The organism is Parabacteroides caecihominis, from assembly GCF_023656785.1.
Taxonomy (GTDB): domain Bacteria; phylum Bacteroidota; class Bacteroidia; order Bacteroidales; family Tannerellaceae; genus Parabacteroides; species Parabacteroides segnis.
Genome location: NZ_JAMOKS010000017.1, coordinates 1 through 57671 on the forward strand (window position 1 = coordinate 1; position 57671 = coordinate 57671).

The following is a 57671-nucleotide window of genomic DNA, read 5'->3' on the forward strand; positions in this document are numbered from 1 at the left end:
GAAGGATTATAATCCAGAAACTTGTATTTTGCGTGGCGAAATAATAAACGTAAGTGTAGACGAACGTGTTCTCGACGAAAACGGAAAAGTAGATGTATCCAAAGTGTCTCCTATTATATTCGACCCGTTCAATAACGATTACCTGGAAGTGGGTAAAAAGGTAGGTAATGCCTTTTCGGATGGAAAGAGATTGAAATAAGGAGTAGCATTATATATGAAAGAAATAAGAATAGACTGCGCACACCAGAGTGAGGCGGAGCTTGCTTTGGCAAAAGAACAGGCACAATTGGTATTCCGCCTGAACCATACTATGCCGATGACGGACGAATATGATGGGCTGCTTCATCGTCTTTTTCCAAATATGGGGGAAGGCAGTCGTGTGAATACCCCGCTTACTGTCATTCGTCCCCATGAGGTGAAGATTGGCCGCCATGTCGTTATAATGAATGGTTGCCTGATGATGTCTGCCGGTGGTATTACGATTGACGATGATGTTCAGATAGCCGCCAATGTACAACTTATATCGAATAATCATGATCTTGACAATCGCTCGATTATTACTTGTAGACCGGTACATATTTGTAACAGGGCATGGATAGGGGCAGGGGCTACGATCCTTCCGGGAGTTACAATCGGTGAGAATAGTGTTGTAGGGGCGGGCAGTGTTGTGACCAGGGACGTAGAACCGAACACGATTGTGGCAGGTAATCCCGCCAGAGTAATTCGGAAGATTTAGATTTTTCGATTATTGGTATGATAAAAATATAAGAATAAAAAAACGGAAGAGAGATCAATCCCTTCCGTTTTTTATTCTTGTGAACCCTTGTTTGGGCTTCTTCTACTTGTTATTCTTCGTTTGTCACTTGTAGAAACTCAGACAATATTCCTCTTTATATATGTTTGTGTTTTGGGACAATGCACAAGGCATTTCAAACAGGTACTGCATCCATGTATGTTAACGATTTCATCTCTTGAAACAGATCTACTCCAAACTTTACCTTTAAGGACTTTTCTCTCGCAGATCTTGACACAAGTAATGCAATTTCCGCATTTTGGAGATAGAGGTTCATGCAATACCGTTTCCAGTGGAGCATCAGTTAAAACCGTACCGAGACATTGTGCTGCGCCATATTCAGGAGTAATTAACAGGTTGTTTTTTCCAATCCACCCTAATCCGCCAAGTAGTGCAACGGTTTTATGGGGTAATACTGATTTTTTTGTTTCATGATCGAAAACGCTGTCGGCCACTAATCCTGTATCGGATTGCGATATGGCTTTATACCCCTTCCCGGTGATGAACTTGGCCAATTCGTCTGCTATTTCTCCCGCCTTATGTTCGGTTTGCGAATATTCATCATCGTCGAAATTGTAATTATCCGCTATCCGTGCTTGTACGTAGTCGGGAATATTAAATACCATTTTAGCATATTCTGCGGTTAGCGGAAGTGCAAAAACAATGGCGTTCGGGAGTTGTCTGTTTTGCTTTTCGTCTAAATGCGATATACTGACAAAACGTATCAGTTCTGCTCCTTGATTTTTTAATTCGTTTTCTATCTCTTGGTTTAAGTATTTCATGTTTCTTTTTTTGTAATAGGAATATAAATATCTGTTATAAGTTCCGAAGCCGGAGTTTTTTGGGGAGTGTTGATGTAAGTCTCAAAGGTGAGCTGTTCTCGCAGGGTATAATCGCTTGTCGGCAACCAGTCAAGATAAATATGACAGTACACCTTATTCAGTTCATGATAAAACCCTTTGAAACGAAAGATTGCATATTCTCCCGCATGAATTTCATAAACGCCAAAGCCTTTCGGCGCTTCAAATGATTGCGGCAATGTTACCCCAATCATAAAACGACTTTGTTCTTCAGGCGTGATATACGGATAATCGAGAGTCAAGTTCACGTATTTACATCCTTTTGAAGACAATTCATATTTTTCGGAAAATTGTAGCAACTGCTTCCACAAAACAGAGTAGCTATGACTGACATTATTTGTTCTTTCCAATTTCAAGTATGCGATTCGGATACCAGATATTTTTTCAATACTTGGTTCAATTCGTATCGGATTTTTCCTTTCGGGATTGACGTTTGAATGCTTTTTGCGAAATTCCGGAATGGAACAATTGAAATAACTTTTGAATGCCCTCGAAAGTGTGTGTTTGTTCTGATAATTGATTTGATCGAGAAGCTTCGGTACACTTACGTCAGTTGTTATTAGCTTAAATGCAATGTACTCTAATCTCAGTCGTTGAATGTAAGTTCCCATATTTTCGCCACAAACAGCCTTGAAAAGCCTGCGAAAATAATATTTGGAGATACCTGCAACATACGATAGCTTGTCGGAATCAAGGTCGTCAAACAAATGGCGGTTGATATACTCCTGAACTCTTATAATCAAATCATATTGTACATGAGCCGTATTGATCTTTTGTTTCCATCTCTTGATATTTGGAAGTCGTTTGGACATCTCCGCTCTCAATTCTTCCGACGTGAGGTTGACTCCTGTCTCTTTATAATATTCTTCGGGGAAAAGCCCCCAAAGATAAATGAGATAATCCATTGAGAAATCATAGAGTTTAACCCCGTTATGCAAACAATAGTCGCAATACTCCACATTTTGGCTTGCCTTAAGATTTGTATAATCTATGTCTAAAGGGATTCCACACGTTTGGCAATATTTTGTTTCAGCATTGATTTTCATAAGCTTTTAATTGTTGAGTGCAAAGTTAGTCAATATGTTATGCAAAAAGTTACCATAAATAGCCTTCTTTTGTTTTTTAGCTGCAAGAATCTATTTTTTGTTAGTTCTTAGCTGTGATTTCCTGTATTTATTTAATGTTTCCATTTTCTTATTTGCAGTAATTATTATCAATGCTTGCGGCAAAAACAGCCAAAAACCGGAAATCGGCTCTATGATACATCCAACCACAGCAAACGCCAAAATACAATACCCCAAAACCAGAGGTGCGGGTTTCTGCTCTTTTTTGATATAGCATTGGAGTGTTAGCCCCCAAAGAATAAGTATAATCCCACATACTAAAAACCAAAGGGCGAAAGCACGGCTGTAACTGTCATCTGTGGAGTTTATTAATCCATCTTTTATCATGTCCGTAAAGTCCTCTTTCCCAAGTAATAGTGCATATACTGTGTGGATTACTCCTGTTATAACAAGAAATGTCCCACTGTATTTCCAAAGTTTCATATTTTCATTCATTGTCATAGATAATATTTTATTAATGTGCTTTTATAGTCTTTATTACTTTTTCTTATAGTTCTGATGGAGTTGTGTTTGCCAAATTTTTAGCTTCTTTTACAAAATGGGAAAAGTCGGTATATCCCAATTCGTCGTATAAATCATAACTACCATTTGCACGATAGTTCTTCAATGCAGTTTTAAAGCGTAAAGCTTTAAAGCATTGTTTGGGTGATATACCTAATACTTCTTTGAAATATCTATTGAGTGTAGGATTTGACACACCAACTTCCTTACTTACTGTGTTCAATTTGTAATTACGGTTAGTATTGATATAGTAAATTGTTTTTATTACAGTGTTGAGTTTGAAATCAGAACTAAAGATTTTCATATTACTTAAAATCCAATTCTCTACAAACTGAACTCGCTCGGCAAAAGAGCTTTGCAATTTTAGTTCGTCTATTACTTTTTGATTTAGATACTTTTGCAGAGACAAATGATTATCCACCAAAGTTGAAATATCTTTAGATAAACAGGAGTACAAAACTCCCGGCTTGAATTTTATTGAAAATTCATGGGTTCCGGGAGCGTGTATTACAGTGATCGCTTCTGTTAAGCTACCAGATATCTTATCACCCGATGTATCAATTATACCATGTTCACGATGTGCTTTGAATGTCTGACTACTATCGGAGATATAAATTGAAACTAAGATATTAGCATTGGGCAAAGCCACAAGTGAAAATGGAGTTATAGAATTGTTAGGAGTACATATTTCAAAATAATACTCAACAATATCCTTTAATTCAAAACAAGGATATTTAATCTCTACTTGTTCTTCATCTTCAAATATGACTTTACTCTTTACCATGTTTATTTAGTTAGGTGATATAATACCTGAATACCAAGCCCGAATGTCATCATTCGCTCTTTTTTGTTGGTTAATAGCTGTTGTGTCCAATCAAGCAATCCACCGTCAGCAATTTCAATAGTATTGCCGCCGATCACTATTTGCTGCTTTATTCTGAAACCATGATAATAGTTATTATCATGTTCCGGTGCTATAACCAAGACCTCAAGATTACTATTCTTTTCCCGGACATACGATATTGATTCCATTATAAGCGGGCTTTGACTGTCATAACCTTTGCATGGAATAATCTCATAATATATTTTCTCCACACCGTAACTTTTACATATTTCATACGATGTAGTTAAATGTTTTAATAGTTCTTCTTTCTCAAAATTAAAGCTACCAGTATCTCTACCGCATGAAATAAGGGCGAGAACAGTAAAATGAGGAGTGAAATTAGGATTATTAAATACCTGTGTCCTTATTACCCGTGAAATGTTACTGTAATTATAGGTTTTGTTATCTAATTCTCCTTTTTTCTTTAACGATGCGTAATGTAATGCTATTGCATTCGTCGGGTCTGCCTGTACTTCTGTGTTTCTTAAAGAAGTAAGGACTTTTTTCTGATCTACTGTTGCTATAACACTACTTGTCCCAAACTGAGCGACCGGGGAAAGTTCTATGGGTTCAAATCCTCTACCTGCTATTAATTTATAGCACCGTAATTCATTTTCTTTATATTCTAAAACATCTTCTAATAAGGCGGGCTTAACAAGCTTGTTACCCTCATATTTACTTAGTAAAGACGAGGGAGTTACCTGTTGAACACGCTTGTTGAAAACGTCCAGTAAAACAGTGTTCAGTTCCGACCCGCTTAATTCATCAGACAACACTTTAACTATATCCTGCAAATCTAATTTACTAATAATGTGATCGCCTATATCTTTTTTCATTTTTTCCTAATACTATATAAATGTTCATCAACTATTTGTCCCTCTTTTATAACCGAGGACTTAATAATGGCTTCCTTTTCAAAACCTGTTTTTTCCAAAACTTTCATTGAGCCTATATTATACTCGTAAATTTTCGCATAAATCCTCAATAAGTCAAGTTCTTCAAAAGCAAATTTTATCAATAACCTTACCGCTTCGGTGGCATATCCTTTGCCCCAATAAGGTTCTCCAATCCATATCCAATTTCTGCATTAATACGATATACATCATACTGTGGTATTAGGCTGCAACAACCAACGAATGTATTATTCTCATATATCCCGAAGACGTTTCCTAATGATCCATTTGTAGCTAAATCAAGAAATGTAGTAGCATCTTCAATCTTATAAGGATATGGAAAAGTATCCCGTAAGTTTACAGCGATAGCGTGATTATTTGCTAATTGCTGTATATCCTCAGGTGGAGTTAGGTTTATATTTTGTAATCGTATCATTTCAATGTACTTATTGTTTTTGCAAAGGTAATCTCATATGTCATATCAATAAGTGTAAAAATGAATCAATCTGCTAATTCTATTTAATAGCCTAATCATTAATCCAACTTGTTCTAATAGTTAATCCTGAATTTTATCTTTTAGTTCTTTTTTTAATTCTGATGGAATATTAAGGTATTTCTCAATAGTTGTGCCTATGTTCTTCGCATTTCTTAAATTGTTGTCTATTTTTGGTTTCATTTTTACTATGGATTACGTAATATATAGTCTTCTTGTAGTAATAATCTACAAATTCGGTATTATTCTATCATTTCGGCAATGCTTATTCTACAATGATTCAATAGATTGCTTTAAACATCTAATCGGTACCCAACCTTCCCTGGTTGAATTTTCCTTTCGACACCATAACCAACCATTTAGGCATCTTGAGCCGATTACTATCTCGTCTTGATTTACTTGCCGACTTTCTTTTCAAATTCTTCATTATGCTCTTTGAATAGTTTTAGAAGTGTGTTTTTAGCAATATCAACTCCCATCACTGCATTATCAACTTTCTCAGCAGAAACATAGCCTTCACGATGGAATATCTTATCGTATTTGGCTCCAATGTTACGCATCCATTGATCAAGGACATTATTAATTTGTTGCGCATAACTGTCTTTCCCCTTTACTCTCATCTTAACCTTATCCCATCGTGCGGGATCAACACTAAGTTTTGCACTTCTTGTTTTGTCTGCACCATCAACTGTGATACGTATCATGATAGGTACAGTTCCATCTTTTTTAGGTGCGTTCTTTTTTAAATAGAATAGCACGGTGAATGTCGACTTTTTTCTTCCATAATTACACTGCTTTTTTTTAAGTGATAAAAATACTGTTTTTCTCTCTAAAAAGAGCCATGAAAATCAGTGCAAAACTATGAAATCGTTACCTATTTAATGTGTTGATATGCTGTGTGTTACCTATTGTTTTTTTAGGTAACGATTTGAACCTAAAAAAGGTAACGATTTGGTAACGATTAAATGTCCAAATCAGGCTTATTTTAGGCTTTTCAAGGCTACAATAGCATTTAGTGGAAAAATGCTATTTGGCTGTAAAATAGCGTATTACCGTTTCGAGTACCTCATTTTGCTTTGATTTTCACTATTTATTCCGATAAGACTAAATAACACTTCATAAGCCAACGATAACATAGTTTCTTGACATAACCTCTTTTCTTTGCAGTATAGGAACTGATAAAGCAAACGGATATGAAAAGAATACTTTACTATGTGATACTTATCCTGATTGGTGGTAACGGGATGATGATGGCTCAGAATGGTTTGATTCATGGGAGAGTGACGGATATGGAGAATAATCCGGTTGACGGCGTAGCCGTTGTTCTCCAGACATTGGATTCGGTTTATGTGGATGCGGTGATAACGGACAGTCTGGGTAGTTTTAACCTGGACCATGCGGCGGAACAGACATGCCGGCTTTTATTCCAACATCTATTATATGAACCATTTCAGTTGGAGGTATCCGGGGAAGATGCCGGAACTGTCCGGCTGACTTCTAAAAACTATGAACTGGATGGCGTGGTTGTTAAGGCGGAGCGTCCGCAGGTGAAAGTAGAGAACGGGGCTTTGAAATATGATGTTCCCCAATTGATGAAAGATAAATCGGTCAGTAATGCCTTTGAAGTTGTAAAACAATTGCCGGGTATTATCGGCGGCTCGGATGAGATACAGTTACTGGGAGCCGGTTCCCCGCAAATCATTCTGAACGGGCAGTTGACAACTATGTCGGTAGACCAGCTGATAACCATGCTGAAAAGTATCCCTTCTTCACGGGTGAAAAATGTAGAAGTGATGTACAACGCTCCCGCTAAATATAATATCAGAGGCGCGGTAATCAATGTGATTCTGGACAAGGGGACAACTGACAGCACAGCCTTACAGGGAGAAGTTGGCGTCGATTATCTCCAAAAACATTATGCTTCGGGCAAGGCACATGCCAATTTGTTGTATTCGACTCCTGACCTGACCGTAGACTTTCTGGTGAATGGTAATAAAGGACGTTATTTCGAGGGGGAAGATATTATGGCAAGGCATACCTTGGAAACAGGGGTGACGGAAATCCATCAATTCGGACGAGGAAACGGTCATATAAACAGCGGAGATATCCGATTGGGTCTGGACTATAAATTCAAAAATGAAGATAAGTTGTCGGCAGCCTATTCCTTAGGAGGCAATAGGGTGAAAAAGAACCGGACAGCCAATACCTCCTTTTCTACACCTGAAAACTCTGTCCCGGAAGAAGAGCGTTTCAGTCGGACTACCGGAGAAGATAAGATTACTCTGCACAATATCCGCTTACAATATGACGGTCATAGCGGTGTTACAGCCGGAATGGATTTTACCAACTACCATTCGCCTTCTTTCCAGAATTTTCTGGAGAATCGTGGTGAGGAAACGCTGACTGATATGCAGAACAATTCCAAACAGGATATTTCACAATGGGCGTTATTTGCCAACCATACACACACTTTTGCCACCGGGTGGACACTGAATTACGGTGTCCACGGTGGTTACACTTCCTCAAAGACCTATATCGATTATCTGTATAATAAAGGGAATGGTTACGAACCGGACCCGGATTTACTGGAGAACAATTTGCAGAAAGAATATACAGCCAATGTCTTTGCCGAAGTATCCAAAAATTTCGGAGAACATTTCTCGGCAACAGCTTCTTTGAAAGGAGAATATTTTAAATCGGACTATACTTCCAACGGCAAGAAATCGACACTTTGGAATGATTGGACCTTCTTCCCGAATGCCTCGTTGAGTTATCTGTTTACACCGCAGCATATTTTGCAGCTGAATGTGAACAGCAATAAAACATATCCGTCTTATTGGGAGATTACACCGCAGGCTACCCCCATAAACTCTTATTCCGTAGTAATGGGTAATCCGGCTTTGAAGCCTTACCGTTCCTATCAGGGGCAGTTGCTTTATATCCTGAAGCAAAAATATACTTTCATGGTTTTTGCCCAGTATGAACCGGATTATTTTGCCCAGTTGCCTTATCAGAGTTCAACGGAATTGAAGAATGTGTTCCGTTACGAGAATATGGATTATAACCTGGTTGCAGGAGTAGGAGCTGTTATCCCGTTCCGCATCGGTGAATTCATGAACAGCCAGTTTACGGCACAGGGCATCCGGATGCAACAGAAGCTGGACCATTTTAATGATATTTCTTTTGATAATAGTAAATACCTGGGGCAGTTCTTCCTGAATAATACATTTACTTTGTCAAAGTCACGTCCGAATCTGAAACTGGATTTGAACGGTTATTATATCACCGGAGCCGTGCAGGGAATCTACGATTTGGGTTCTGTTTATAATGTTTCAGCCGGTTTGAAATGGCAGTTTGCCAATGACAAGGCAACGGTTCTTCTGAAATGTGACAATATCTTCCGGAGCAATCTTCCTAATAAAATCGAAATTAATCAGGCAAACCAATACAGCCGCCTGACTAAGATTGACGATACCCGTTGCCTGACTGTTTCCTTCATCTGGAAATTCGGAGGGTATAAGAGTAAAGAGCATGATAAGGTGGATACTTCCCGGTTTGGAAAATAATATCGGTAGTCCTGTTCATTCTAAAATCTCATGTGTCCGGCTTGTCATTTTGATAGCCGGACACATGAGAATCTGCTTTATAGACCTGCTGTGGGTATCAATTTGGTATATTGAAATTTTGTTTTTATCTTTGCGCCCGAATTGGACAAAGCATTTGAATATGAATAAAATTTATACAATAAATGATATAAAGAAACAGAATGCCCTCGTGACGTGTGGTATTCCTGTTGTGCATGTCCATTGGTTCAGTGGTTTTATCTAAATAATATTTCCTTTCTTCTCCGGCATCAGTTTTCCGGAGTTTTTATAACCATTCATTTTTATTAATAACGTATCGCGGGAGAATCCTTATTCGTCCGTGTTAAATTGATTATACATATGTTTATAGTTTTATGCCTGTTATGCATAGGGACAGGTGCGGGCTGTCTGTTCCGTCGTGCTCATAGTTTAAGGAAATTGGAAAATACAATCTCTTATACCATATTCGCCATGTTATTTGTTTTCGGCATTACTATCGGGGCAAACAAAACCTTAGTGGATAATATTGGTGATTTTGGTTTGCAGGCGGCGTTGCTGGCTGGTTGCGGTGTACTGGGAAGCCTGTTGGCCTCTTATATTGCATATAAATTTTTATCAGAGAAAGGAGACGGTGATGAAAAGTAATCTGATTGTTATATGTTGCTTTTTTGCAGGGATACTTTGTGGAATGTTCGGGGGGGAGGAACTGGCTGCCTATTGTACAAAATTACCGACATGGTTATTGTATGCGCTTATTATCCAGGTCGGATTGAATATAGGTTCTAACGGAGAGATGGGAGCCATGCTGCGGAGCGTACGGTTGTCCAGTCTTTTACTGCCATTGTTTACGATATTAGGCACATTGCTTTTCTCAGCGATAGCAAGTGTGCTGCTGAAGACCTGGAATGTATATGATTGTATGGCGGTTGGAAGTGGATTTGCTTACTATTCTTTATCGTCGTTGCTGATTGTACAGTTCAAGGAGGCTTCTGCCGGAATAGAGATTGCCACACAGTTGGGAACTATTGCTTTACTGGCTAATATTATCCGGGAGATGATGGCTTTATTCGGTGCGCCGGTTTATGCCTCTTTATTCGGGAAGTTTGCTCCGGTGTCTGTTGCCGGCATCAACTCGATGGATGTCTGTCTGCCCGTTATCAGCAGGTATTCGGGAAAAGGGATTGTCCCCATTGCTATTATTCATGGAATCATCCTGGAGATTAGCGTTCCGCTATTGATATCGTTGTTTTGTAAGTTATGATTTTGATTTTGGGATATAATTTATAGCTTTGTGGTTAAACAAGCTTAATCCTTTAAAATTATGCGAATAAACAGTTTAGCGGCCTCTCTCTTTCTGCTCATTATTATCGGTGGGTTCTCATGTAAAAATAAGAATACTGGAAATGTTTCAGAGGGAGAGGAAAAGCCCGGATTGGAGGTCTCTGTTCCCGATTTCAATGCGGATAGTGCTTATTCCTATATTGTCGAACAAGTTGCTTTCGGACCACGTGTACCGAATACGGAGGCACATCGTCATTGCAGTGATTATCTGATTGCAGGTCTGAAACGTTTTGGGGCAACGGTGCAGGTACAGGAAGCAATGCTTACAGCTTATAACGGTGACCGTTTGAATGCCCGTAATATTATCGGGTCATATAATCCGGATAATCCCCGGCGTATTCTGCTTTTTGCGCATTGGGATACGCGTCCCTATGCCGACCATGATCCAAATCCTGACAAATGGCGTGTTCCCATTGACGGTGCGGATGATGGGGCCAGTGGAGTAGGTGTCCTGCTGGAAATATGTCGTCAGTTAAGCGGTCAGAATCCGAATATCGGTATCGATGTTATATTTTTCGATGCAGAAGATTATGGTACTCCCCGTTTTATAACTGAAAACAGTCCGGAAGAGAGTTGGTGTCTTGGTTCACAGTATTGGTCTGCCAATCCCCATGTGACTAATTATCGGGCGGATTATGGGATATTACTTGATATGGTGGGGAGTCGTAATGCAACCTTCTTCAAGGAAGCAACTTCCATGGAATATGCTTCTCAGATTGTGGAGAAGGTTTGGGAGGCTGCGCGCAATCTCGGCTATGGCAAGTTCTTCTTTAATGAACCGGGAGGCGGTGTGCTTGACGACCATACCTTTGTCGTCAGAGGACGTAATATACCCTGTATCGATATTATAAACTATGACCCGGAAAGTTCACACCGCTTTGGTACTTACTGGCATACACATGATGATAATCTGGATAACATAGACCAGACGACCTTGAAAGCTGTCGGTCAAACTGTTCTGGAAGTGATTTATAAAGAATAACTTGCCTACGCTTTTTATTTTATCTCGGAACTATCTCGAACGGAACCCTGACAAATACACCATGTTTCATCAGATTCATCAGATTCGGATACATTCGTTCCTTAAAGGAATCCCAGCTCCGGTGTTCCATCTGTGTCCATCCGGCTTCGGCCAAGGCCAGACCACGCGGGTAGGTCATATAGGTTGCGCGGTTAATGTCTTTTATCGCTTCTCCCCATAATGTCCCGGTAACTCCTATAATGTGTGTCTGTTGAGTGGCAGGCAGTCCATATCCAGGATCGAATTGGTAAGAGGTTTCCAGCGTGGTGACAGGCATTCCCCAGTTGTTGAACTCCGGAAGGTCGCCTTTTAGTTGCGGATAATCCAGATAAGTATATTCACCCGGAGCCATGATTAACGGATTACCATGTTTTGCAGTTAGTTCGATACATTTGGGAGTTAATCCGGCACGCCAGGTGATCAGTGTGGCGTCTTTGGGATAATCGAACAGGTATTCATTGGCCGGCATACGGATATTATCCAGCTCGCACCATAACATCGGTTCTTTTCCGTATTTGCGGACAGATGCCAGTATTTTATCGAAGAAATAATTCATTAACTGCGATTCTTTGGTGTAACCCAGTTGTTTCATTAAATCCTGACAGTGAGTGCATTTGGTCCAGTTCTTTTCGATAACAGCTTCGTCTCCTCCTAAATGGATTTTGGAGGAAGGGAATATATCGGCTATTTCTTTGATGATATCGTCATAAACGGTATATACTTTGTCATTATTGGCACAAAGCATCAGATCGACTGTTTGCCCCATTATTTTCTGAATCGTATCGGTGTGTGTACATCCCAGTTCCGGATAAGTAGCCAAAACTGCCACCGTGTGACCGGGGATATCCAGTTCGGGAATGATTTCTACATTTCTGTCGGCTGCGTATTTGATGAAGTCTTTCAGTTGTTCTTGTGTATAGAAACCATTGTCGGGCCCGTTGGAGCCGGTCTTCGGATTGCGGAATGCCCCGATCTCTGTCAGTCCGGGGTGTTTTTTGATTTCAACACGCCATCCCTGATCATCAGTCAGATGTAACTGCAAAACATTGTATTTGTATTTTGCCATCTGGTCAATATAGAATTTTACATCTTCTACAGGAAGAAAGTGCCGGGCAGGGTCAAGCATCAATGCCCGGTAATTATAGCGGGGTTCGTCGTCGATACGGATAGGAGCGATTTGATTGTTCGCTGTGTTGCATACATCTCCCAGTAATATCTGATCCAGTGTTTTCAGTCCGTAAAAGAGGGCAGCATGGCTGCTTCCTTTGATCGATAGTTTCTTTTCTGAAATATCCAGCGTGTAGTGTTCTTTTCCTTTTATTGAAGGGTCGAGCTCTATCTCGATAACAGAATTACCGGATGTGGAAGGAGTACCGATGTCGGCAACCTGTCCGGTTCGTTCGCCCAGAATACGCTGTAGTTCAAATAAACAAAATGCTTGTTTGGGCAGATTGGTTTTAACGGTTGTCCGGGGAGTAAGGACGAAATTCTTTTTACCTGTCATCTGTTCGATTTGATTAGGCAGAGGCAATAAAGCCGAAATATTGCTCTGTCCGAAAGAAAGTGTCGCCGCTAATAGCAGTAATGACGTAATTTTGAGTTTCTTAGTATTAAAAATCATACATCTTAGGTTATTTTGTTATTAAAAATCAGATCTTCGGTACAAAGATACATAACGAGATTAATTATCCCGGCATCTTATGAATCTTTCGTTGCCAATGAATACGATGCAAAGATAGGCAAGCCTATTTTATAAAAGAACCCAATGGCTCCCAACGGGACTCAACGGGCACATACGGGCACTTTTTTCTTTTATTCAAAAAAACAATTGTTTTCAGTTACAAATACAACTGTTTTTGAATGCAAATACAATTGTTTTTGTGTTTGAATACAATTGTTTTTTCAGAGCCGGAAGGTTACAAAAAAATAAAATCCTTTTTATTTATTCTTATATATAATGTAGGGAATTGACAGCCTTCAGGCAGGATGTGGTGTAAAGTATTGAATATGAGTGCGTAAGACGTGACAACCTTCAGGCATTTTGTTTAACTCCTGATTTTTAGCTGGTTACGAAATTCGCACAAAACAAGAATAAATTGGTCTTGTGCATTTATTTTCCGTTTTAAACCAAACAAGTTCCAAAAATGTTTTTAACTTAGAAGCGATAATCTTTAAATTGAAAGATCATGGGAGCAAAGAAGAATTTTGTACTCGACACCAACGTTATCTTGCATGACTACAAGTGTATCGAAAATTTTCAGGAGAATGATATCTATCTTCCTATCGTCGTGTTGGAAGAGTTGGATAAATTTAAAAAGGGGAGCGACCAGATTAATTATAATGCCCGTGAATTTGTGCGCGAGCTGGATCTGATGACCAGTAACGATCTCTTTTTGAAAGGTGCCTCGTTGGGACCGGGTTTGGGAACATTACATGTCGTAACAGGTGACAAATACCAGGAAAAGATAGCTTTGTCTTTCCCGGACAGGACGCCTGACCACCGTATCTTATCCTGCACGCTTTCCGTTGCGGAAAAGACGCCTAAGATGCAGACTATCCTGGTTACGAAGGATGTCAACCTGCGTATGAAAGCCCGTGCATTGGGTATTCAGGTGGAAGACTACATCACGGATAAGGTAATCAATGTCGATATCTTTGAACGTGCTCAGGATACCTATGAAAATATAGATCCTGATCTGATCGATAAGATCTATTCAACCCCTGACGGACTGGATGCGGATTTGTTCGAATTCAAATCTAAACTCGAACCGAACGAATGCTTTATATTGAAGAGTATACGGGCTTCTGTTTTAGCTCGTTATAATCCGTTTACGGGAAAGATAAAGAAGGTGGAAAAGAGTTCTAATTATGGCATTCAACCCCGTAATGCGGAACAAAGTTTTGCTTTTGAAATTTTGAATGATCCGGACGTGAAACTGGTTGGACTGACGGGTAAAGCCGGAACAGGTAAGACCTTGCTGGCACTGGCTGCCGCACTTAAACAAGCCGGACTTTATAAGCAAATCTTGCTGGCTCGTCCGATTGTGGCGTTGGCAAATAAGGATATCGGATTCCTGCCGGGAGACGAAAAGCAGAAAGTAGCTCCTTATATGCAGCCTCTGTTCGATAATCTGAACGTGATAAAGAACCAGTTCGCTCCCGGAAGCCAGGATGTCCGTAAAATAGATGATTTACAAAAGAATAATCAGTTGGTCATCGAGGCGTTGGCCTTTATTCGCGGACGTAGTTTGTCGGAAACATTCTGTATCATTGATGAAGCCCAGAATCTGACTCCACATGAGATCAAGACGATTATTACCCGTGCCGGAGAAGGAACAAAGATGGTATTTACCGGTGATATCCAGCAGATCGACTCGCCGTATCTGGATGCCCAGAGTAATGGTCTGGCCTATATGGTCGACAAGATGAAAGGGCAGGAGTTGTTTGCCCATATAAACCTGATCAAGGGTGAACGTAGCCAGTTGTCTGAGTTGGCTTCGGATCTGTTATAAGAGTATTATAAAATAAAAAATATCCGTGTATGTGAGAATGCTCAGTACACGGATATTTATTTTCTAAGAGGATTTCTTTTATTTGCTCATCGACTTATAGGCGCCAATCAGTTTTTTGATAGTGACCACATCCGATACCTCCTGCTGCTCACTTTCCGGTTTGTAATAGTTTTCCAGAAAACCGTCGGCGCCTGACCATACAGTCTCGATAATACCCTGGAAACGGTTGCTCATTTGAGAACCGGATTGCTGGCGGAAACGTTTCATATCATCCAATTGTTTGAGGGCAACTTCCGGTTTTCGCCAGGGACAAGTGGCAACGTCAAATCCTTTCATGGCAAAATAGACAGCCGTTTGTTCCGGACGTTCGTAATGCCAGTCGCAAATGAAAACTTCTTTCGGGATAAGGTCGATGGCACGATACGTATTGTTCATACTAGCTTCCCAGGCACCGATACCGGTTGTTTTGCCATCTATCAGGCGATCGCCCCATATCATTAACCGTTTTCCCTGTTGAGCTAAGTGATTTTGTATTTTGGTTACCTCTCCGGCATATAATTCTGCTTTATCGCGTCCGCTGCAACGAGGACATTTATCATCTCCGATATAGAAAACTTCATCCATACCGGCATGAAACAGATCGGTTTCAAATGCGTCCGTCAGTTCATCTACCAAAGCGAATACAACTTTATGCACATCGGGGTGAAGAGGGCAGTAACTTTTGCAGTATAAACCGTCCGGGTTAGGCCATCCGGTATAGTTTTTCGTATCTACATGCGGTGTTTCATCAAATTCGGGATATTCGCGGAGCAGGGCATAAGTTGTTTCTGCCCATGACTGATGCCCGAGCAGGTTTATCTGCGGTGCTATCCGTATGTTATGTTTCCGGCAGGTGGCGACAATTCGTTTTACATCTTGAAGTGTAAGCGGATTGGGATCACGCAGTTCCGGATGAGACTCATAGGCATAATTCCAGTCAACCCGGAGAATGAGCAGGTTGAAATGTCCGGGAGCAAGTTCTTCTTCGATAAACTTCAGGAAAACATCCATTTTCTGCACAGATGGGGCTGCTATTGCCAATCCTCTGACAGGAAGGATACTGTCTAACCTGTTTACACTTGTTTGTGCGAAAATGCCGTTAGTTGTTATGCAAATCAAAAGGCATGCGATTGTGATGAAGTGTTTCATGGAATTCAAGTATTAAATTGTAATGTAAATATGGTTTGTAACTGATTGTAATTTAGTACATTTCAAAGATAACTCTTTTGAATTTAACACACAATCATTCCCCTTGAAAAAAGATAGGACTTTTGATTTTAAAAGTCCCTTATTTTGAAGTTAAAGGTCCTGTCTTAACATTTGTAAAGTCCTATGCTTTTTTTCAGGAGGTTCTTTTTTCAATTGTTCATACTATATTGGCTTGCCGGAAAGGTGTGGAAGCCGTAATGGAGTTAAAGGAAATAAAGTTTACTTACTAAGTAAGTTTTTCTCTAGTTTGCCACTTCCATCCGCATAATATAATCATTCATATAATAACCGTTCCCAATGTGAAAATCGCGTGTTGCATGTTCATGGAATCCCATATGTTTATAGAAACCGATAGCCGGGTTCTCGCGGTTCACATTCAGTTCGACGGTAAACGGTCCTGGATGGATTGTCTTCAGGTAAGCAACTCCCTGTTCGATGATAAAACGTCCGATGCCAGAACCATGTAAAGAAGGAAGCGAATAGATTTTTTGGAACTCATACAAGTCTTTCTCAACTGTTTCGATAGACAGGTATCCGGAAGGTTCTCCGTCCTTGTAAATGATAAAGAACTCATGATGAAGTTCGTCCATTTGATTGAGGATACTTTCCGGGGCATACATCATCTCAAACATATAGTCGAGTTGCTCACGGGAGAGGATAGAACCATAAGTCGGCTCCCATATTTGGGATGCCAAGTTTCTGATTAGCAGACAGTCGTCTGTAGTAGCTTTTCTAATTGAGAACATATAATGCGATTTTTAGACCAACAAAATTAAAAATTAATTTATAGTGTTTCATTTTTTAGATTGATTTTACATTTATTTCAATGATTATTCACGAAAAAGAATAACTTTGTGGGCGTTTAATTTCCGAGAGAAATACAACTTAATAAATATATTATAAAATGGATACAAAGATTCAGGAACTGACCGACAAGATCTACAAAGAAGGAGTAGAGAAGGGGAACGAAGAAGCCGGACGGATCATTGCCGATGCAAATGCTCAGAAACAAGCGATTGTCAGCGAAGCGGAAGCGGAAGCAAAACGTATTGTTGCAGCGGCACAAAAACAGGCTGCCGAGCTGAAGAAAAATACAGAAGCCGAATTGAAGCTGTTCGCTACCCAAGCCGTAGAAGCGCTGAAGAGCGAAGTTGTGAACCTTATAACCGGAAAGATTACTTCCTCGAATGTAAAAGCGATCGTTTCTGATACCGCTTTCATGCAGAAAGTTATTCTGGAAATGGCTAAAGAATGGGCTAAGAAAGAAGCGATCACGATCCAGACTGCCGATGCGGACGCATTGACCAAATATTTCGAGGCAAATGCCAAATCATTGCTGGACGGCGGCGTAAAGATCGAGAAAGTAAGCGGAAAGAATGCCGGCTTTACTATTGTTCCTGCCGACGGTTCTTATAAAGTAAGTTTCGGGGAAGACGAATTTGTTGCATTCTTCAAAGAATTCCTGCGTCCCGGGCTGGTAGAAATGTTGTTCTGATATGAGTAAATATTACTGTCTGATTGCCGGACTCCCTAATATATCATTGGATGATAGTAAACTGACCTATTCCGTTTCTGACTTCAGAAAGGAACTGGACGGCATTCTTACGTCCCGTGATAAGAAGCTGGTAGACTTGTTTTTCCTCAAATTCGATAATAAGAACCTGCTGGCTTTTTCACAGCGGCCGGATAGCGACCCGGACGAGAAGGGATGTGTTACATACGACGAGTACAAGAGTCTGTTTGATGCTTTGAAAGACGGTGAAAAGCCGCCGAAGAACAAACGGATCCCTCCTTATTTCATCGAGTTCTTCAAACTGTATCTGGATAGCCTGAAAAAAGAGGAAAAACAGACGATCTCCTGGGAGGACCGCTTGGCAGCCCTTTATTACGACTATGCAATGAAATGCAGCAACGGCTTTATCCGTAACTGGTTTGAACTGAACCTCAATATTAATAACATGCTGACTGCTATTACCTGCCGTAAGTATGGATTTGATAAAGCAGACTATATAGTGGGACACAACGAGGTGGCCGAAGCTATCCGTACTTCCAATGCCCGTGACTTCGGACTGGGAGATACGGTGGACTACCTGCCCGACCTGCAACGCATTGCTGAAGAACCGGACCTGATGGCCCGCGAAAAGAAAGTGGATTTGCTGAAATGGAAATGGCTGGACGATAATACGTTCTTCAAAACTTTCGACATAGAAAGTGTGTTCGCCTACTTGCTGAAGCTGGAAATGATCGAACGCTGGGTTACCCTGGATAAGGTGACGGGCGAGAAGACCTTCCGCGAAATAGTAGGAGCAATGAAGCATGGTAGTGAGAATGCGTTGGAAGAATTTAAAAGAAACAATAATAAATAATTATGGCTACGAAAGGAATTGTAAAAGGAATCGTATCCAACCTGGTAACCGTAGAGGTGGATGGGCCGGTTTCTCAAAATGAAATCTGTTACATTTCCGTAGGAGGCGTGAAGCTGATGGCGGAGGTTATTAAAGTAATAGGGAAGGATGCCTTTGTTCAGGTATTTGAAAGTACACGTGGGATGCGTGTAGGTGACGAAGCCGAGTTTGAAGGGCACATGCTTGAAGTAACATTGGGTCCGGGTATGCTGTCGCGTAACTACGACGGTTTGCAGAATGACCTGGATAAAATGGACGGCGTGTTCCTGAAACGTGGTGAATATACATTTGCACTGGATAACGATAAACTGTGGGACTACAAACCGCTGGCAAAAGTGGGTGATCAGGTGGCCGCAGGTGACTGGCTGGGCGAAGTGGACGAAAACTTCCAGCCGCACAAGATCATGGTGCCTTTCACGTTTAAAGGAACTTATACTGTAAAGAGCCTGGTGGAAGCCGGACAATATACCATTAATCAGACAATTGCCGTTCTGACTGACGAAGATGGTAAGGATATCGATGTGAATATGATACAGCGTTGGCCTGTGAAAAGGGCTGTTACCTGTTACAAAGAAAAACCGCGTCCTTACAAATTGTTGGAAACAGGTGTCCGTACGATCGATACGGTAAACCCGATCGTAGAAGGCGGTACGGGATTTATCCCCGGTCCGTTCGGTACGGGTAAGACCGTGCTTCAGCACGCTATCTCCAAACAGGCCGAAGCCGATATCGTTATTATCGCTGCCTGCGGTGAACGTGCGAATGAGGTTGTGGAAATCTTCACCGAGTTCCCCGAACTGATCGACCCGCATACAGGACGTAAGCTGATGGAACGTACCATCATTATCGCCAATACTTCTAACATGCCTGTGGCTGCCCGTGAAGCATCTGTATATACAGCGATGACATTGGCAGAATACTATCGTAGCATGGGATTGAAAGTGTTGCTGATGGCTGACTCCACTTCCCGTTGGGCACAGGCGTTGCGTGAGATGTCCAACCGTCTGGAAGAACTTCCCGGACCGGATGCGTTCCCGATGGACTTATCTGCTATCGTGGCAAACTTCTATGCCCGTGCAGGTTTCGTTGAATTGAACAATGGAAAGACAGGTTCGGTAACCTTTATCGGTACGGTATCGCCGGCCGGTGGTAACCTGAAAGAACCGGTAACAGAAAATACGAAGAAGGTTGCCCGCTGTTTCTACGCTTTGGAGCAGGAACGTGCCGACCGCAAACGTTATCCGGCTGTGAACCCGATCGACAGTTATTCGAAATATCTGGAATATCCCGAATTCCAGGAATATATCGCCAAGCATATCTCTCCGGAATGGATCGACAAGGTAAACGAGATCAAGACCCGTATGTTGCGTGGTAAGGAAATCGCTGAGCAGATCAACATTTTGGGTGATGACGGTGTACCGGTGGAATACCATGTTACTTTCTGGAAGTCAGAATTGATCGACTTCGTAATCCTGCAACAGGATGCTTTCGACGCGATCGATGCTGTGACACCGCTGGCTCGTCAGGAATTTATGCTGGATAAGGTGGTGAAGATCTGTCATGCGGAATTCCGTTTCGACACCTTCCTCGAAGTAATGGAATATTTCAAACAGATGATCAACGTCTTCAAGCAGATGAACTATTCCGAATACGAAAGCGACCAGTTTAAGAAGTTCAACGATCAACTTGACGCCCTGCTCGCAGAGCGCATGGAAAAATAACAGAACGTATGGCAACAAAAGCATTTCAAAAAATATATACGAAGATTACCCAGATCACGAAAGCTACCTGTTCGCTGAAAGCAACGGGAGTTGGGTATGACGAGCTGGCTTCCGTAGACGGCAAGCTGGCACAGGTGGTGAAGATCATCGGCGACGAGGTTACGTTGCAGGTGTTCTCCGGTACGGAAGGTATCCGTACGAATGCCGAAGTAGTATTCATGGGCAAGGCGCCTACGCTGAAAGTAGGCGACCAGTTGGCCGGACGTTTCTTCAATGCGTATGGTGATCCGATCGACGGTGGCCCTATCCCTGAAGGAACGGAAGTGGAGATCGGCGGTCCGTCGGTAAACCCGGTTCGTCGTAAACAACCGTCTGAACTGATCGCTACGGGTATCGCCGGTATTGACCTGAATAACACGTTGGTAACCGGTCAGAAGATCCCGTTCTTCGCTGACCCTGACCAGCCTTTCAACCAGGTAATGGCAATGGTAGCCCTGCGTGCCCAATCGGATAAGATTATCCTGGGTGGTATGGGTATGACCAACGACGACTACCTGTTCTTTAAAAATACATTTAGCAACGCCGGTGCACTCGACCGTATCGTGAGCTTTATCAATACAACCGAAGACCCGTCCGTGGAACGTATCCTTATTCCGGATATGGCACTTTGTGCGGCTGAATACTTCGCTGTACAGAAGAACGAAAAGGTATTGGTACTGTTGACTGACATGACCAACTATGCGGATGCTTTGGCAATCGTATCGAACCGTATGGACCAGATTCCTTCGAAGGACTCTATGCCGGGTTCGTTGTATTCTGATTTGGCAAAGATCTACGAAAAAGCAGTACAGTTCCCTGCCGGCGGTTCTATCACCATTATTGCGGTAACAACTCTGTCGGGTGGCGATATCACGCACGCTGTGCCTGATAATACCGGTTACATCACCGAAGGTCAGTTATACCTGCGCCGCGATAGTGATGTCGGTAAGGTTATCGTCGACCCGTTCCGAAGCTTGTCACGTCTGAAACAGCTGGTAACAGGAAAGAAGACACGCGAAGATCACCCGCAGGTGATGAACGCCGCCGTCCGTCTGTATGCTGATGCTGCCAACGCAAAGACAAAGATGGAGAACGGTTTCGACTTGACAGACTACGACAACCGTACGCTTTCTTTTGCAAAGGATTATTCAGAAAAACTGTTGGCTATCGATGTAAACCTCGACACAACCGAAATGCTCGACGTGGCATGGGGCTTGTTCAGCGAATACTTCAAGCCGGCTGAAGTGAATATCAAGCAAGAGTTGGTAGACAAATACTGGAAGAAATAATTATGGCAATAAAGTTTCAATATAATAAAACCTCTCTTCAGCAACTGGAAAAGCAACTGAAGATGCGCGAGCGTTCCCTGCCTACGATCAAGAGCAAGGAAAGTGCGTTGCGTATCGAAGTGAAGCGTACCAAGGATGAAGTGACGAAATTGGAACTTCAGCTGGAACAGGAGATACAAAGCTACGAGAACATGGTGGCTTTATGGAACGAGTTTTCTCCCGAACTGATCGCAGTGAAGGATGTAACGCTTTCCACAAAGAAGATTGCCGGTGTAATCGTTCCCGTCCTCGATGATATTGTCTTCGAGATCGGACATTACAGTCTCTTTAATTCCCCCGCCTGGTTTACCGATGGTGTCGAGCTGCTGAAGAAGTTGGCACGTACCGGGATAGAAGCCGAGTTTTCGGGAATGAAGCTGGAGTTGTTGGAGCATGCCAGGAAAAAGACTACTCAGAAAGTGAACCTTTTTGAGAAGGTACAGATCCCTGGCTATAAGGATGCGATCCGGAAAGTGAAACGATTTATGGAAGACGAAGAGAGTCTGTCCAAGTCGTCACAGAAGATCATGCGGGCTAATCAGGAAAAGCGTAAAGCGAAAGAACAAAAAGAGGAGGCTGGCGTATGATAGTAAAGATGAGTAAATATGCCTTTATGGTATATCATAAGGAATATGATACGTTCCTGGCACAACTGCGCGAATTGGGTGTTGTGCATGTGAAGGAAAACAAGTCTATTCTCGATAATGCGGAACTTCAGGATATTCTTGCCTTGCGTAAACGTATCAATCTGTTGATGCGCTATTTCAAGGGATTGAATGCAGCAACTAAAGATGTTCAATTGGCACCGGCTCGTGAGCTGGATAAGAAAGCCGGCTTGAAATTGTTGCAGAAGATAGAAGAATTGCAGGACAAGAAAGTGCAGCTTCAGTCTGTAAAGGCATCTCTTGAAAAAGATATTGCCTATATGGAGATCTGGGGTGATTTCAGTTGGGCTAACTTCAATCGTTTGAAGAAGGCCGGATATGATATTACGTTCTGGACTTGTCCGACCGCTAAGTATGAACCGAAATGGGGAGACGAGTATAATGCTGTGTTGATCAATAACTTCCAGTCGGTTACTTATTTCCTTACTATAACGAAAGTCGGAACTCCGATTGATATAGATGCGGAACGCCCGAAGATGCCGGACAGAGGTTTGCAGAAACTGAATGCGCGTCTCGATCTGTTGCAGCAGGAAATGAAAGCATTGGATGCCGAAATAAAAAAACTGGCTGCATCCGATTATAATACGCTTGACCTGTTCGATAAGAACCTGCAAAACGAGTTCAATCTGTCGAATGTATTGGTGCAGACAGACCGTCAGGCAGGAGAGAAGCTGATGTTGCTGGAAGGTTGGGTTCCGACCGAGAAAGCGCAGGCAATGGAAGAAGCGCTGGAAAAGGATAATTATTTCTACCAGGCGCAGGAGATAGAAGAAGGCGACAAGGTGCCTATCCTGTTGAAGAACGGAAAGTTTGCCAAACTATACGAGCCGATCACGAGAATGTTCTCTTTGCCTAACTATGGCGAGTTCGACCCGACACCGTTCTTTGCCCCGTTCTTTATGCTGTTCTTCGGACTTTGTTTCGGTGACGGCGGATACGGGTTACTGGTAATGCTTGTCTGTACGATCCTGAAACGGAAAGTCAATCCGGACTTCAAGCCGTTCCTGAGCCTGTTCCAGTATCTCGGATTGGCGGCACTGATCGTCGGTACGTGTACAGGTTCGTTCTTCGGTATTGCTTTGGTCGACATACCTGCTTTTGCTTCGGTAAAAGACTACTTTGTATCGAGCGATAATCTGATGACGTTCTCTATCATTATCGGATTGGTGCAGATTCTGTTCGGAAAGACAATTGCTGCGTTGAAGATCATGTCTCAGAAAGGGAAGAAATATGGTATTGCACCGCTGGCATGGGTGTTCATTATCTTGGCATTGTGTCTGGTATTCGGCTTGCCGATGCTGAATGTACAGTTGCCGGAAATGGTGAAGAATGTATTTCTGGTAATAGCCGGACTTGGACTGCTGGTTGCTTTCCTTTACAATACACCGGGCAAGAATATCTTCCTGAATTTCGGTACAGGCCTTTGGAATACCTACAATATGGCTTCCGGGCTGTTGGGTGATACTTTGTCTTATATCCGTCTGTTCGCGATCGGTCTGACTGGTGCGATTCTGGGTGGCGTATTCAATTCGCTGGCTGTGGATATGACAGAAGGCCTGAACGTAGTATTACGTGTGATTTGTATGCTGCTGATCCTTTTGGTCGGCCATGCGATCAACATCGGTCTGTGTACCATCAGTTCGCTGGTTCACCCGCTTCGTTTGATCTTCGTGGAGTATTATAAGAATGCAGAGTTCGAAGGCGGTGGTAAGGCGTACGAACCTTTTAAGAAAGCATAAACAAAACGTGATTTAAATAATAACAAAAGAATAATTAAACAAACAAATTTCATTATGGAACCAATTTTATTAGCTTATCTGGGTATTGCGTTGATGACAGGTTTAACCTTTATCGGCAGTAGTTATGGTGTAACAATCTGCGGTAACGCAGTAGTAGGAGCAATGAAGAAGAACCCGGATGCACTGGGTACTTATATCGCATTGAGTGCGTTGCCTTCTTCACAGGGTTTGTACGGATTCGTAGGTTATTTCATGATGCAGAAATTCCTGGTTGAGAGCATTACAATGTTGAATGCAACAGCTATCTTCGGTGCAGGTCTGGTATTAGGTTTTGCAGGTTTGTTCTCTTCTATCCGTCAGGCAGAAGTTTGTGCAAACGGTATCGCCGGTGTAGGTGCAGGTCACAACGTATTCGGTGCAACAATGGTTATGGCCGTATTCCCTGAGTTGTATGCAATCTTGGCTTTGCTGGTTGTTATCCTGATCGGCGGAACTCTTCCGGTATAATCATTAGTAAATAACAATATTATTATCCCCTGCTTTATCGACCGATAGAGCAGGGGATTTTTTTATTCTTTCATTTGAAAAACAAAATATTTATATACTTTTGCATGAAAGCAAGCAAACAGTATAACACAATTATGCGTAACCTTGGCTGATTGAAGTTTTTAAGTTATTATGGAAAACAGAATATGGAACGAAAACTTTTAGGAGGAGTATTTCTCTTTTTGGGCCTTTTAGCCTCTTGCAGTGGCCGTCAGACGGAAACCGGAGAACTCGAAACGATCCGACTGGCAACAGCTTTTGAAAACCAAACGGAGTTGAAGGCTTCAGATTGTTTCTCCCAAGTACATTATGTGACTTTGGAAACTTCGGACAGTTGTCTGATCGGTAACGATCCTTTGATACAAATTGCTTCCGACCGGATTATAGTGATGACTTCGCACCAACAGTGTTTTGCCTTTGATAAACAGACGGGGAAATTTCTTCATTCGATCGGTCATGTAGGTGATGATCCTGAAGCTTGCAGGGAAATGTATGGTTGGTTGAACGGTTCGGCAGAACAACTTTATTTCCTGTCGATCGACTACGGGAAGATGACGGTTTACGATCTGGACAATCGTTTTATCCGGAAACAGCCTGAGGTCTTGCCCCTTCCGGAAGGCTCCATTTGCCCATTGGAATATGATTATTGGGATAAGGAGACGTTGTTGGTTCATTCATACGCCACAGAAACAACGCCGGACTGCATTACTTTTATACGAGACACTTCGGTTTTATCTGTTTTCCCGACTAATAGTGAACCGGCAAACGAACATACTCCTCGCTTGGGTATTGATGTCGACAAGTTCTCTATTGCAACAGAGGGAACAGGAGGGCATAAGTTATATATTATCCTGGATGACGGGAAAAGTAGTCTCGTAGCGAGTGAGAATAAGAGTCCTTTTTGGCATTTCGGCAAAGATGTTTTCTTTAAGGGAAACTTTAATGACACGATTTACCGGGTGATGCCGGACGGCCTGCATCCGGAACGCCTGTTGGATTTGGGATCATACCATTGGGATGTAGCCGATCGGTATTATGCGCATAAAGACAAAGGTTTCTACCTGCTTGACTTTTTCGAGAACGGACAGATCATCTTATTCCGTTTTTGCAGGAATCTTTATCATGAAAAGGAACGGGTGGCTTATAATGCGGTCTACAACAAAAGATCCGGAAAGGTGATGGTGGCCCCTTATGATAGTGGGCTGATAAACGATCTGGGTAGTTTTTTGCCTCTTCAACCTGTGACATCCAATAACGAAGGTGAGTTCGCACAACTTATTCAGCCGGGTGAAATCGTTTCTTGGTTTGAGGAGCATCCGGAAGCTCGAAACCTGCCGGACGATGTGGAACAACTTCGTAAAGTGGGGGAGGAAGACAATCCGGTTGTCGTTATCATGAAATGAACAGTTAGCTGCTTTATGGCATCTTCCTTATGTAATAACAATATAACACAATTTGTAAAATATGAAAAAACATCTACTTTTAGTCGCGTCAGGACTTCTTCTTTCTTTTGGCGCAAGTGCGCAAACAACTTCGGCAGACGATCCGCTACCGGGTTATACGCAGGCTGAACGTTTTGCGGGTAATAAATTATCGACTATGCTGTTTTCCACTTCGGTGGACCCGCATTGGTTTAAGGCGGGGAACTGCTTCTGGTATGAATATAAAACAGGAAATGGCAATGTCTGGTATGTGGTTGATCCTTCCGCAAAGACGAAACGTCCTTTGTTCGATCAGGATAAGCTCGCGGCCGAATTAACGGAGATCGTTAAGGATCCGTATACAGCTCAACAATTGCCTATCCAGAAGTTGGAGACGGGAGAGGACGGACGTACTTTTACTTTCCAGATAACCTCTTCACAAGACGCCAAAAAGGACAGCACGGATAAAGACAAAAAGACGAAAAAGGAGGTATTCTATTTCTCTTATGACTATCCGACACGTAAACTGACTTATCTGGCAGACAAAAAGAAGGATACGGAATATCCAAACTGGGCCTCTATCTCACCGGACGGTAAAACCGTTGTCTATGCCAAAGACTTGAACCTGTATCGTATGTCGCGTGAAGACTATGAGAAACTGAAGAAAGATGATAAAGACAGTACGGTCACAGAGATACAACTGACGACAACCGGTGTAAAAGACTTCGGTTTTGGTCAGCCATACAGTCTTCTGAATACAGATACCTTATGTAACGGTAAAAGGAAGAACCCGGGTTATCTGTTATGGTCGCCCGACTCCCGTCATTTTGCAATTTCTATTTCAGATAGCCGCGAGGTGAAAGACCTGTGGGTGATCAATGCTATGGCCACTCCGCGACCGACATTAGAGACTTATAAATACCAGATGCCGGGCGAAAAGGAAGCTCCTGTCAGTCATCTGTATCTGTTTGATATGAGTAACGACTCTTACAAGGAGATCAATACGCAAGCATTCAAAGACCAGACAATACGTATGGCCTACCAGCCCCGCCTGCATAAACAGCGTGATATGAAAGAACTGCCCAGTATTTGGTTGGGTGACAATAACCGCTTCTTCGTTACCCGTTCCAGCCGTGATCTGCATCGCATTGACGTCTGTACTTATACGATCGGTGAAGATTCTATCCGTCCGATTATCGAAGAACGTATGAATACTTATATCGAACTCCGCCCGCTGGCCGCCGTTAATAACGGAAAAGAACTGATCCATTGGAGCGAACGCGACGGTTGGGCGCATCTGTATCTTTATGACGACAAAGGTAATCTGAAGAACCGCATCACATCAGGCCCCTGGCATGTAGACCAGATCGTGAAGGTCGACGAAGCCAAACGCGTTGTCTATTTCCTTGCCAACGGAAGAGAAAAAGGGGAGAATCCGTACTACGAACATCTCTATCGGGCTAACCTTGACGGAAGCGGTTTACAGATGGTTTCTGCCGGCGATTATTTCCATGATGTCCGTGTAGATGATAACGCCCAATTCATCGTCCATAATTATTCCCGTATCAACACTGTTCCGAAATCGGATCTGTTGGATAACACCGGTCGTAAAGTGATGGAACTGGAAGAAAGCGACTTCTCGCAACTGTTTGCTGCCGGTTACCAGTTCCCGGAACCGTTCAAAGTAAAAGCTGCCGATGGTGTGACGGATCTTTACGGTGTCATGTATAAGCCTTTCAATTTCGATTCGACAGCAGTATATCCTATTATCGACTACGTTTATCCAGGTCCGCAGGTTGAAGCAACACGCTATCCGTTTACCCGTATGAGCGTTCGTACCGACCGTTTGGCACAGGCTGGCTTTATTGTCGTATCAGTCGGTAACCGTGGCGGCCATCCGAGCCGTTCGAAATGGTATCATAACTTCGGATACGGAAATCTGCGTGATTATGGACTGGCTGATCAGAAAGCTGCTATTATCCAGTTGGCGGATAAATATAAGTACATTGATATCCATCGTGTCGGTATTCACGGACACTCGGGTGGTGGTTTTATGTCGACCGCAGCTATCCTGCAATATCCTGATTTCTTCAAGGTGGCCGTATCTTGTGCCGGTAATCATGATAATAAGATTTATAACCGTTGGTGGAGTGAAACGCATCATGGCGTAAAAGAAGTGGTATCTGAAAAAGGCGATACGACATTTACATACAGTATCAAGAGCAATCCCGAACTGGCCAAACAGTTAAAAGGACATCTGCTGCTGGTTCACGGAGATATCGACAACAACGTCCACCCTGGCAATACGATGCGTGTGGTAGACGGACTGATCCGTGCCAACAAACGTTTCGACTTGCTGCTGCTACCGCAACAGCGTCACGGTTTTGGCGATATGGACGAATATTTTTACTGGCGTATGGTCGATTACTTCTCAGAGCATTTGCTGGGAGATTCGGATAAGTCGGTGGATATTCCGAAACGATAAAAAGCCAAGAGGCTCCTGCATTCGATGCAGGAGCCTCTTTTTACATAAATAGACATTGTTATTTGGTTCCTCGCGGATGAAATAACAGAAGGGGTTAAGGTCTCCGACCATAAAAATGGAACATAGATGGAGAAAAATAATCCATAAAAAAGGAAGAAGAGGAAGAAAAACGACCTCTTTTAGTTTATTAACTAAGTAATTTAGTTTCCAAACTAAAACATTTAGTTACTTTGCCCGAAACAACAGGAATTATGAAACGACTGACTGCAAAAGAAGAAGAGATCATGGGTTATTTCTGGGAGAAAGGCCCTCTTTTTGTAAAACAACTGCTGGAATATTATGAGGAACCTAAACCTCATTTCAATACATTATCGACGATTGTCCGGGGATTGGAGGATAAAGGATTCCTTTCACATAACACTTTCGGCAATACTTATCAGTATTATGCCGCCGTTAGTGAGACAGAGTACAGCAAAGGTACATTGAAGAATGTTATTGCCAAATATTTCAATAACTCTTATCTGGGCGTTGTTTCTTCCCTGATTAAGGAGGAAGATATCTCTGTGGATGAACTTCGGAAGTTGTTGGACGAAGTGGAACAAGGAAATAAAAACTGACAATTATGGGAGACTTCTTTGTTTATATCCTTAAATCGTCTGTCTGTCTGGCAGTTTTTTATCTGTTCTACAGACTGTTGTTAAGTCGTGAAACATTTCACCGCTTTAACAGGATTGCCTTGTTAGGGGTAATCATTCTTTCCGTTGCCATTCCATTTATCCGTATAATGACCGATGAACCGGTTGCCATACAGCGTCCCTTGCAGAATCTGGAATATCTTTTACAGATGGCGCAAATGCAGACAGAGATACAGGTACAGACCTCCCAGTCATTCTGGCTTCCGTTACTGTTTGTAGTTTATCTGGTTGGCTGTGTTTTCTTCTTTGCCCGCTTCCTTTATTCGACAATCCGCATATGCCGGATGATCGGGATGGGAGAGAAGCAGGTGCTTCCCGACGGTAGTAAACTGGTGGTTACGGATGATACTGTATGTCCGTTCAGCTGGATGGGGTACATTGTCATTTCGCAAAAAGATATGGAAGAAAGCGGCGAAGAGATACTGACGCATGAGATGGCGCATATCCGTGCCCGTCATTCTGTCGATATGCTGATCTGTAGCTTTTGCGTCATTCTTCAATGGTTCAATCCTGCTGTCTGGTTACTAAAACAGGAATTGGAGAATATTCATGAATACGAGGCCGATGAAAGTGTGATCAATCACGGCGTCGATGCGAAGCAATATCAATTATTATTAATAAAAAAAGCTGTTGGTTCACAGCGCTTCACTTCTATGGCCAACAGCTTTAATCACAGTAAACTAAAAAAACGAATTACTATGATGTTAAAACGAAAATCGAATCCGTGGGCGAGATTAAAGTATCTCTATGTACTTCCGCTGACAGCTGTAGCGGTTGTAGCTTTTGCCCGTCCCGAAATCTCTCGTGAACTGGGAAAGATTTCAAGTGCCAAAATTAGCGAAATTGTTCCGGTAAAGGAAGTTATCGAGCCTAAAAAAGCTGAACCGGTAGTCGAGGCTGTCCCTGCCCCTGTAGAGAAACCTGCCGTAAAAGAGGTTGTGGCATCTGCCCCTCAAGTGGTAAAAGTAATAAAGACGGAAACGAGGGTAAATAAGGACTCTGTTATACAGGAAAAAGAGAAAACGGAAAATCCGCTGGAGGCTATGCAACAACAACTGGATAATTTCTCGAAAGACGCCGAAGATAGGATGAGAAATATCAAACAGAGAGTAGAGATGTCTCGTAACCTGATCCTGATTGATAATGAAGTGGCTACTTATGAGGAGCTGGATAAAGTGAGTCCAGAGAACATTCATAGTTTCAGTATGAGTCCAAAAGATAAGAGTGAAGAAATCCTGGCTAAATATAATGCTTCGGACAAGCAAGGTGTGATCTCGGTCGTTACTAAGGGTGCTATTGCTTCCGGTAAAATAAAAGAGGACGATGTAAAGGTGGTCGGTTATGGTCGGTTGTCTGATCGTCTGCCTGGGGACGTAAAAATCCGTATTAGGAACGGACAGATCGGAAAAGAGAAGCCTCTCATAATTATTGACGGAGTAGAACAAATAAAGGATGATGCTATAGATAAGTTGAATCCCAATATTATTGAATCTATATCTGTGTTGAAGGATGAATCTTCAGTAAAATTATATGGAGAGAGAGGAAAAGACGGTGTGATTCTGATAACAACGAAAAATGCATCCACAAAGAAGAAGTGAAATGATGAAGACCTATTTATATCAGGCGGCTTTTGCCGCCTGTCTTTTTCTTGCCGCCTGCAATGAAAGTAAGACAACGGATGGAGAAATAACCGTAATCCCTGTAGGAGCCGCTCTTGACGCTCCTTCCGGATTGAAGGCTTCCGACTGTTTCAAACAAGTATCTTATGTGGCGTTGGAGACGAATGACAGTTGTCTGGTAGGAACAGCTCCCCGTGTACAACTCATTAAGGATAAGATATTGATTTCTACTAATCAGGAGCAATGCTTGATGTTCGATAAGACCGGTAAGTTTATAAAGCAAGTCGGACATATAGGGAATGATCCTGAAGGGTACAGCAGTGTATATTGTTGGGGAAATAATGAGACGGGAGATATCTATTTTTGGGGGTGGAACAATGAATTAGTCTGTTATGACCAGGAAGGATTATTTAAAGAGAAAATTAAAATTCCATTTGAAGCAGAGGGGTATGCGGCTGCATCCTACAACTATTTGACCAATGAAATATTTGTTGGTCATAAAGAAGGAATCCTGGGAGCGAACGGAAGCGCACTTCTCTTTTTTAAGAATAATGAACCAATAACATCGTTTCAGACAATTGCTGCCGATGATAAACCGTTTGATCCGTCCAATATTGCTTCTATATCGGTTGTTAAAAATGAGGAAGGAGTTAAACTGTTCGGTCCGACAGCGTATTCTGGGGTAGTTATCGTTAATTATAAAGAACCGGAAACCGGAAGTATTTCCTTCCCTGATAATACGAGTCTATGGCGTCAGAATGAGAATCTCTACTTCAAGGAAGCCTACAATGATACGATCTATCAGGTGAAAGATACTACCATTGTTCCTTCAAGCATCATTGATTTAGGAAAGTACCATTGGGAATACTCCGACCGTTATATGAAGAATAAGGACAATGCTGCACTGATAACACAGATACTGGATAGCAAAGACCGGATGATCATTCGTTTTATTACGAAGCTGTTTCATGGAGTTGTTTTGCATGATGCTGTTGTTACCAAATCGACCGGAGAAGTTAAGGTCGGTTTATATGCTGACGGGATGAAAGATGACCTAACGAACTTTCTGCCATTGCAGCCTATGACAGTTTCTCCTGTCGGAGAATATGCAGGTTTAATCCCAGCTGCCGACGTGGTTGAATGGTTCGACGAACATAAAGACAGCAAAGAACTCCCGCAGCAGGTAAAAGATCTGAAACAGATAGGAGAAGAGGATAACCCGATTGTGGTGATAATGAAATAAAAAAGAATGTTCTCAAATAAAACAGGTGACGCCGATTCCTATATCAGCGTCACCTGTAATGTGTTAATATGTTGTCGGTTAAATGAAGGAATAACGAAGCGACGCTATTTCCGGAAGAAATTTATGATTTACTCCCTGACAATCTGGTGAATTTGTACCGGAGTTTTACCTGCCGGAGTGATTATCAGCGTTTGCATATCATCAAATGAAATTTTGTTCAGCTTCACATAGCCAACATAGCCACAATACAGCATGTTATCTTCGCCGTCACTGTTGACACCGGAGATGGAAACCATACTATCGTTATTGCCGGACAAGAAGAATTCGATATACTTGTCTACACCGTTACATTTCACTTCAACCTTTTCACCCGGTTTCAGCGTTTTATAAGTACTCAGATTGAGATCGTACATCATCAATTCTTCGTTGATTTCTGGAACTTCCTTTGTCTTTACGGAAAAAGCGGTAACCTTCACTTCCATCTGTTTGCCGGAATTGTTGCGCATCCGGACAAAATGAGCGTTCAGAGGAATTGTATTAATGGTGAACTTTGTCCGGTCGGCAGGAATATCAGAAAGGATAGTCCATGTCTTACCGTCTTCCGACCATTCGAATACACGTCCGTCCACATTACTTTGAGGTAAGTTGAACGTGAAAGATTCGGCGTCCTTTTGTATTTCCCAACCGAGGCCGAGATACTGGTTAGGTTCGACTTTTACCACTTCAAGCATGGGGACATAGGCTATCAGATTCTCGTCTTCCGACCAGGGTTGGTTCTTCAACTGATCTATATTAGTAATGGTAGAAGCTGTGCTAACTCTGATTTCGTTGGAAGGTGTATCGGCTGTCGAAAGCAGGTTACGGCTGGTCTGTCTGTATAAACCTTCAATAAGCGGCATCAGGACTCTTGAACCTACTTTTACACCTTTCTGATACGGATTCTGGTTGAAAGTACGGTTAACCAGTTTCATACTGTCCATAACGGCAGATACTTCAAGGAAACGTTGCCAGGTGTTTTGGCGGTCTTTTTCATACCAGGCGTGAGCCATACGCAGAGCATTGGAACCGCATCTTCCGAGTAACTCGAACTGCATAAGCCAGGGATTGATTTCTTTAATCAGTGCCTTATTGTCTCCCTGATTGTATATCAACTCGGGAGCAGCCTGTATCTGTGCGAATAAGGCACCCAGTTGGTTTGCATCTCTTTCTCTGAACTGTCCGTTGCGGTAACCGGTAAGGAATTTGTCGGCCTGTGCCTGGTAGCGGGTAGATTCCTCACGGCGATATAAATGACCGTTAGGTCCCGGGTCGCTATTATTCTCACAGAATGTCTTGAAGGCGATGGCTGCTTTGGGAACTAAATATTCGCAAGCCTTTTCCCAAGCCAGTTGCGGGTCGTAACTGTGTATATTCCAGCTATACATGGCAACACCGAACAAGGCGACTTTGGAGGCTTCAGCGCGTTCCATCGGGTTAGCAACGAAACCGGACATCGCATTGGATGCCTGAGTGTCCAGACCATAAGCGGGTCCCATCAAAAGGTGGTCACGGCAGTAATCGCTTACCGGGAAGTTCCACCAGATATAGGCAGGACGGCGGATACGCTTGTTGACCCATTCAAGACCTTCCAGGGTAATATCGTCTACAACACGATTCCCGGTCCACATGATATGGACAGCCGGGTGAAGTTGTTCGCCCAGGATATCGAGATAATCGGTCCGTGCCCATGAACGGTTGTATTCGGTCGGACACATGATTAATGGCTGTATGTCGCTTTTCTTTTCAATAAATTCTTTCTGGATGAAGTTCATCAGGCCAGCTTGTTTGGCTGCGTTTGTTCCTTCACCGGAAATGTCGTCAAAGAAGACAGCGAAAGCACGTACACCGAGGTCGTACATTTGTTCGAACTTGGTGATCACGTTGTTACTGTCGGTTGCATTCCATTTGATATCCTGTCCCGGATGGATTGCCCAGACGAAGTCTACCTTGTTGCGGGCAGCTTCGGTTGTCAGTTCTTTAATCTGCTTTGCCTGGTCGGCAGGATAGGGTTCACGCCAGCTGGCACTGTGGAAAGGATCGTCTTTCGGACCATAGATGTAAGTATTCATCTTAAACTGGCCGTAGAAACGAAGCTGGCTGATACGGTCGTCATGGCTCCAGGGAGTACCGTAGAAACCTTCGACAGTTCCCCGATGGAGTACGTCAGGATAGTCGGTAATCGTACATAACGGAAGTGTGCGTTTGCCTGCTTCATTGTAGCCGACCAGTTGTTTGAGTGTTTGGGCGGCATAGAATAATGAACGATCGTCCACAATCTCGATAGTGATTTTCTTCTTTGAAATATCCAGGATGTAAGCACCGGAGCGTTCCATTTCGGGGGTTCTGACTTTCAGTTTTTTGACTTCCAGCGGCAATGACTTGCCCGATTGGACGAAAGGCAATGCTTCTTTCAGTATTTTCACTGCGTCGGCGTCCGGATTGCTGATACCCTGTAATGTATATCCATGAGACGGCACATATTGCTGGTTGGATATAACAATTTGTTGTGGTTGGGGATATAACTCGAGAGATAAGCTTTGCGCGTAAGTAAATCCCGGAATACAACATAATAATAGTGTCAGGAGTAGATTTGATAGTATTTGCATAGATCAATGGTTTAAGATATTAATATTTGACTGTAAAGTTATTATTATTCAACAAAAAAACAAGGATGGAACAGTAGAATTATCTCGTTCCATCCTTGTTTAAATTACTGATTGTATTCGCTTAGTTAATTGACAATAACAATGTTTTGCCGGACTGATTTCCCCATTCGGTCAACAGGGTACGCAAGTTGCCGAATTCAGCGGGAGTATAGAGCTGTTTGTTCAGTAGCAAAGAGCGTTCTACCTCTGCGTTGTTTCCGTTTTGCTTAACAGAGATGACTACCTTACCGGCAGCGTTTTCAATCGTTTTAACTGCTTCCGGAGTAGCTAGTTTCATCCCTTCCGGTACTTGAACGGTATAGGAATACTGTTCGTTTGCTTTGCAGGGCAACAGCAGGTTTTCCTTACGGCTACTGTTCATATTGCAGTAGTAACTATGTGCCAGGCTGACTGGGGCATCGGGCAGTGAAACCATAACATATCCGTTGTTCGCTTTTAAAGGTTGGGATGCAGTGTAGGAGATTGTCGTTCCGTTGCCGGTCTTCGATTCTTTAGCTTCCTTGTCGGCACCGGCATAGGTCGACAGATAAGCTCCGTAATAGGGCAGGTAAGCGTTGCCGATAGTTGCATCGACTTTTGCATCTGCTTTTTCCGGAGAGACGGAAAGGGTAACCTTATAAGTGAGGTCGGTAGCCGGTGTGCTGATTGTTACAGGCGTACCTGCTTTGGTCAGGCTGATGACCGGTGTCAGATTATTCGAACCCGCAGCTGCCATTTTATTGGATGATGGAGACATGATATACTGTTTACCGTCTGCGTTGGCAATAACGACCAGTTCTTTTATTGCACTCAGCCCGTAACTGGCCGGTTCGGCATTCACACTGTAGGATGCTGCCGTTTCGGCTTTGATGCCTGCTGCATTTAACAGGCCGTTCAGCAGATTTGTCTTTTCAGCTTCGGTTCCGTAGGCGGAATAGATTACATCGCTTGCCGAACGGATTTTATATCCTGCATCCGGCAACGAAAGGCGACTGTAACCCAGGTTTTCCGTTACATGCTTCAGGATGGCCTGTAGTTTTTCCGTATCGTTCTTTTTACCTTCTGTCAGGTTTTCGGCAATGGCAGTCAACTGGACGTCGTTGGCGGGAGTGAACTGCGCATACAATGCTTTCAATGCGTCTCCGTTCGATGCATAAGTGGTTGCAGTCAGGAAAGGAACGTCGCCGTTGGCAGCCGAAACGAACGGGTCGCGGGAAGATGCCGGCAGGTTCTGTAATTTCCAGGTAACGGTTTTCATGCCGTTGGCTGTTGTGACGGCCGGCTTGGCATTGTTATACTGCAAAGTGTAGGATAACGGTTTGCTTTCCGGCGCAGACAGGCTGATGGTATATTCTTTTACCGGAGAGGTCTGTAATAGCTCGTTATAAATATCCAGCTCCGGCAGATACCCCGGTTTGGAAGTCAGCGTATAATCCAGATAGATGGTTGCTCCCAGTTCCAGACCGGTATGGACAACGACCATTTCTTTCAGATGGTTGTAAGCCGGAGCATCGGCTGCTGTCCGGGGAAGTACTTCCACAAAGGCATTGTCGGGCGTTTTGACAATGTTGCCGTCTTTCTGTCTGGTATAAGAGGAGTTGATTTTCAGTTCCTGGTATTGCGGATTGTAAACGATGAAACTTTCTCCGTAAGTACCGTTCATGGCCGTATGTGTGAAAAGTGTAAGTTCCATGCTGTAACGGAACTCCTGGCTTCCGTCTGCATTCAATGTATATGCTTTCGACAGCTTCTTATATTCAGCTTCCGGGCCGGCAAATGCGGATGCTGTAATAGCCAGCAGGCAGAGAAGCAGTGCCAGTTTATGTAGTATATTAGTCATTGTCTTTTATTTTTTAATAATTAAATAATCACCGAAACCTTTGTGTGCATTAACGGCAGAACGGAAGCCGTCCCAGTCGGCTGCTTCATATACACGTTTCTTTAGAGCCAGCTTCTGGTGAAGCGTTATTTTATCGCCGTCCTGGCTCAATGAGCCTTCGAAGTCGGCGGCATCGCTTTGCTTGCTTTCGTTTTTGGCCTCATTCAACAAGGTGTATCCTTTCGGAAGCTGGATGGTTTCGTCCAGTTCCACCAGACGTGAACAGCCATCTTTGAAACCATACTGGCGTTCGGGCAGGTCGGTATTGATGCGCAGATAACTCTTTACCTGGTTGTACAGGTTGTTCATTACCATCGGTTTAAAGACCAGTTCCTCTTTACCCGGAATAGCATATTCCGGTATTTCATAGCGGAAAGTGATTTTGATGGGAGCTGCCTGATAGTCTTTCGGGTCTTTTCCATAATCCACGCTAATCAGACGGGCTTTCGGGGATACGTTCAGCAACTGGCTTTCAAGCATGTTCTTCCATTGTGACTGCCAGCCACGGGTAAACATGCCGCGGATATTACTGTCCGATTGTCCTTCGGCCGTGATGGTGAATTGTCCGGTCAGTGTGCCTTTGGCATCCAGTTTATTGTTTGCTTTGATACGTACATAATGGTTTTCCGGAGCGGAAACGGGAGTCAGGCAAAGGTCGGAACCTTCGGGAACTCCCGGCAGGTAGTTCTGTTGTTGTTCGGCGCTGCTCCATAGCTCGCGGCAGAAAGGAACCCAGGTAGGATCGAGCGGCATATATGTACCGCTGGATAACTTAACGACAGCTACACAGTGGTTGAAATGGTCGGCCGGAATACTTTCCACACGACTGCCTGCCATTGTCATAGCGGGATAGGCTTCGAAACCTGCCATACGGAGGAAGGATATCAGCGTTCCGGCAATATCTTTACAGACGCCGCAACGATCGGTATAATTCATCTTGGTATTGTGAAGGGTATAACCTTCGCCTTTGCCCATCGAGATGCCGGAGTAACGGATATTGTCGGCAACCCAGTGGGTGAGGACGGCTATCTTTTCCATTTCTGTTTTCTTCCCTTTGATAAGCTCGTCTACCTTTTTCTGTGCTTCCGGCAGTGGAGCAAAACTTCCGTAATCTTCGTTAACCTTATTGAACCATAATGATTTATCCTGCCATTTAGGAGTGGATGACATCATCAGTTTCGGAGCGGCATCGAACAGGTCGACCATGTTAGGTTCACGTTTGGCCGGCATCACATCGTTGGTGGAGAAGGTATAGGCTTTCCTGCCATCTTCATAGCGCATGGAAGAGGTGCAGTCGCCCTGATAGAACTGGAACTGCATTTCTTTCTCCATCGGAATGGATACTTTATATACTTTACGCACGGTTGGTTCCGTCACCCAGAAAGGAACGATGTCATAGAATTGTCCGCGCATGGGAGGGATGAAGCGGGATTCGTCATCGCCGCCGTCGGCCAGCAGGGCATAGGTGAAACCTTTCTTGTCGATTTCATATTCGATGATATCTCCCGGATTCAGCTGGCCTACTTCAAGCATAATCTGACGGGCACCCCAATAGATGGCGCGAGCCGGAGCCGCATAGTCGCAGGCTTGTGTAACGTCCAGGTTGATTACATCGCCGTTGGCACGATAGACGGTCGCTCTCTTGAATTGTGCGAAAGCTGTCAGTGGGTCGTAATCATATTTGATGATACGGTTACTCACTGCTCCCCGGGGAGTCTGAATCTTGATCGTCTTGCAGACAGAAAATGAACCGGAACCGGTCGGTTGTACGGTTACGGACGTGCTGTCCAGCAGATTGACGCAATCATATCCGGCATAGACTTCCGGCTTCTGAAGCGTCGGGTCCGGTGCGAACCGGCAACTTTCCCCACTCTGTCCGTAGGCGGACGAAAGGGTTAGGAATGATAATACGGTAAGTGCAAAATACCTCATAAGTATAGTGTTTTTAAATGATAATCAGATTAGCTTTGCCGCCAATAAACGACAGGCTTTCCGGTCTGTTTTACCACTGCCGGTGAGTGGGATGGCATCGACCTGCCGGATATATTTAGGCTGTTGGTATTTAGGCAGGAGAGAGGCTATTCTACCAGAAAGGCCTTCAATGTCTGCCGTCTTTTCCACTAGTAGCACAATGGCTTCTCCTAATCCGGGATGTGGAATAGCCGTTATCGCAAAGGTAGCAGAAATTATTGAACGTAGTGTTTCTTCCACTGATTCGATTTGTACTTTTATACCTCCGGTATTAATGATGTTGTCTTTCCTTCCCAGAATGGAGAAAGTACCGTCCGGATGTAACTGTGCGATGTCGTTTGTCACTAATGTTTCGTCGCAAACCAGCGGTGCGTTGATAATGAGTGTATCCTCAGACGATAAAGACAATAGTACGGAAGGGAAAGGGGTGTAGGCAGAAGAAGCCTCGGGGCCGTTCAGTCTGCGCAATGCGATATGAGAAAGTGTTTCCGTCATGCCATAGGTCGAATAGACGATATTGGGTAATGTCCTGACCTCTGCTTCCAGTTCTTTATTTATAGCGCCTCCCCCTATGATTAGTATATCTGTCCGGCATAGGCGTTCTTTTTCCTCCGGTACTTGAAGCGTGTTATATACCTGTAACGGTATCATGGCAGCAAAGCGAAGCGGAGTATCTACATCTGCCAACGGATGACTGGAAGGCGTGCGCAGAATGAGAGTCAATCCGGCAACTAAGGCCCGTACGACCACCATCTTGCCGGCAATATATTGCAATGGCATACACAACAATGCATTATCTCCTTTTTGCAGATGAAGGAAAGAGCAGGTAAGGATAGCACTTTGCATCATCTGTTCTTTGCGGACAGTGAACTCTTTAGGAGTTCCGGTAGAGCCGGAAGTATGAACGGTGATGTAGGGGGAGTCGTTGAACCAGTCGGCCAGGAATTTGTATAAATCCCGACGTATCTCTGGTGCATCGGGGGATAATTCCGTTATTAATTGCTGTATATTTTCTGCTGTACAAACCGTTCCGTCCTCTAACTGTAACTGTTGTTTATTACAATCTGTAAGTAACTGTTTCCCCTCTCGAGAGGGGAATGAGTTACTCTTCGGATCATACCAGAGACAATCCTGGCGGATGGAGAGCGGCATCTCCACATTGTCCGTAAATAAAGCCCCTGTTCCCAGTCCTTGCGGTAAAGGATTATTGAATGTTGCACACCATTGTGCAATGGCATTCAATCCGATATTCGATTCCAACGCAGAAGTAATCCACCAGCCTATCTTTTGTTGTTCAGCTTCGTCAATCCATTCCTGTCCGCCACTTATTCCGCCGTGTAAAGACGGTTTCAGTATGATATACTGCGGACGGATAACTGATAAGAGTTCCTTTTTCCTTTCTATTGTATTGATGCCGATTAGTTCTTCATCCAAAGCAATAGGCAAAGGTGTTTCGGAAGTGAGTCGTGCCATTTCCTCCCATTGCCCGGCGCAGATAGGCTGTTCGATGGAATGCAGGTCCAGTACGGCAAGCCGTTGTAACTTGTTCAGGGCATCGTCAGGGGAGAAGGCTCCGTTTGCATCTACCCGTAATTCTATTTCTTTAGCAGAAAAATGCGCACGGATATGTTTTAATAAAGCCAGTTCCTCTTCAAAATTAATTGCCCCAATCTTCAACTTAATACAGCGGAAGCCTGATTGCATTTTGACCTCGATTTGTTCCAGCATCTTTTTATAGTCGCCCATCCAGATCAGGCCATTGATTGGGATGCCTGCTTTACCTCGTGAAAAGTCTGTATCCCAAAGTGCAAAATTACCCGTTTGGAAATGGCGGAAAGCCGTTTCCAGTCCGAATAAGATGGAGGGATAGGCACGAAGAGCTTCGGTATCGGGCATTCCGTTCTGTTCCGTTTGGTGACAAATGGTTGCCAGTTTTTTTTCGTAGTCCGGCAGATCGTCACAACTCAGTTTAGGGAGTGGAGCACATTCACCTATCCCGAATCGTCCGGGCATTTCATCGGCGGTAAGAACCAAATACCAGCTCTTACGAATCGTATAAGTCCCCCGTGAAGTCCCTGCCGGTTGCTTGAAGTGTAAAACTTTAGGAATTATCCGGATTCTATAATGCGTTGTTCTCATTATTCTGATTACGGAAATTTGGGATAATCTTCAAAACGCGGGCGGCGTTTTTCGAGGAATGCTTTGCCGCCTTCCTGGGCTTCGTCGGTCATGTAGTAAAGCATGGTGGCGTCGCCTGCCAGCTCCTGGATACCGGCCTGGCCGTCCAGTTCAGCATTCAGTCCCGCTTTGATCATACGCAGGGCAAGCGGACTGTGCATCATCATGGTTTCAGACCATTCCACATATTCGTCTTCCAACTTATCCAAGGGAACGACTTTGTTTACCAGTCCCATGTCGAGCGCTTCCTGTGCATTGTATTTCCTGCAAAGGAACCATATTTCGCGTGCTTTCTTTTGACCGACAATTCGGGCCAGATACGACGAACCGAAACCAGCGTCGAAACTACCCACACGAGGACCCGTCTGTCCGAAGATGGCATTTTCAGAAGCGATGGTAAGGTCGCAAACGACATGCAAAACGTGACCTCCGCCGATAGCAAAACCGTTGACGGCTGCAATGACAGGCTTTGGCATGGAGCGAATCTGTTTTTGTACGTCGAGTACATTCAAACGGGCAACGCCGTCCTTACCGATATACCCGCCATGACCTTTCACATTCATATCTCCACCGGCACAGAAAGCGGTGTCGCCGGCTCCGGTCAAGACGATGACACAAATATCCGGACGCTCCCGACAAATGTAAAGCGCATCGCTCATTTCGGTTGTCGTGGTGGGAGTGAAGGCATTACGGTAACGTTCGCGGTTAATAGTGATACGGGCAATCCCATTGTAGAAATCAAACAAGATTTCTTCATATTCTTTTATCTGTTTCCATTCTCTTTGTGTTGACATAGGATCTTTATTTAGAGTATTGTTTATTATAACGTCTTTAAACTATGGTAGTATTCTTTCAGCAGGCGGACGTCTTCATCCTTGTCGGTGAATACCTCCATCAATACGGGTTGATTGATCGGATTCGGATCGGTGAACACTTTCATGGCTTCTTCCAATTCAGCCGTGTCGTGTACACCCTGGTATAGGAATCCCCGTTCGGTAGCCCAGCCCTGGGCCGAAGTCTTATGTGTAGCCGTTACAAAGCGGTGTGTCTTTCCTGACATCGACAAACCGGGCAGTGCCTGGAAGATTTCGCCGCCACCGTTATTCAGTAACAGGATGCGCAGGTTACAGCCGAAGTTGCTGTTCCAAAGCGCGTTCATATCATAAAAGAAGCTCAGATCGCCTATCACCACAAAATTCAATTTGTCGGATGCTACCGCATAGCCGATAGCCGTGGACAATGAACCTTCTATACCGCTTGTTCCCCGGTTGCAGCAAACTTCAACTTCTTCAGGCAATGTAAACAATTGAGCGTATCGCACCGTCGAACTATTGCCTAAATGCAAGGCTGACGGGGTTGGTAACGATTTGATTAAACAACCGATTGCAGCCATTTCCGAATAAGCAAACTGCGGTTCCGGCAGACTCTTTGTATTGTTTTCCCAGACACGTGGAAATTCTGTCGGCTTATTTTCCAGCAGATAAGCGATCTTTTCAAGAAACTCGAACGGGTCCATTTCTATTACGGTAGTCATTGCACCGTATAAGTCAGCCACTTCACCATCGGCCGATACGTGCCAATGTTCTTTCGGCGGGTTATTACGTAGGAATTTCTTTAAACGTTTGGATACGATGTGTCCGCCGTAGGTAATAACCAGTTCGGGAACCATCTTTTCCTGCGTTTCTTCAGGCAGGGCGTAGATGGCTGCATCGAAGTTTTTGACCGGGATGCCCGGAATGGTCTTGTTGCTTGTATGTTCGGTCAGCCAGGTGAAATGTTTATAAAGCAGCTTGGATATCTTCTTTTCAAAAAGATAAATCAGGCTCATCTGGCCGACAATGATCATTCGTTTATTATAGCTGTTCAACCGTTCGATCAGGGTATTGTATTCCCTGTCGTACACATTCAATCCCTGATAACGGGTGATAACGCGCACTTCCGGCAATTCGGGAGTAGTGAACTGGAACAAAGGCTCGGAGATCGGCACATTGATATGAACCGGCCCTTTCCCATGATGATTCAACTCCAGCAGTGCCTCGTTGACAAGGCGGTTGCAATACCATTCATCTTCATCCGTATGAATTTCCGGCAGATTGACCGATTTCTTAACCAAGGAACCGAATACGCCCGGTTGTGGTAAAGTCTGTCCGTCCATTTGGCCTATCCAGGCTCCCGGACGGTCTGCCGATATGACGATAAGAGGAACATGCTGGTAGTAGGCTTCCGCCACAGCCGGATGGATATTCAGCAAAGCCGTCCCCGAAGTACAGCAAACGGCTGCCGGTTTTCCTCCGTGCAATGCCAGGCCCATGGCAAAGAATCCGGCACTTCGTTCGTCGGTGACGGAATAGCAGGTGAAGAACGGATGATTCGCCAACGTATGTACGATAGGCGAATTACGGCTTCCCGGACATAATACGATTTTACTTATACTATGCTCCTTGAGCAAGGCCACTAACTGAAGAATGTTTTTCTTATCGGTATACATATGTTATATTTATCTTATTCTGCTTACAAAAATACATATAATATCTAACGCAAAACACCTGTCTATCATAATAAGGCCCGCATCGTTTGCAGTTTGTCTTCCGTTTCCTGCCATTCGTCGCTTAACTCCGAAGAGGAGAGCAATCCTCCTCCGGCATAGAGTATCTGTGTCTTCTTATTGATATTCATGCAGCGCAGATTTACATACAGGTCGGTTTTGCCTTTTGGGTTTAGCCAGCCTATAAAACCGGAATAGTAACGGCGGTCGTAACCCTCATTTTCCAGGATAAAACGGTAGGCGTCATCTTTGGGCAGTCCGCAAACGGCAGGAGTAGGGTGCAGCAGGTTCAACAGGCTGCCCAGCTTATCGTTACTGTCCAGCCGGAACCTGAAATCACTTTTCAGATGACATAAAGCCCCGGCACGTGCCGAATAGGGACCTTCCATCGTCGATTCGATACCCAGTGAACTTAGCTGGTCGTGGATATAATTGGAGACTAGTTGCTGTTCCCTTTTGTTTTTCTCATCCCAATAGGTCGGCAGTTCGCCGTTCTGTAAAGGCTGTGTTCCTGCCAGCGCAACCGTATGCCATTCGCCCTTTTCTCCCGAAAGGATAATTTCAGGGGTTCCTCCCAGCCAGATGCCCGTTTCCGGTGTATGGCAGAGGTAAACATAAGAACGGATATACTGTTTGCAGGCCTTATAAAAAGCCTTTGCAGGCGAAAAGCCGGATTCCCTGTAGAGTGTCAGACTGCGCGAAAGTACCAGTTTGTCCAGCTGTCTTTCCTGCAAAGGCTTGATAAAGGAATCGAAACAATGTGTATAGTTGTCTTTTGTCTTCCGTTCGGATGGAGATTCTGTTTCATTCGGATGAAACTCCAAATCCATTCGGATGTAATCCAGTTGACTGCTATCCGGCAATTCGCTATAATCGCGCCGAATCAGCACGATCGGACATTCCCGGCTGACCCGGAACGGAGCGATGACGAAGCCCTGTTGTTCATTCAGGTCCTCGATATTATATAAAAGACGGGCAGAACCGGAGGCTTGCATCACGAACCGGGGAGTCTCTTCCCCCGGTATACGATAGATAGCAAAACTCCGGCCCTGCCTGATCAATAAGTCAATTGTCTTGTATTTACTTGTTTCTTCTGAAATCATTTCTTTTTTAATATACTATTCACGACACGTATGGATGAAACCAACTTATCGGTGGAGGTAAACACATCTACATTCCATACATGTGAAGAACGTCCCTTATGAATAATTGTCCCGACGGCGCGTACCGTATCGCCTTCGTGGGCCGACGACATGTGACTGCCGCTCACCTGCATTCCGACTACAATCTCGTCCGGCTTAGCCAGTATCATGGAGCCTAATCCCGCTACTGTCTCAGCTAACGCCAGAGTCGCTCCGCCATGCAGTATGCCGAAAGGCTGGCGTGTACGTTCGTCGACCGGCATTGTCGCTTCCACACGGTCTTCGGATGCATAAGTATATTGAATACCCAGGTTACCCATCAGTGCATGTTTAGCCCGTATATTCAACTGGTCTAAAGGTACTTCCGTTGGTTTGATGGCAGCCAGGATAGCGGTTTCTACGGCTATTGCCACACCATCCTGATCGTTGGTCAGTGTGGTGAAATCCGTACAGACCTTAACCGAATCACGGGCGTTGCCCATCGCTACGCTGGTCCCGGCAAGCTGTAACATGGGGACATCAGCAATTCCATCGCCAATCGCTACGACTTCTTCGGTCGTAATTTTCAGCTTTTCCATCAATACGCCTAATGTGTTTCCTTTGTTGATGAATTGGGGAACCACTTCCAGGTAAAAATCTTCCGAACGGAATACGTCCAATACACCGTCCAGCCGTTTCTTCCAGTGATTTTCCAGTCCGACCAGTTCTTCTTCATTGTCGCTTGCCAGCACACACTTGCAAGGACTGAAGTCGACAGCCTCCGGAAAATTGTCAACACCAATCACACGCATATTGTTTAGCGCAGCTTCTTCCTGCACATGTTTGTTGTCGGGTTTATCTGTCAGGATATAGTCTTTATGATACGTAAAAATGGCAAAATCGTTCTTCTTCGCTTTCTTATCCAAGTAAGGCAGCATCTCCGGGTTGATACGTTTCTCGAAGAGCAGTTCACCCGTTTGTACATTGATGATTTGGCCACCGTTATATGAGAGAATGAAACCACCGTAATGATCCAGTTCCAGAGCCTTTGCGAGCGGCATAACCCCGTTGGTGGGTCTGCCGGATGCCAATACAATGTGTATTCCCATTTGCTGAACTTTCAGTAAAGCAGCCTGGGTGCGGGCAGTAATCTCTTTTTCACTATTGAGCAATGTCCCGTCTACGTCTAAAACCAATAATTTGAACTTCATGGCTTGCTGTTTTATTGTTTAGATTACAAATCTACATAAAAATCCTGGTTTATAAACGCATCCAATAAAAATAAAGACCATCTCGTTAGTATCTTTTTAACCTATTTCATGTATATTTTGGTGGGTATTACTATTGAGTAAATCATGAATGAAATGTGCAACGCCGTCCTCATCGTTTGTAAATGCAGTGATCTGATCCGCATTTGATTTTACGGGAGGCTGTGCATTTGCCATAGCAACGCCGAGGCCGGCAAATTTAATCATGGAGAGGTCGTTGTAGCCGTCACCGATGGCGATAACGTCCTCTCTTTTTATCTGCACACGTTCCAATAGGCGTTCAAGCGAAGCGGCTTTGTCGATCCCTTTGGGTACGACTTCCAGGTAAAACGGTTCCGAACGATAGACATTGAGGCGGAGGCCTAGTTCCTGACGCAGTTTTTCTTCCAGCGGAACCAGGTCTTCCGGTTCACCGACTATCAGGCATTTGTCGGCCGGGAGCCGTAGGTTGTGCAGGAAGTCGTCGGTTTCCTTTATCTTCATTTTGGTCAGGAATGATTCGTATTGAACATATTTGTCTGCTGCGTTTTCGGTCAGGATGTATTTGCCGTTGTAAGACAGGATTGTCAGTCCGGCTTCATACGAACGTTGATAGATCAGGGGCATGACGTCCGGTGGCAGGGCTTGTTCGTAAAAGACCTTTCCGGTTTTCACTTCGATCACTTTTCCTCCGTTAAAAGAGAGGATGAAACCTCCGTACTCTTTCATTTCCAGCGTTTCTACCAGTGGAACGATACCGTAAGTAGGGCGTCCGGAGGCCAGAACCAGATGGAGACCTTGTTGCTGGGCTTTTATTAATACCTCCCGGGTGAAAGGCGTGATTTCTTTTTTGCTGTTTGTCAGTGTTCCGTCCAGGTCGAGGACCAGTAGTTTATAGTTCATCTTTATTTTATTTCCGGTGAATAGAATTGTCTGTTTCTGTTGCGGGTTTTAATGGGATCACATGGCCGTTGGCTGTGATGTATTTGTATAATTCCCGATAAAAAGTATGTTTTGTCAATGTGGAGGCATCGCCCAGTATGATCAGTTTCATTCGGGCACGGGTGATGGCAACATTCATGCGGCGCAGGTCGTTCAGGAAACCTATATTTCCCTGGTCATTGGCTCGTACCAGGCTGATCATGATCACATCGCGCTCCTGGCCCTGGAAACCGTCTACGGTATGAACGGTAATCAGTTTGCGGAAGGGTTTGAAAAAAGAGTTCCGTTTAATCAAGCCGCGGATATATTGCACCTGTGATTTGTAGGGAGAGATCAGTCCGAAGTTGATGCTTTCGTCCAGTACGCGTTCTTTACTGATCTTCTCGATATAGGCTTGCAGTTGCTCCACCAGCAGTTCCGCCTCTTTTTTATTGATCCGGCTCTGGCTTTCGGATAATTGATCTTCCTCAAAATCACAATCTGCCGTATCGAACCACACGACAGGTGTGTCGTAGGCGAGGATGCCGCGGTACTTTACTTCCGGCGCAGCCTGCAACTCGTCCTGGTAAAACCAGCGGGACGAGAAACGCATGATATCTTCATGCATCCGGTATTGTACTTTAAGCAGGGAGACAGTCTCAGGTTTGCCGGCTGCCACTTTCTGCATCAAAGTACGGTCCAGTCCGCCGCGGGCAGCTTCTATACATTTAATAGTGGGAGGAAGCTGGTGATGGTCACCAGCCAGAATCACCCTGTCCGCTTTGCTGATGGCAATCCAACAGGCAGCTTCCAGTGCCTGTGCCGCCTCATCGATAAAGAGGGTGGTAAAATTATGGTTGGTCAGCACCCGGTTGGCAGATCCCACCAGCGTACATGCTATGACGCGGGCTTCGCTGAACAGGTCGGCGTCTATCTGCACCTCCAGTTCGGTGGCACGGAAGCGCAGGCGGGAAAGACGGTTACGGGCCGTGTCCTTTTCGCTGTGACTTTTCTTACGGAAAGAAGATTGTATCTCCCGGATTGCTTTGCGGATTCCCCAAAGTTCGGAATAGTCGGGATGTGACTCGAAGCGCCGTTCATACGTAAATGAAAGCATTTTGTCGTTCACCCGCGTCGGGTTGCCGATACGGAGCACGTTGATACCCCGGTCTACCAGTTTTTCCGATATCCAGTCGACTGCCGTATTGCTTTGGGCGCAGACCATTACCTGATTTTCCCTATGCAGCGTTTCGTAGATAGCTTCGACCAGTGTCGTTGTTTTCCCGGTTCCGGGAGGACCATGCACGATGGATACTTCTTTGGCCGACAGCACATGGTTGACCGCCTCCTCCTGGGTTGTGTTTAACCACGGGAAACGTACCGGGAACAGGTTTCTCCGGCTGGCCGGTGTCTTCCCCAGCAACACATCACGCAGATGGGCAAGCTGGTTATTTTTTGCTTTCATTACACCTGACAGTGCATTGAACATCGTTTTATAGCTAGTCTCGTCGAAGTAGAGTTGAACGCCCAGTTCACTGTTAACGTTTTGCAGGTCGAATAAAGCGGAAGGTGTCGGAAGGACGACGACCATCCGGTCGTCCTGTACATAGCTGATGATGCCGGAGAAATTCAGATAACGCGGACTGCCGGTTCCGTTTGTCGTAAAGAAACAAACCGGACGTCCGTATTCAAAATTATGTTCGATCTCCTTATCGTCCCTGCGTTCTATTTCAATGACGAGCTGATTGAGCGAATTATAATAACTTTTTCCCGGAATCACAGGATACCAGCAAAGTCCCTGTTGTATTTTCCTGTGAATACCCACCCGTTCGGCTTGTTGCCTGTACGTCTCTTTCTCGTATTCATACTCCATTTGGAGAAGATCATATTGGCGTTGCAGATCTGCGGATGGTGTCTGGAATTGATTGATCATTATTCTTTGTTTAACTGGCCGCAAACTTACATAAAAAAATGGAATTGAATGGGGGTTTTTGCTCTTTCCGATGTCATAAAGTCAAACTGAAGAATTTTTATATGAGAAATGTGATTCTATCTATAATGCTCTCTTTATTGCTTCTGCCGGGTTGCGGCTCCATGAGGAATATGAGTAGTGAAGACCGGGTCGGTTTTGGAGCACAGGTCGGCTCTTTTATCGGGTGGCTTTTCGGAGGATTGATAGGAGAGGCGATCAATGATGAGAATGGTGGTGAAATAGGTGCGTTTATAGGAACGGCTGTGGGTGGCGTTGCCGGTGCTTCGATTGCAGCCAGTACGGAAGAGGAAACGCATATTGTAAGGAGAAGTCCGAAATATACACCGTCGTCTCACGTCCTTCTTCCGGACTTGCAGATAGAGGATATTCTTCTGGATGAAGATAGCATCACCTATAATCAAAAAATCGATGCGGGAGAAACCTGTCGTATCTCTTTTGTAATCGTGAATAACAGTTTTCAGGATGCATTGAATGTTCTTCCGGTAGTCAAACTGGAAGAAGGAGAAAACCTGGAACTATCCGAACCTGTCCGGATTGCCCGGGTTACCCATGATACTCCTATCACTTACGAAGTCACAGTACGTGCTTCTCCCGAATTACAAACAGGCACAGTCGTTTTCAGTGTACGCCTGGAAGAGGGACGCGGCAATGGCACGGGGGCGGAAACATTTACTGTTGAAACGTTGGGGAAAGAGTGAAATTTATCATACACCGGTCATCCTGTTCAGTATCTTCGGAAATTGTATAAAGAAAATGATCGTACAGCAGATAGCCGCCGTTGCATCGGAAATACCTTCTGCCGCATAGACGCCTATCATTCCCATAAAATGTGGTAAGATCAAGGCTAGCGGAACAAGCAGGATAACCTTGCGGAGTAATGCGATAAAGATGGAAATCTTAGCCTGGCCCAGGGCAACGAACATATTCTGGCAGGCACGCTGCAAGCCGAAAATGGTCATACCAGCCAGGAATACAGGCATAACCTGCTTCACAGTCTGTATTAGTTCTTCATCCGAAGTGAAAGCCGAAGCAATAACGGAAGGAAAGAGAATCATCAGCAACATCAGGACAAAATTAAACAGGAACATGAATGTCACTACGATCCTGAAACATTCTTTTACCCTTTCTTTGTTCCCATGCCCGTAATTATAGCTGACAATAGGCACGAACCCCAGGGCGAAACCAGTCAGCGGAACACTGACAAAGAGCATCGAACTTTGCATAACGGTCAACGCGCTCACGTAAATATCGCCGAATGTCTTTAGCATACCGTTCAGCACAAAACCTACCAGGCTTTCCGTACTGGCCATGATAAAAGGTGATATGCCTAAAGCCAGAGTCGCCCCGATCACTTTCCTGTCCGGTTTCATATACTGCTTTTCGAGCCGAAGGGAGGCGCGGGAAGAAGTCAGAAAAGACAACACCCAGATGGCACTGCCGGCCTGTGAAATAATTGTGGCTAATGCCGCTCCTTTTACCCCCATGTTGAAACCAAAAATGAAAAGCGGGTCGAGCAGGATATTGAGGAAGGCACCTATCATTACCGACCACATGGCAATACCCGGACGTCCTTGCGTATTGATGAAAGTATTTAAGCCTACCGATATTTCGACAAATAACGTACCGATCAGATAGATAGAAAGATAATCAGTGGCATATCCGAGTGTTTGTTCCGAGGCACCGGTGAACAGCAGGATCGGCTTCATGAAAATATAGGCGAGGGTAGAAGTCAGCACGGTAAAGATCAGCAATAGTATAAAGCCGTTCCCAAGTATCTTTCCGGCCTGTTGCCGGTTTCCCTGTCCGAGGGCAATTGCTGCAAGCGGAGCACCTCCGCCTGCAACAATGGATGAAAATGCGGAAATCAGGATAATAATCGAACCGGCTACCCCGATGCCGGCAAGCGCCGGTGTGCCTATTCCCGGAATATGCCCGATATAAATACGGTCTACAATATTGTAGAGCAGGTTTACCATTTGGGCAACTATCGCAGGCAATGCCATCCGGAAGACAAGAGGTAGCATACGGTCTGTACCCAGCCGTTCTTCGTATATCTGATTCATTCTTTGTGTTATGATTAGAAAACGAAGCCAAAATTACTTATAATTCAATACGTGGCAAAATCTGATATCTTTTTCCTCAGTTTCGTGTTCGAATTATAGTGGTAATAAGTCGGGGCAGAGGACGGGAAATAATAAAGATCCTGCGTTTTGTTGTCTACCTCCACTTTGTATACCGGCAAGGGTAATGTTTTCGATTCGGACTCAGGCCGGTAATATTCATCATACTCTTTCAGCTTCGATATGCGTAACAACGGTATTTTCGGCCCATATAATTTTTGCAGCGAATGCACGATATCGGGGCGTGTGACAATAAAACGTTGCGGAACGTTATTCGCGGCATAAATATATTCAGACTGCACGGCATTATTCCCCTTTTGACGTATAATCTCTACCAGCGGCTTATTCAGATAGGAGCGCAACTTTAGCATACAAATCTTTTCCCCGTCATTAGCGGATGTCCCGTAAGCATCCGGTTGCAAAAGCAGGTAAGGTTCCATACTGAAATTATCTAGTAGGAGAGGCGGATGCAGCCGGTCCTGTTCTGCTGCCGTATGAGTATCGCCCAGCCATTTCGGGATAGGCGACATGGAGAGCAATCCGGTTATGATAAACGAACTCATACATAGGCCGACTGCCGTATCCGTCGCCTGTTTCCATTTGCCGTTTCCCCACCGGACCGGGAGCGGTTGCGGCTTGTCGGTATCCCGGCCTGTCCATTTCTGCCGGAGCTTGCCGGTGACCACGTACAAGACTCGTCCGGTGAACAGACAAAGCAGGCAGGTGAAGCAAAGAACCAATGGAATCCATAATTCCGGATATTCTATGCTAAAGAAGCCTTTTTGTTTTTCCGGTATGGTGGCCAGGAATGTCTGGTATTGATGATCCGGATGATCTGTTTGTGTTGGAGAAATAGTAGGAGCGATCAATCGGGTGATCAGTGTGTCGGGATAACAATAGTCGAGTTTCAGCGAGTCGTTGCGGGAATAAAGCGAAACGGTGTGTAAGCCGGGGATATTTTCCGGTTGAAGGGTTTTGATATATTCAAGCGAGGGGAGCGAACGGTTCAGAAGGTCATCATTTCCGAACAATAGTTTTTCCGGCGGTGAAATAGCCGGTGGTGATGCGGGAATCAGTACTTTTACTGTTAATGCCAATGCGACGAGCATGGCTAACCCATAGAAAACAATCTTTTTCCTTTCCATAAACAATCTTTTTTATCATTATTCATTTAGTAGCCTTTATCACCCTGTGAGTTAGGCGGTGCGAAGATATTATTTTCATTCTTAATTTAGCAAAACATATAACATAAATTAGAAATCATTACCTTTGCCGGAAACATGAATAATCTAACGCATAAAACATCGCTGTCATGGATAATATAACAAAATCACAAATCATATCACTGATCCATCAGGAGGTAATCCCCGCTATTGGCTGTACGGAACCGGTTGCTGTGGCTTTGGCTGCCGCGAAAGCTGCCGAGGTATTGGGCGAACGTCCGGAAAAGATAGACGTATTACTCAGTGCCAATATCCTGAAGAATGCAATGGGAGTGGGGATACCCGGAACAGGAATGGTGGGATTGCCTATCGCGATCGCTCTCGGAACACTGATCGGTAAATCTTCGTACGAATTGGAAGTGCTGCGTGACATCACGCCGGAAGCATTACAGGCCGGAAAAGCCATGATAGACGAAAAGATCATCCATATTGCTCTGAAGGAAAATGTCGACAAGTTATATATCGAAGTGATCTGCACGGCAGGCGACCAGACTTCCCGGGTTATTATCTGCCATGAACATACGCATATTATATATGTAGAGAAAAACGGGGAAGTTTTGACCGATCTGCGTCAGTCGGATGCAACGGACGATAAGCCATGCGGCGGAGATGAATTGAAACTCTCTTTCTCTACCGTATATGAGTTTGCGATGGAAATGCCTCTGGATGATATCCGTTTTATCCTTGAAACGGCAGATCTGAATAAGAAAGCCGCCCAGGCTTCCATACAGGGACATTATGGGCATACCGTCAGCAAAACTGTTTCCGGCGAATACGGCAAGAAATATATGGGTGACTCTGCCTATACCCACATGCTGGTTATGACAGCTGCCGCCTGCGATGCCCGTATGGACGGGGCGATGATTCCGGTTATGAGTAACTCCGGCAGCGGCAACCAGGGAATTGCGGCGACGTTGCCGGTCCTTTCGTTTGCGGAAGATATCAAATGTACGGAAGAGCAGTTGATACGTGCCCTGATGCTCAGCCACCTGATGGTTATTTATATCAAGCAGAGCCTGGGGCGTCTCTCTGCATTATGCGGATGCGTTGTGGCTGCCACGGGTTCCAGTTGCGGCATCACTTACTTGATGGGAGGAAGCAAGATGCAAATATCGTATGCAATCAAGAATATGATCGGAAATATTACCGGAATGATCTGCGACGGGGCAAAACCGAGTTGCGCATTGAAGGTGTCGAGCGGTGTCTCTACTGCCATGATCTCAGCCTTGATGGCAATGGAGAATAAGGTGGTGACTCCGGTAGAAGGTATTATCGACGAAGATGTGGACAAGTCGATCTCGAACCTGACGGCGATAGGTTCCCGCGGAATGGAAGAAACAGATAAATTGGTATTAGATATTATGACAGGTAAATCCTGTTAGAAAGATTGTTGTTTTTACTTTATTTCAGACCTCCCAATGGCATACAGGGTGCCGTTGGGAGGTTTTTTTATGCATTAAAAGCAGCTTGGATAAATTTCATCAATACTTTCATTGATAAATTCGATCAGTTTCCGTAACTGTTTCGTAGTTTCAAATGTTTACATTGTAAGGGAATTAAGACACGGAGTGTTTTCACGGTGTAATTTATCACACAGTTTAAGCCGTCTGTTCATCTTATTTTTGCAAAAGACAGATTAACAAGTGAATTAAAGTTCATCAATCAATAAAAACCGACATCGCCATGAAAGAGAAAATTGAACAATTGGCGGCTCTGAACCATCAGGCAGAGCTGGGAGGCGGCGAAGACCGTATCGCGAAACAACATGCAGCAGGCAAGTTAACAGCCCGCGAGCGAATCGAATTACTCCTTGAGAAAGGTAGCTTTGTAGAAGTCGACAAGTTTGTAACTCATCGGTGTACAGAGTTTGGTCTCGAAAAACAACGCCCGTTAGGAGATGGGGTTGTAACGGGATATGGTTTAATCGGTAAACGTACCGTATTTGTATTTGCCCAAGATTTTACCGTTTTCGGAGGTGCCCTTTCAGAGACGTATGCCCGGAAGATTTGTAAAATCATGGATATGGCGATGCAACTCGGTGCGCCTGTTATCGGACTGAATGATTCCGGAGGAGCCCGTATCCAGGAAGGTGTCCGTTCGTTGGCGGGATATGCCGAAATCTTTTTACGCAATTCAATGGCTTCGGGGGTAATCCCGCAGATCAGTGCCATTATGGGGCCGTGTGCCGGAGGAGCAGTCTATTCACCGGCGTTGACCGATTTTATTTTTATGGTGAAAGATTCCAGTTATATGTTTATTACCGGGCCGGAAGTGGTAAAGAGTGTAACCCAGGAAGAAGTGTCCATGCAGGACCTGGGAGGTTCGGAAGTACATAGCACCCGTTCAGGCGTGGCTCATTTCACCGGCGATAATGATATGGATTGTATCCTGAAGATACGTGAACTCATGTCATTCCTCCCCAGCAATAATATGGAGGAACCGCCTTTCATTCCTACGACGGATAGTGCCAACCGCATTGACGAACAACTCAATAATCTGATCCCGACCAATTCGAATCAGCCCTATGATATGAAGGAACTGATCGAATCGGTGGCCGACGATCATAACTTCTTTGAAGTGCAGGAAGAATATGCCAAAAATATTGTGATCGGATATATCCGGTTGAATGGAAAAACGATCGGTGTGGTAGCCAACCAGCCGGCAGTTCTGGCAGGAACGCTGGATATTAATGCTTCGGTAAAAGCCGCCCGTTTCGTCCGTTTCTGTGATGCGTTCAATATACCGCTGCTGACCTTTGTGGATGTTCCGGGATTCCTTCCGGGCGTCAATCAGGAATATGAAGGTATTATCCGTCATGGGGCCAAATTGCTCTATGCTTATTGTGAAGCGACAGTGCCGAAGGTAACGGTCATTACCCGTAAAGCCTATGGCGGTGCCTATGATGTGATGAGTTCCAAACATATCCGCGGCGATATCAATTTCGCTTACCCGACCGCCGAGATTGCCGTCATGGGACCGGATGGTGCTGTAAATATCCTTTTCCGTAAAGAACTGAAAAAGGCGGAAGATGTGGAAAAGAAACGTAAGGAACTACAGGACGATTATCGTGAAAAGTTCGCCAACCCATACCGGGCAGCCGAATTGGGGTATGTAGACGAAATCATCGAACCATCAGGAACCCGTGCCCGCTTGATCCGCAGCTTCGAGTTGCTTGCCAACAAACGGCAGTCTAACCCGCCGAAGAAACATTCCAATTTACCACTTTAATACGCGAACGATTATGATTAAGAAAGTACTAGTAGCCAACCGCGGCGAAATTGCGATGCGAATCTTTCGTACCTGCCGCGTAATGAATATACCCACCGTTGCGATTTACACCCATGTAGACCGGGGAGCCTTGCATGTTCGGTATGCCGAAGAAGCCTATTGTATCTCTGAAGATGAATCAGATACTTCTTACCTTAAACCCGATGCGATCCTGGCGATTGCCAGGAAAACGGGTGCAGCCATCCATCCGGGTTACGGTTTCCTTTCGGAGAATGCCGATTTTGCCCGTCGCTGCGAAGAAGAAGGTGTCATCTTTATCGGTCCGAGTGCCGATGTGATAGCCAGGATGGGAATCAAGACGGAAGCCCGTAAGATCATGAAAGCAGCCGGTGTGCCGGTTGTTCCCGGGACGGAAGAGCCGGTTAACAATATCGACGAAGTGCGTAAGGTCGCCAAAGAAGTCGGCTACCCGATTATGCTGAAGGCGTTAGCCGGAGGAGGCGGTAAGGGAATGCGTCTGGTTCGTGATGAAGAAGGGCTGGAAGAAGCCTTCCGCCTGTCACGTTCCGAAGCTGGCAATTCGTTTGGAAACGATGCCATTTATATCGAGAAATATATTGAGAATCCGCACCATATCGAAGTACAGGTTTTAGGCGATAAGTATGGAAATGTGATTCATTTATATGAACGCGAATGTTCCATCCAACGCCGAAACCAGAAAGTGATCGAAGAATCTCCGTCGCCTTTTGTCAAGGAAGAAACCCGCAGAAAGATGCTTGCCGTGGCAGTCGAAGCCTGTAAAAAGATCGGTTATTACAGTGCCGGAACATTGGAGTTTATGATGGATAAAGATCAGAACTTCTATTTTCTGGAAATGAATACCCGCCTACAAGTGGAGCATCCGGTGACGGAAGAGGTTACGGGTGTCGACCTGGTACGCGATATGATACTGGTTGCCGCTGGAAATCCGTTGCCTTATAAACAGGAAGATGTAGAGTTTCGCGGTGCTGCCATCGAGTGCCGTATCTATGCGGAAGACCCGGAAAACAATTTCATGCCTTCCCCCGGCATCATCAAAGTGCGCGAAGCTCCCGAAGGACGTAATGTCCGCCTGGACAGTGCCGCCTATGCCGGATTTGAAGTCTCCCTGCATTACGACCCGATGATCGCCAAGCTGTGCACCTGGGGACGTAATCGCGAATCGGCCATCTCCAATATGGCCCGTGCCCTTCGTGAATACAAGATACTGGGTATTAAAACGACTATCCCGTTCCACCAGCGTGTGTTGCACAACGAAACGTTCCTGAAAGGGAATTACGATACGACCTTTATCGACACCAAGTTCGATAAGGAAGATTTGAAACGTCGTCAGAACAATGACCCGCTGGTTGCCGTTATCGCCGCAGCGATCAAACATTTTGAACAGGAGAAAGAGGCTGCCGCCCGTATGACAACAGTTCCGCTGGTCGGTGAATCCTTATGGAAATATTACGGTAAATTGCAGATGACTGCCAATAACTATTAAAAAGGGGAGGACAAGATTATGCCGAAAGCATTAGCAACTTATTTTGCAACAGTAAATGATATGCCGGACACCGAATTTAAAGTGGAGATACTGGAAGACGGCCCGGTAAAGAAAGTTTCCGTAAACGGAAAGATATATGATGTCGATTATAATGTAGGTGGCGACAGTATCCACTCCATTATCCTAAATCATAAATCGCATGGCGTACAGATCACCAATATCCGCGACGACATGTACGAAGTAAAGAATAAAGGCGACTACTTCCAGGTACAGGTGATCGACGAGCTGAAGAAGATGCGCCTGTCGCGTATCCAGTCGGTAGCTGTCGGCCGCCAGGTCATCACGGCCCAGATGCCGGGAGTAATCCTGAAAGTAAATGTAAAACCCGGCGACGAAGTAAAAGCCGGAACCCCTCTCTGCGTCCTGGTTGCCATGAAGATGGAAAACGAGATACGCAGCCCGATAGACGGGGTGGTGAAAGAGGTTTATATAGAGAATGGCGACAAGATGGCCGTCAATGATAAGATGTTGGTGGTAGAGTAATTAGTATATAGATTAAGTTTTCGGAAAGCGTTGGCAATATTTATTGCCGGCGCTTTTTGGGTTTTAAGAAGGTTTATTAAACGAGGCTCGCCTCGTGCCGCAGGCTCTCTTTTGCCGTTGGTTTCAACCAACGGTTCTAAATACAGGAGGCAAAGCCTCTTCCTCTGTGGGATTTATCCCCTTTCATTATAATAACACTCAGGAAAGGGAAAAGGGGTTAAAACCCACAGAGGAATCCGGTAAAACCGGAAGATTTATCTATCCGTCAGTTGAAACTGACGGCAAAATAGAGCCTGCGGCATGGGATACCCCATTAAAAAAAATAGTTCAACTC

Annotated in this window: 46 protein-coding genes and 2 pseudogenes; 24 read left to right on the forward strand and 24 right to left on the reverse strand. The window is 44.4% G+C overall.

The features are described 5' to 3' along the window. Together NBH14_RS15230 and NBH14_RS15235 are read left to right on the forward strand one after the other, a co-directional pair. Positions 1–199: pseudogene (locus NBH14_RS15230) on the forward strand (flavin oxidoreductase); the annotation flags it as partial. Between the two features lie 15 nt (positions 200–214). Then, the gene (locus NBH14_RS15235) at positions 215–736 is read left to right on the forward strand and encodes a DapH/DapD/GlmU-related protein (protein ID WP_128134256.1); all 522 of its coding nucleotides are present in this window, start codon (positions 215–217) and stop codon (positions 734–736) included. 137 nt (positions 737–873) lie between these two features. Here the strand turns inward: NBH14_RS15235 and NBH14_RS15240 are convergent, their stop codons facing one another. From NBH14_RS15240 to NBH14_RS15270, 8 genes are all read right to left on the reverse strand, one after another. Next, complete coding sequence (locus NBH14_RS15240) at positions 874–1575, reverse strand: epoxyqueuosine reductase (RefSeq protein ID WP_186960549.1); 702 nt, start codon at positions 1573–1575, stop codon at positions 874–876. Further along, a complete protein-coding gene (locus NBH14_RS15245; RefSeq protein WP_186960548.1) occupies positions 1572–2699 on the reverse strand; it encodes a GyrI-like domain-containing protein in 1128 nt (375 codons plus the stop codon). Before NBH14_RS15245 ends, NBH14_RS15240 begins: the two co-directional genes overlap by 4 nt. 90 nt (positions 2700–2789) lie before the next feature. After that, complete coding sequence (locus tag NBH14_RS15250) at positions 2790–3200, reverse strand: DUF6463 family protein (RefSeq protein ID WP_186960553.1); 411 nt, start codon at positions 3198–3200, stop codon at positions 2790–2792. 64 nt (positions 3201–3264) lie between these two features. After that, complete coding sequence (locus NBH14_RS15255) at positions 3265–4062, reverse strand: helix-turn-helix domain-containing protein (RefSeq protein WP_186960547.1); 798 nt, start codon at positions 4060–4062, stop codon at positions 3265–3267. 2 nt (positions 4063–4064) lie between these two features. Next, positions 4065–4997 (reverse strand): hypothetical protein, encoded by a 933-nt coding sequence (locus tag NBH14_RS15260; RefSeq protein WP_186960546.1) that lies wholly within the window; start codon positions 4995–4997, stop codon positions 4065–4067. Further along, positions 4994–5179 (reverse strand): GNAT family N-acetyltransferase, encoded by a 186-nt coding sequence (locus tag NBH14_RS28825; protein ID WP_158579658.1) that lies wholly within the window; start codon positions 5177–5179, stop codon positions 4994–4996. Before NBH14_RS28825 ends, NBH14_RS15260 begins: the two co-directional genes overlap by 4 nt. Before the next feature lie 5 nt (positions 5180–5184). Beyond that, positions 5185–5490, reverse strand: a complete 306-nt coding sequence (locus NBH14_RS15265) for a hypothetical protein (RefSeq protein WP_128134262.1) — start codon at positions 5488–5490, stop codon at positions 5185–5187. Positions 5491–5942: 452 nt separating this feature from the next. Continuing rightward, complete coding sequence (locus NBH14_RS15270; RefSeq protein WP_186960545.1) at positions 5943–6305, reverse strand: Arm DNA-binding domain-containing protein; 363 nt, start codon at positions 6303–6305, stop codon at positions 5943–5945. Positions 6306–6740: 435 nt separating this feature from the next. On the opposite strand from NBH14_RS15270, the gene NBH14_RS15275 reads away from it, so the two are divergent. From NBH14_RS15275 to NBH14_RS15290, 4 genes are all read left to right on the forward strand, one after another. Next, positions 6741–9113: a TonB-dependent receptor domain-containing protein gene (locus NBH14_RS15275; protein WP_186960544.1), complete on the forward strand. Its 2373-nt coding sequence runs from the start codon at positions 6741–6743 to the stop codon at positions 9111–9113. A 378-nt stretch (positions 9114–9491) separates the two neighbouring features. Continuing rightward, entirely contained in the window at positions 9492–9776 is a 285-nt protein-coding gene (locus NBH14_RS15280) for a LysO family transporter (protein WP_186960543.1), read from the forward strand. Next, entirely contained in the window at positions 9766–10392 is a 627-nt protein-coding gene (locus tag NBH14_RS15285) for a LysO family transporter (RefSeq protein WP_046147028.1), read from the forward strand. Before NBH14_RS15280 ends, NBH14_RS15285 begins: the two co-directional genes overlap by 11 nt. Positions 10393–10452: 60 nt before the next feature. Further along, the gene (locus NBH14_RS15290) at positions 10453–11454 is read left to right on the forward strand and encodes a M28 family peptidase (protein WP_186960542.1); all 1002 of its coding nucleotides are present in this window, start codon (positions 10453–10455) and stop codon (positions 11452–11454) included. 19 nt (positions 11455–11473) lie between these two features. Here NBH14_RS15290 and NBH14_RS15295 read toward each other — a convergent pair whose 3' ends face one another. Further along, entirely contained in the window at positions 11474–13114 is a 1641-nt protein-coding gene (locus NBH14_RS15295; RefSeq protein ID WP_250817623.1) for a beta-N-acetylhexosaminidase, read from the reverse strand. A 565-nt stretch (positions 13115–13679) separates the two neighbouring features. On the opposite strand from NBH14_RS15295, the gene NBH14_RS15300 reads away from it, so the two are divergent. Beyond that, positions 13680–15005: a PhoH family protein gene (locus tag NBH14_RS15300; protein WP_007656311.1), complete on the forward strand. Its 1326-nt coding sequence runs from the start codon at positions 13680–13682 to the stop codon at positions 15003–15005. A 78-nt stretch (positions 15006–15083) separates the two neighbouring features. Here NBH14_RS15300 and NBH14_RS15305 read toward each other — a convergent pair whose 3' ends face one another. Both NBH14_RS15305 and NBH14_RS15310 read right to left on the reverse strand, forming a co-directional pair. Continuing rightward, the gene (locus NBH14_RS15305; protein WP_186960541.1) at positions 15084–16193 is read right to left on the reverse strand and encodes a family 20 glycosylhydrolase; all 1110 of its coding nucleotides are present in this window, start codon (positions 16191–16193) and stop codon (positions 15084–15086) included. 302 nt (positions 16194–16495) lie between these two features. Beyond that, positions 16496–16999: a GNAT family N-acetyltransferase gene (locus NBH14_RS15310; protein ID WP_128135340.1), complete on the reverse strand. Its 504-nt coding sequence runs from the start codon at positions 16997–16999 to the stop codon at positions 16496–16498. Positions 17000–17157: 158 nt separating this feature from the next. On the opposite strand from NBH14_RS15310, the gene NBH14_RS15315 reads away from it, so the two are divergent. The 12 genes from NBH14_RS15315 (at position 17158) to NBH14_RS15370 (ending at position 32159) form a co-directional block, all read left to right on the forward strand. Continuing rightward, entirely contained in the window at positions 17158–17748 is a 591-nt protein-coding gene (locus NBH14_RS15315; protein WP_007656315.1) for a hypothetical protein, read from the forward strand. Position 17749: 1 nt separating this feature from the next. Beyond that, positions 17750–18619: a DUF2764 domain-containing protein gene (locus NBH14_RS15320; protein WP_186960540.1), complete on the forward strand. Its 870-nt coding sequence runs from the start codon at positions 17750–17752 to the stop codon at positions 18617–18619. Between the two features lie 2 nt (positions 18620–18621). Beyond that, complete coding sequence (locus NBH14_RS15325; RefSeq protein ID WP_186960539.1) at positions 18622–20379, forward strand: V-type ATP synthase subunit A; 1758 nt, start codon at positions 18622–18624, stop codon at positions 20377–20379. A gap of 8 nt (positions 20380–20387) precedes the next feature. Then, the gene (locus NBH14_RS15330) at positions 20388–21707 is read left to right on the forward strand and encodes a V-type ATP synthase subunit B (RefSeq protein WP_186960538.1); all 1320 of its coding nucleotides are present in this window, start codon (positions 20388–20390) and stop codon (positions 21705–21707) included. A gap of 2 nt (positions 21708–21709) precedes the next feature. Next, positions 21710–22333, forward strand: a complete 624-nt coding sequence (locus NBH14_RS15335; RefSeq protein ID WP_028729162.1) for a V-type ATP synthase subunit D — start codon at positions 21710–21712, stop codon at positions 22331–22333. Further along, positions 22330–24150, forward strand: coding sequence for a V-type ATP synthase subunit I (locus NBH14_RS15340; RefSeq protein ID WP_186960537.1), 1821 nt, complete (start codon positions 22330–22332; stop codon positions 24148–24150). Before NBH14_RS15335 ends, NBH14_RS15340 begins: the two co-directional genes overlap by 4 nt. Positions 24151–24204: 54 nt before the next feature. Continuing rightward, positions 24205–24657: an ATP synthase subunit C-like protein gene (locus tag NBH14_RS15345; RefSeq protein WP_007656321.1), complete on the forward strand. Its 453-nt coding sequence runs from the start codon at positions 24205–24207 to the stop codon at positions 24655–24657. A gap of 185 nt (positions 24658–24842) precedes the next feature. Next, positions 24843–26099: a DUF4934 domain-containing protein gene (locus tag NBH14_RS15350; protein ID WP_186960536.1), complete on the forward strand. Its 1257-nt coding sequence runs from the start codon at positions 24843–24845 to the stop codon at positions 26097–26099. A 61-nt stretch (positions 26100–26160) separates the two neighbouring features. Continuing rightward, positions 26161–28602: a S9 family peptidase gene (locus NBH14_RS15355; RefSeq protein ID WP_186960535.1), complete on the forward strand. Its 2442-nt coding sequence runs from the start codon at positions 26161–26163 to the stop codon at positions 28600–28602. Between the two features lie 251 nt (positions 28603–28853). Then, positions 28854–29219: a BlaI/MecI/CopY family transcriptional regulator gene (locus NBH14_RS15360; protein WP_044246236.1), complete on the forward strand. Its 366-nt coding sequence runs from the start codon at positions 28854–28856 to the stop codon at positions 29217–29219. Positions 29220–29224: 5 nt separating this feature from the next. Next, positions 29225–30895, forward strand: coding sequence for a M56 family metallopeptidase (locus tag NBH14_RS15365; RefSeq protein WP_186960534.1), 1671 nt, complete (start codon positions 29225–29227; stop codon positions 30893–30895). 1 nt (position 30896) lies between these two features. Further along, positions 30897–32159, forward strand: coding sequence for a DUF4934 domain-containing protein (locus NBH14_RS15370; protein WP_186960533.1), 1263 nt, complete (start codon positions 30897–30899; stop codon positions 32157–32159). A gap of 128 nt (positions 32160–32287) precedes the next feature. Here the strand turns inward: NBH14_RS15370 and NBH14_RS15375 are convergent, their stop codons facing one another. The 11 genes and pseudogenes from NBH14_RS15375 to NBH14_RS15425 all read right to left on the reverse strand — a co-directional run bounded on the left by NBH14_RS15375 (position 32288) and on the right by NBH14_RS15425 (position 48638). Then, a complete protein-coding gene (locus NBH14_RS15375) occupies positions 32288–34804 on the reverse strand; it encodes a beta-N-acetylglucosaminidase domain-containing protein (protein WP_186960532.1) in 2517 nt (838 codons plus the stop codon). Positions 34805–34925: 121 nt separating this feature from the next. Further along, a complete protein-coding gene (locus NBH14_RS15380) occupies positions 34926–36683 on the reverse strand; it encodes a DUF3857 domain-containing protein (protein ID WP_186960531.1) in 1758 nt (585 codons plus the stop codon). 6 nt (positions 36684–36689) lie between these two features. Continuing rightward, on the reverse strand, positions 36690–38654 hold the full coding sequence (locus NBH14_RS15385; RefSeq protein ID WP_186960530.1) for a DUF3857 domain-containing protein: 1965 nt from the start codon (positions 38652–38654) through the stop codon (positions 36690–36692). Positions 38655–38678: 24 nt separating this feature from the next. Then, positions 38679–39701, reverse strand: coding sequence for an AMP-binding protein (locus NBH14_RS15390; protein WP_250817644.1), 1023 nt, complete (start codon positions 39699–39701; stop codon positions 38679–38681). A gap of 108 nt (positions 39702–39809) precedes the next feature. Then, positions 39810–40832: pseudogene (locus tag NBH14_RS15395) on the reverse strand (o-succinylbenzoate synthase); the annotation flags it as partial. 8 nt (positions 40833–40840) lie between these two features. Next, positions 40841–41665: a 1,4-dihydroxy-2-naphthoyl-CoA synthase gene (gene menB / locus NBH14_RS15400; protein WP_007656343.1), complete on the reverse strand. Its 825-nt coding sequence runs from the start codon at positions 41663–41665 to the stop codon at positions 40841–40843. Positions 41666–41691: 26 nt separating this feature from the next. After that, positions 41692–43359, reverse strand: coding sequence for a 2-succinyl-5-enolpyruvyl-6-hydroxy-3-cyclohexene-1-carboxylic-acid synthase (menD, locus tag NBH14_RS15405; RefSeq protein ID WP_186960528.1), 1668 nt, complete (start codon positions 43357–43359; stop codon positions 41692–41694). Positions 43360–43424: 65 nt separating this feature from the next. Further along, on the reverse strand, positions 43425–44519 hold the full coding sequence (locus NBH14_RS15410; RefSeq protein ID WP_186960527.1) for an isochorismate synthase: 1095 nt from the start codon (positions 44517–44519) through the stop codon (positions 43425–43427). Beyond that, complete coding sequence (locus tag NBH14_RS15415; protein WP_128135067.1) at positions 44516–45748, reverse strand: Cof-type HAD-IIB family hydrolase; 1233 nt, start codon at positions 45746–45748, stop codon at positions 44516–44518. The genes NBH14_RS15410 and NBH14_RS15415 overlap by 4 nt, the downstream gene beginning before the upstream one ends. A 96-nt stretch (positions 45749–45844) precedes the next feature. Next, on the reverse strand, positions 45845–46687 hold the full coding sequence (locus NBH14_RS15420) for a Cof-type HAD-IIB family hydrolase (protein WP_186960526.1): 843 nt from the start codon (positions 46685–46687) through the stop codon (positions 45845–45847). Between the two features lie 7 nt (positions 46688–46694). Next, the gene (locus NBH14_RS15425; protein ID WP_186960525.1) at positions 46695–48638 is read right to left on the reverse strand and encodes an AAA domain-containing protein; all 1944 of its coding nucleotides are present in this window, start codon (positions 48636–48638) and stop codon (positions 46695–46697) included. A 101-nt stretch (positions 48639–48739) separates the two neighbouring features. Here NBH14_RS15425 and NBH14_RS15430 point away from each other — a divergent pair, with 101 nt between their 5' ends. Further along, entirely contained in the window at positions 48740–49396 is a 657-nt protein-coding gene (locus tag NBH14_RS15430; RefSeq protein ID WP_186960524.1) for a YMGG-like glycine zipper-containing protein, read from the forward strand. Between the two features lie 6 nt (positions 49397–49402). On the opposite strand, the gene NBH14_RS15435 is transcribed toward NBH14_RS15430, so the two are convergent. Next, on the reverse strand, positions 49403–50761 hold the full coding sequence (locus NBH14_RS15435) for an MATE family efflux transporter (protein WP_186960523.1): 1359 nt from the start codon (positions 50759–50761) through the stop codon (positions 49403–49405). A 44-nt stretch (positions 50762–50805) separates the two neighbouring features. After that, positions 50806–51963 (reverse strand): hypothetical protein, encoded by a 1158-nt coding sequence (locus tag NBH14_RS15440; protein ID WP_250817625.1) that lies wholly within the window; start codon positions 51961–51963, stop codon positions 50806–50808. Between the two features lie 167 nt (positions 51964–52130). Between NBH14_RS15440 and NBH14_RS15445 the strand changes: the two genes are divergently transcribed. The 4 genes from NBH14_RS15445 to NBH14_RS15460 all read left to right on the forward strand — a co-directional run bounded on the left by NBH14_RS15445 (position 52131) and on the right by NBH14_RS15460 (position 57337). Then, the gene (locus NBH14_RS15445; protein WP_007656511.1) at positions 52131–53423 is read left to right on the forward strand and encodes an L-cysteine desulfidase family protein; all 1293 of its coding nucleotides are present in this window, start codon (positions 52131–52133) and stop codon (positions 53421–53423) included. Between the two features lie 301 nt (positions 53424–53724). Next, positions 53725–55269: an acyl-CoA carboxylase subunit beta gene (locus NBH14_RS15450; RefSeq protein WP_186960522.1), complete on the forward strand. Its 1545-nt coding sequence runs from the start codon at positions 53725–53727 to the stop codon at positions 55267–55269. A gap of 13 nt (positions 55270–55282) precedes the next feature. Further along, positions 55283–56794 carry an acetyl-CoA carboxylase biotin carboxylase subunit gene (accC, locus tag NBH14_RS15455; RefSeq protein ID WP_186960521.1) on the forward strand — a complete coding sequence of 504 codons (1512 nt, stop codon included), beginning with the start codon at positions 55283–55285 and terminating at the stop codon, positions 56792–56794. An 18-nt stretch (positions 56795–56812) separates the two neighbouring features. After that, the gene (locus NBH14_RS15460; protein WP_186960520.1) at positions 56813–57337 is read left to right on the forward strand and encodes an acyl-CoA carboxylase biotin carboxyl carrier protein subunit; all 525 of its coding nucleotides are present in this window, start codon (positions 56813–56815) and stop codon (positions 57335–57337) included. Positions 57338–57671 lie beyond the last annotated feature (334 nt).

Excerpts from the sequence above, each read along its gene's own strand:
- NBH14_RS15235 (WP_128134256.1), top strand. The coding sequence starts at position 215 with ATGAAAGAAATAAGAATAGACTGCGCACACCAGAGTGAGGCGGAGCTT.
- NBH14_RS15240 (WP_186960549.1), bottom strand. The coding sequence starts at position 1,575 with ATGAAATACTTAAACCAAGAGATAGAAAACGAATTAAAAAATCAAGGA.
- NBH14_RS15245 (WP_186960548.1), bottom strand. The coding sequence starts at position 2,699 with ATGAAAATCAATGCTGAAACAAAATATTGCCAAACGTGTGGAATCCCT.
- NBH14_RS15250 (WP_186960553.1), bottom strand. The coding sequence starts at position 3,200 with ATGAAACTTTGGAAATACAGTGGGACATTTCTTGTTATAACAGGAGTA.
- NBH14_RS15255 (WP_186960547.1), bottom strand. The coding sequence starts at position 4,062 with ATGGTAAAGAGTAAAGTCATATTTGAAGATGAAGAACAAGTAGAGATT.
- NBH14_RS15260 (WP_186960546.1), bottom strand. The coding sequence starts at position 4,997 with ATGAAAAAAGATATAGGCGATCACATTATTAGTAAATTAGATTTGCAG.
- NBH14_RS15265 (WP_128134262.1), bottom strand. The coding sequence starts at position 5,490 with ATGATACGATTACAAAATATAAACCTAACTCCACCTGAGGATATACAG.
- NBH14_RS15275 (WP_186960544.1), top strand. The coding sequence starts at position 6,741 with ATGAAAAGAATACTTTACTATGTGATACTTATCCTGATTGGTGGTAAC.
- NBH14_RS15280 (WP_186960543.1), top strand. The coding sequence starts at position 9,492 with ATGTTTATAGTTTTATGCCTGTTATGCATAGGGACAGGTGCGGGCTGT.
- NBH14_RS15285 (WP_046147028.1), top strand. The coding sequence starts at position 9,766 with ATGAAAAGTAATCTGATTGTTATATGTTGCTTTTTTGCAGGGATACTT.
- NBH14_RS15290 (WP_186960542.1), top strand. The coding sequence starts at position 10,453 with ATGCGAATAAACAGTTTAGCGGCCTCTCTCTTTCTGCTCATTATTATC.
- NBH14_RS15295 (WP_250817623.1), bottom strand. The coding sequence starts at position 13,114 with ATGATTTTTAATACTAAGAAACTCAAAATTACGTCATTACTGCTATTA.
- NBH14_RS15300 (WP_007656311.1), top strand. The coding sequence starts at position 13,680 with ATGGGAGCAAAGAAGAATTTTGTACTCGACACCAACGTTATCTTGCAT.
- NBH14_RS15305 (WP_186960541.1), bottom strand. The coding sequence starts at position 16,193 with ATGAAACACTTCATCACAATCGCATGCCTTTTGATTTGCATAACAACT.
- NBH14_RS15310 (WP_128135340.1), bottom strand. The coding sequence starts at position 16,999 with ATGTTCTCAATTAGAAAAGCTACTACAGACGACTGTCTGCTAATCAGA.
- NBH14_RS15315 (WP_007656315.1), top strand. The coding sequence starts at position 17,158 with ATGGATACAAAGATTCAGGAACTGACCGACAAGATCTACAAAGAAGGA.
- NBH14_RS15320 (WP_186960540.1), top strand. The coding sequence starts at position 17,750 with ATGAGTAAATATTACTGTCTGATTGCCGGACTCCCTAATATATCATTG.
- NBH14_RS15325 (WP_186960539.1), top strand. The coding sequence starts at position 18,622 with ATGGCTACGAAAGGAATTGTAAAAGGAATCGTATCCAACCTGGTAACC.
- NBH14_RS15330 (WP_186960538.1), top strand. The coding sequence starts at position 20,388 with ATGGCAACAAAAGCATTTCAAAAAATATATACGAAGATTACCCAGATC.
- NBH14_RS15335 (WP_028729162.1), top strand. The coding sequence starts at position 21,710 with ATGGCAATAAAGTTTCAATATAATAAAACCTCTCTTCAGCAACTGGAA.
- NBH14_RS15340 (WP_186960537.1), top strand. The coding sequence starts at position 22,330 with ATGATAGTAAAGATGAGTAAATATGCCTTTATGGTATATCATAAGGAA.
- NBH14_RS15345 (WP_007656321.1), top strand. The coding sequence starts at position 24,205 with ATGGAACCAATTTTATTAGCTTATCTGGGTATTGCGTTGATGACAGGT.
- NBH14_RS15350 (WP_186960536.1), top strand. The coding sequence starts at position 24,843 with ATGGAACGAAAACTTTTAGGAGGAGTATTTCTCTTTTTGGGCCTTTTA.
- NBH14_RS15355 (WP_186960535.1), top strand. The coding sequence starts at position 26,161 with ATGAAAAAACATCTACTTTTAGTCGCGTCAGGACTTCTTCTTTCTTTT.
- NBH14_RS15360 (WP_044246236.1), top strand. The coding sequence starts at position 28,854 with ATGAAACGACTGACTGCAAAAGAAGAAGAGATCATGGGTTATTTCTGG.
- NBH14_RS15365 (WP_186960534.1), top strand. The coding sequence starts at position 29,225 with ATGGGAGACTTCTTTGTTTATATCCTTAAATCGTCTGTCTGTCTGGCA.
- NBH14_RS15370 (WP_186960533.1), top strand. The coding sequence starts at position 30,897 with ATGATGAAGACCTATTTATATCAGGCGGCTTTTGCCGCCTGTCTTTTT.
- NBH14_RS15375 (WP_186960532.1), bottom strand. The coding sequence starts at position 34,804 with ATGCAAATACTATCAAATCTACTCCTGACACTATTATTATGTTGTATT.
- NBH14_RS15380 (WP_186960531.1), bottom strand. The coding sequence starts at position 36,683 with ATGACTAATATACTACATAAACTGGCACTGCTTCTCTGCCTGCTGGCT.
- NBH14_RS15385 (WP_186960530.1), bottom strand. The coding sequence starts at position 38,654 with ATGAGGTATTTTGCACTTACCGTATTATCATTCCTAACCCTTTCGTCC.
- menB (WP_007656343.1), bottom strand. The coding sequence starts at position 41,665 with ATGTCAACACAAAGAGAATGGAAACAGATAAAAGAATATGAAGAAATC.
- menD (WP_186960528.1), bottom strand. The coding sequence starts at position 43,359 with ATGTATACCGATAAGAAAAACATTCTTCAGTTAGTGGCCTTGCTCAAG.
- NBH14_RS15410 (WP_186960527.1), bottom strand. The coding sequence starts at position 44,519 with ATGATTTCAGAAGAAACAAGTAAATACAAGACAATTGACTTATTGATC.
- NBH14_RS15415 (WP_128135067.1), bottom strand. The coding sequence starts at position 45,748 with ATGAAGTTCAAATTATTGGTTTTAGACGTAGACGGGACATTGCTCAAT.
- NBH14_RS15420 (WP_186960526.1), bottom strand. The coding sequence starts at position 46,687 with ATGAACTATAAACTACTGGTCCTCGACCTGGACGGAACACTGACAAAC.
- NBH14_RS15425 (WP_186960525.1), bottom strand. The coding sequence starts at position 48,638 with ATGATCAATCAATTCCAGACACCATCCGCAGATCTGCAACGCCAATAT.
- NBH14_RS15430 (WP_186960524.1), top strand. The coding sequence starts at position 48,740 with ATGAGAAATGTGATTCTATCTATAATGCTCTCTTTATTGCTTCTGCCG.
- NBH14_RS15435 (WP_186960523.1), bottom strand. The coding sequence starts at position 50,761 with ATGAATCAGATATACGAAGAACGGCTGGGTACAGACCGTATGCTACCT.
- NBH14_RS15440 (WP_250817625.1), bottom strand. The coding sequence starts at position 51,963 with ATGGAAAGGAAAAAGATTGTTTTCTATGGGTTAGCCATGCTCGTCGCA.
- NBH14_RS15445 (WP_007656511.1), top strand. The coding sequence starts at position 52,131 with ATGGATAATATAACAAAATCACAAATCATATCACTGATCCATCAGGAG.
- NBH14_RS15450 (WP_186960522.1), top strand. The coding sequence starts at position 53,725 with ATGAAAGAGAAAATTGAACAATTGGCGGCTCTGAACCATCAGGCAGAG.
- accC (WP_186960521.1), top strand. The coding sequence starts at position 55,283 with ATGATTAAGAAAGTACTAGTAGCCAACCGCGGCGAAATTGCGATGCGA.
- NBH14_RS15460 (WP_186960520.1), top strand. The coding sequence starts at position 56,813 with ATGCCGAAAGCATTAGCAACTTATTTTGCAACAGTAAATGATATGCCG.